The 54,008-nt window shown below is 50.3% G+C and carries 40 protein-coding genes; 15 read left to right on the top strand and 25 right to left on the bottom strand.

The window, feature by feature from the left end:
- The 3 genes from SE18_RS23715 to SE18_RS23705 all read right to left on the bottom strand — a co-directional run.
- A partial coding sequence (locus SE18_RS23715) for a class I SAM-dependent methyltransferase (RefSeq protein ID WP_054536966.1) occupies window positions 1–654 on the bottom strand: 654 nt, incomplete at its 3' end.
- Between the two features lie 618 nt (window positions 655–1,272).
- Complete coding sequence (locus SE18_RS23710) at window positions 1,273–2,304, bottom strand: ABC transporter substrate-binding protein (protein ID WP_054536965.1); 1,032 nt, start codon at window positions 2,302–2,304, stop codon at window positions 1,273–1,275.
- An 824-nt stretch (window positions 2,305–3,128) separates the two neighbouring features.
- Window positions 3,129–4,586, bottom strand: coding sequence for a peptidase associated/transthyretin-like domain-containing protein (locus tag SE18_RS23705; protein ID WP_054536964.1), 1,458 nt, complete (start codon window positions 4,584–4,586; stop codon window positions 3,129–3,131).
- Window positions 4,587–4,589: 3 nt separating this feature from the next.
- Here SE18_RS23705 and SE18_RS23700 point away from each other — a divergent pair, with 3 nt between their 5' ends.
- Together SE18_RS23700 and SE18_RS23695 are read left to right on the top strand one after the other, a co-directional pair.
- Window positions 4,590–4,871, top strand: a complete 282-nt coding sequence (locus SE18_RS23700) for a hypothetical protein (RefSeq protein WP_152976739.1) — start codon at window positions 4,590–4,592, stop codon at window positions 4,869–4,871.
- Window positions 4,872–4,929: 58 nt separating this feature from the next.
- Complete coding sequence (locus SE18_RS23695) at window positions 4,930–5,676, top strand: transposase (RefSeq protein WP_054536962.1); 747 nt, start codon at window positions 4,930–4,932, stop codon at window positions 5,674–5,676.
- Between the two features lie 193 nt (window positions 5,677–5,869).
- On the opposite strand, the gene SE18_RS23690 is transcribed toward SE18_RS23695, so the two are convergent.
- The 11 genes from SE18_RS23690 to SE18_RS23635 form a co-directional block, all read right to left on the bottom strand.
- Window positions 5,870–7,216, bottom strand: a complete 1,347-nt coding sequence (locus SE18_RS23690) for a PD40 domain-containing protein (protein WP_054536961.1) — start codon at window positions 7,214–7,216, stop codon at window positions 5,870–5,872.
- Between the two features lie 46 nt (window positions 7,217–7,262).
- Window positions 7,263–8,741 carry a carboxypeptidase-like regulatory domain-containing protein gene (locus tag SE18_RS23685; RefSeq protein WP_054536960.1) on the bottom strand — a complete coding sequence of 493 codons (1,479 nt, stop codon included), beginning with the start codon at window positions 8,739–8,741 and terminating at the stop codon, window positions 7,263–7,265.
- 863 nt (window positions 8,742–9,604) lie between these two features.
- Entirely contained in the window at window positions 9,605–10,348 is a 744-nt protein-coding gene (locus SE18_RS27305) for a hypothetical protein (RefSeq protein ID WP_152976738.1), read from the bottom strand.
- A gap of 860 nt (window positions 10,349–11,208) precedes the next feature.
- A complete protein-coding gene (locus SE18_RS28390; protein ID WP_054536957.1) occupies window positions 11,209–11,442 on the bottom strand; it encodes a twin-arginine translocation signal domain-containing protein in 234 nt (77 codons plus the stop codon).
- Window positions 11,443–11,458: 16 nt separating this feature from the next.
- Window positions 11,459–12,721: a glycosyl hydrolase family 28-related protein gene (locus tag SE18_RS23665; protein WP_054536956.1), complete on the bottom strand. Its 1,263-nt coding sequence runs from the start codon at window positions 12,719–12,721 to the stop codon at window positions 11,459–11,461.
- Between the two features lie 805 nt (window positions 12,722–13,526).
- Window positions 13,527–15,233, bottom strand: coding sequence for a P-loop ATPase, Sll1717 family (locus SE18_RS23660; RefSeq protein WP_054536955.1), 1,707 nt, complete (start codon window positions 15,231–15,233; stop codon window positions 13,527–13,529).
- Window positions 15,234–15,632: 399 nt separating this feature from the next.
- Window positions 15,633–17,312 (bottom strand): ATP-dependent nuclease, encoded by a 1,680-nt coding sequence (locus tag SE18_RS23655; protein ID WP_054536954.1) that lies wholly within the window; start codon window positions 17,310–17,312, stop codon window positions 15,633–15,635.
- 98 nt (window positions 17,313–17,410) lie between these two features.
- Window positions 17,411–18,139 carry a M48 family metallopeptidase gene (locus SE18_RS23650; protein WP_054536953.1) on the bottom strand — a complete coding sequence of 243 codons (729 nt, stop codon included), beginning with the start codon at window positions 18,137–18,139 and terminating at the stop codon, window positions 17,411–17,413.
- A complete protein-coding gene (locus tag SE18_RS23645; protein WP_054536952.1) occupies window positions 18,129–21,248 on the bottom strand; it encodes a type I restriction endonuclease subunit R in 3,120 nt (1,039 codons plus the stop codon). Before SE18_RS23645 ends, SE18_RS23650 begins: the two co-directional genes overlap by 11 nt.
- On the bottom strand, window positions 21,245–22,486 hold the full coding sequence (locus tag SE18_RS27630; protein ID WP_054536951.1) for a restriction endonuclease subunit S: 1,242 nt from the start codon (window positions 22,484–22,486) through the stop codon (window positions 21,245–21,247). Before SE18_RS27630 ends, SE18_RS23645 begins: the two co-directional genes overlap by 4 nt.
- A 2-nt stretch (window positions 22,487–22,488) precedes the next feature.
- The gene (locus tag SE18_RS23635) at window positions 22,489–24,990 is read right to left on the bottom strand and encodes a type I restriction-modification system subunit M (RefSeq protein ID WP_054536950.1); all 2,502 of its coding nucleotides are present in this window, start codon (window positions 24,988–24,990) and stop codon (window positions 22,489–22,491) included.
- A gap of 580 nt (window positions 24,991–25,570) precedes the next feature.
- Between SE18_RS23635 and SE18_RS23630 the strand changes: the two genes are divergently transcribed.
- The gene (locus SE18_RS23630) at window positions 25,571–26,758 is read left to right on the top strand and encodes a DNA-methyltransferase (protein WP_083470118.1); all 1,188 of its coding nucleotides are present in this window, start codon (window positions 25,571–25,573) and stop codon (window positions 26,756–26,758) included.
- Between the two features lies 1 nt (window position 26,759).
- On the top strand, window positions 26,760–31,163 hold the full coding sequence (locus SE18_RS23625; RefSeq protein ID WP_054536949.1) for a DEAD/DEAH box helicase: 4,404 nt from the start codon (window positions 26,760–26,762) through the stop codon (window positions 31,161–31,163).
- 460 nt (window positions 31,164–31,623) lie between these two features.
- Here the strand turns inward: SE18_RS23625 and SE18_RS23620 are convergent, their stop codons facing one another.
- From SE18_RS23620 to SE18_RS23575, 10 genes are all read right to left on the bottom strand, one after another.
- Entirely contained in the window at window positions 31,624–32,118 is a 495-nt protein-coding gene (locus SE18_RS23620; RefSeq protein ID WP_152976736.1) for a hypothetical protein, read from the bottom strand.
- 180 nt (window positions 32,119–32,298) lie between these two features.
- Window positions 32,299–32,775 carry a hypothetical protein gene (locus SE18_RS23615; protein ID WP_054536947.1) on the bottom strand — a complete coding sequence of 159 codons (477 nt, stop codon included), beginning with the start codon at window positions 32,773–32,775 and terminating at the stop codon, window positions 32,299–32,301.
- A gap of 163 nt (window positions 32,776–32,938) precedes the next feature.
- Window positions 32,939–33,778 carry a hypothetical protein gene (locus SE18_RS23610; RefSeq protein WP_054536946.1) on the bottom strand — a complete coding sequence of 280 codons (840 nt, stop codon included), beginning with the start codon at window positions 33,776–33,778 and terminating at the stop codon, window positions 32,939–32,941.
- Window positions 33,779–33,788: 10 nt separating this feature from the next.
- Entirely contained in the window at window positions 33,789–34,571 is a 783-nt protein-coding gene (locus SE18_RS23605) for an SMODS domain-containing nucleotidyltransferase (RefSeq protein ID WP_054536945.1), read from the bottom strand.
- Between the two features lie 252 nt (window positions 34,572–34,823).
- On the bottom strand, window positions 34,824–35,402 hold the full coding sequence (locus SE18_RS23600; protein WP_054536944.1) for a hypothetical protein: 579 nt from the start codon (window positions 35,400–35,402) through the stop codon (window positions 34,824–34,826).
- 131 nt (window positions 35,403–35,533) lie between these two features.
- Window positions 35,534–36,622, bottom strand: coding sequence for a hypothetical protein (locus SE18_RS23595; protein WP_054536943.1), 1,089 nt, complete (start codon window positions 36,620–36,622; stop codon window positions 35,534–35,536).
- An 18-nt stretch (window positions 36,623–36,640) separates the two neighbouring features.
- Entirely contained in the window at window positions 36,641–38,053 is a 1,413-nt protein-coding gene (locus tag SE18_RS23590; RefSeq protein WP_054536942.1) for a cytochrome P450, read from the bottom strand.
- On the bottom strand, window positions 38,053–38,568 hold the full coding sequence (locus SE18_RS23585) for a M48 family metalloprotease (RefSeq protein WP_054536941.1): 516 nt from the start codon (window positions 38,566–38,568) through the stop codon (window positions 38,053–38,055). The genes SE18_RS23590 and SE18_RS23585 overlap by 1 nt, the downstream gene beginning before the upstream one ends.
- Complete coding sequence (locus SE18_RS23580; protein ID WP_054536940.1) at window positions 38,555–38,947, bottom strand: helix-turn-helix domain-containing protein; 393 nt, start codon at window positions 38,945–38,947, stop codon at window positions 38,555–38,557. The genes SE18_RS23585 and SE18_RS23580 overlap by 14 nt, the downstream gene beginning before the upstream one ends.
- A 198-nt stretch (window positions 38,948–39,145) precedes the next feature.
- Entirely contained in the window at window positions 39,146–39,493 is a 348-nt protein-coding gene (locus tag SE18_RS23575; RefSeq protein WP_054536939.1) for a helix-turn-helix domain-containing protein, read from the bottom strand.
- 326 nt (window positions 39,494–39,819) lie between these two features.
- Here SE18_RS23575 and SE18_RS23570 point away from each other — a divergent pair, with 326 nt between their 5' ends.
- From SE18_RS23570 to SE18_RS23515, 11 genes are all read left to right on the top strand, one after another.
- A complete protein-coding gene (locus tag SE18_RS23570) occupies window positions 39,820–40,020 on the top strand; it encodes a helix-turn-helix domain-containing protein (protein WP_054536938.1) in 201 nt (66 codons plus the stop codon).
- A gap of 223 nt (window positions 40,021–40,243) precedes the next feature.
- Window positions 40,244–41,875: a hypothetical protein gene (locus SE18_RS23565; protein ID WP_054536937.1), complete on the top strand. Its 1,632-nt coding sequence runs from the start codon at window positions 40,244–40,246 to the stop codon at window positions 41,873–41,875.
- A 32-nt stretch (window positions 41,876–41,907) separates the two neighbouring features.
- On the top strand, window positions 41,908–42,918 hold the full coding sequence (locus SE18_RS23560; protein WP_054536936.1) for an NADP-dependent oxidoreductase: 1,011 nt from the start codon (window positions 41,908–41,910) through the stop codon (window positions 42,916–42,918).
- A 271-nt stretch (window positions 42,919–43,189) separates the two neighbouring features.
- The gene (locus tag SE18_RS23555; RefSeq protein ID WP_054536935.1) at window positions 43,190–43,621 is read left to right on the top strand and encodes a tyrosine-type recombinase/integrase; all 432 of its coding nucleotides are present in this window, start codon (window positions 43,190–43,192) and stop codon (window positions 43,619–43,621) included.
- A gap of 93 nt (window positions 43,622–43,714) precedes the next feature.
- A complete protein-coding gene (locus SE18_RS23550) occupies window positions 43,715–46,141 on the top strand; it encodes a DUF7507 domain-containing protein (RefSeq protein WP_054536934.1) in 2,427 nt (808 codons plus the stop codon).
- Window positions 46,142–46,157: 16 nt separating this feature from the next.
- Entirely contained in the window at window positions 46,158–47,060 is a 903-nt protein-coding gene (locus tag SE18_RS23545; RefSeq protein WP_054536933.1) for a DUF11 domain-containing protein, read from the top strand.
- On the top strand, window positions 47,057–47,722 hold the full coding sequence (locus tag SE18_RS23540) for a hypothetical protein (protein WP_054536932.1): 666 nt from the start codon (window positions 47,057–47,059) through the stop codon (window positions 47,720–47,722). The genes SE18_RS23545 and SE18_RS23540 overlap by 4 nt, the downstream gene beginning before the upstream one ends.
- A 435-nt stretch (window positions 47,723–48,157) precedes the next feature.
- Window positions 48,158–48,739, top strand: a complete 582-nt coding sequence (locus tag SE18_RS23530) for a sortase (RefSeq protein ID WP_236706972.1) — start codon at window positions 48,158–48,160, stop codon at window positions 48,737–48,739.
- Window positions 48,736–49,506, top strand: a complete 771-nt coding sequence (locus SE18_RS23525) for a hypothetical protein (protein ID WP_054536929.1) — start codon at window positions 48,736–48,738, stop codon at window positions 49,504–49,506. The genes SE18_RS23530 and SE18_RS23525 overlap by 4 nt, the downstream gene beginning before the upstream one ends.
- 23 nt (window positions 49,507–49,529) lie before the next feature.
- Entirely contained in the window at window positions 49,530–50,555 is a 1,026-nt protein-coding gene (locus SE18_RS23520; RefSeq protein ID WP_236706971.1) for a hypothetical protein, read from the top strand.
- 827 nt (window positions 50,556–51,382) lie between these two features.
- Window positions 51,383–52,561 carry a hypothetical protein gene (locus tag SE18_RS23515; protein ID WP_152976734.1) on the top strand — a complete coding sequence of 393 codons (1,179 nt, stop codon included), beginning with the start codon at window positions 51,383–51,385 and terminating at the stop codon, window positions 52,559–52,561.
- Window positions 52,562–52,831: 270 nt separating this feature from the next.
- Here SE18_RS23515 and SE18_RS23510 read toward each other — a convergent pair whose 3' ends face one another.
- A complete protein-coding gene (locus SE18_RS23510; protein WP_054536926.1) occupies window positions 52,832–53,365 on the bottom strand; it encodes a hypothetical protein in 534 nt (177 codons plus the stop codon).
- Between the last annotated feature and the right edge of the window lie 643 nt (window positions 53,366–54,008).

Genomic DNA, 54,008 nt, shown 5'->3' with positions numbered 1-54,008 from the left:
GAACTCGACGATCAGCAGACGCTGGCCTAGATCGCGCAGCCGACGCAGCAGCCCCGGTCGTTCCTCAGGTGGGATCGAATGCAGGCTATAGGTTGCCTGGATGATGGTCCAGCCGCCGCTCTCCTGATGCACGAACTCCTGCGCAGTGCCGGCGAAAGCCTCGATGGGCCGTCCAATGGCATCCAGGCGCTCGCGGAGGTCGGCCAGCAGCGCCGCCGACGGCTCGACGATACCCAAGCGGTCAATGGTGGGGGTTAGGGCAGGGAGGAGAGCGTGGCCATTACCAGCGCCGATATCCAGCACATCCAGCCGCTCGTATTCGGCGTAGACGGCACGCAGGGCGGCGCTCGTCGCCGCGTACAATGGGATGTTGCCACCGCCGTCGATGAAGGCCGCGAAGGCATCGCCGCTGACGTAGACATTCTGCTTCCCCTGGCGAGCTACCCGACCGAGGTAGGCCGCCGCCTCGGTAAACACCCGCTCGTCTGGGTCGTCCGCCGCCGCACTGCTGGCCAGTTCAGCAGCACGCGCCAAGTCCTGGTGACCGAACGCCAACAGCGCGGCATAGAATCGATCGAGCGGATCAGTGCCGACTGGAAGATCGGCATGGTAGCCATGCTCCTGGTACGCGTCCCAAAGCTGCTCAAGACTCATTGGTTGCCTCCTGCAAAACACACACTATACACGATTCGCTGCCCCCAGCGCTAATCAGCCGCCGCTTGTCCCAGTCGGTCAAGCCGCCATCAATCAGGAAAAATGCGGCATTGGCGGCACGCGAGCGTCACTGTGGAAGCCGACACCCTCGTCAGAGCCTCGCTAGGATGCCAATCATCCCGTTCACCAGCATCCGTCACCCGATCTTCCTACACCCGTCCCTCAGCGTGCATCCCCACGTTTGCTAAGACCCGAGCAGATGCCTGATTGGAGGCACGACAGGCCTGCACCGATGGATACATCCTTAACATCACAAAATCAAGGTCGTTCATCGATCCGTGCTAGCGATGATCACCATGGATGCTTTTATGATATACTGGTGTCAAACCTTCTCCTCTCTCTTCTCTCCCACAAGCGGCTCCATTATGCGAGCCGTTTGTGGTTTTAGGCCGCTTGTTCCCTTGCGCCGTATCGATTGCGCTCCGGGCCTCCGATCAGCGACATGCGCTGGCAGCGGAACGGTGTCACATGTGGATCGTCGTCATCTCGTTATCGACGACTATGGTTGGTGCTCTTGCCGTGCAGCATGTGTGCAGAGGAAGTCACCCATGCAACAGGCTAGCGATCCGACAGCCCATCAAGGAAGCGCGTCGAATAGGCACGGTCAAGGTCGATCGGTGTTTTGAGGATGCCTTGGGTTTGTAACAGCTGCTGGGTAAAGGCCCAGCGCTCCGCCGTCATCGTCCCCAGCGGGGTCGATCCGGGTTGGACTAACTCAATGAAGACGCTTAAGCGTTGCATTTGTCCATGGCGATCGACAGTCGGCGCATAGTCTTTTACATAGTCCACGGCTTGCGATGGGGTCCGAATCACATCCTGCCACCCCTGCATAATCGCTTTCAAGAACCGCGATACGAGTTCTGGTTTCTCGGTCACCATCTGTTCGGTGGTGATGACCACCAATTCATAGCTATTAATGCCATAATCGCTGAAGCGCATGATCGATGGCGGATAGCCCAGCTCGCTGAGTGCAATCGCCTCATTGACATTCCAGGCGACCAGCGCATCAATTTCGCCCGCAATTAACTGGTCAATTCCTGCATCCGTGCGCGCAATAGGGGGCGCTTGGGCGAGATCAATCTGTTGGGAGGCTAATAAGGCCGTATAGAGCTGGGTTGCTCCGCCTTCCGATACCAGGACCCGTTTGCCAATCAAATCCTGCGGCGTTCGAATATTGGTGTTCGGGAGCGACAGCACGGCTAGAGGACTATTTTGGGTCAGTGCCGCGATGCCCACCACCGGCTTGCCCTCGGCCCGGGCTTGCAGAATACGGTCGGCACTCGCCACGCCAAAATCAGCATCGCCACTGCTAACGCGCTCGGTGCCATCAATATACCCATTAGCATCAAAGCCCCCTTCGCGCAACGTGGCCTGGATCTGCTGATCCGCAAAATGGCCATTTTTTTCGGCAGCGAAAAACCCAGCCGACGAAAAATCATTGACCCAATTCAATTGCATCGTGACCGTATCCAGCGGGACCGTGGTAGGCGTCGCGTGCAAACCTCCACATCCCGCAACCACGACCAGCAGCAGGCTGACAATACTCCAGCGTCGACCCATGATTGACCACCCGCGTTGTTGCCGATCCATAACTATCTCCATGCCACAACCACACCATGCCGTCTGCACGTGCGTGAGCCATCGCCGCGCGTGCCCGAACCAGAACCGTGAATCCCCTTGGCCAACAATGGACGATGCCGATCGCGTAACCAGCCGTGGATGTGCATGTCCCGATCTCGTAGCTTCCACGAATGCCGCGTTGCTGATAGAGCAACTATGGGCAGCCCCCGCATGCGCGAGGAATGAGAGCAGCCTTACCCCATGATGCCATCGGAATGCGTGTTAGTGCGCTGCGATCAGGGGTACTGCACTAGACGCTATGGAGCACAAAGATGCATCACAGCGTGTCATCGCGGCCAATGGTCGACGCATCGTCGGGCAACGATTGCTGCATGCCGAGGCTACGGCGGACCATGCCCATATGGGCTGGCTGTCGAGCAATCCCAAGCACAGGGTGCGGAGGAGGGTCGTGGTGCGTGGAATACGATACGAGGACAAACGGTTATGTGCCAGTATAGGTGCATCGTCAAGCCCCTAAGCGGAGAGTGGAGGGATGAAGACACGGATGATACAAGGGCCAACGGAGCCAAGTGCAGGAGGCTGTGCGCACTGCGGCAGCCTCGTAGGCCGTCAACGGCGGATTCATCCATCCGATCGCATGCTCTGAAAAATTCCTGGTATCCAGCACCGTGGTCATCGGTTAGGATGTATGTTAACTACTCACGTTTTCGTTAATGCATATCCATGATTTGAGACCTTCTCCGCCGTCGCCTCCGTAGACATGGCAAAATCCCGTAGTAGTCGCTTTTTTAGCATGGAATGGGCAGAGGCTACCATGGTTAACTTCTGCCCTATTAATTTTTCCAAGCGACGCATGACAGTTGACTCTGCTCAGAGGTATAGCTATAAATATCGACGGGTTGCGTATTTCTGGATTCGAGAATAGAGATGGTAAGGATATAGGAATTTCCCGTATTTTTGTTATACAAAGTTTTTCGTTTAATAAACGCGATATGCTGCATATCTGGCGAATAACTAGGACAGAATAACTCTTCATCTTCTCCAACATCGATATCAATCATTTTCGTTCCGGTTGTGGGATGAAATGTGTAGATTCTTAATCGCTGGGATGAATCATTAGCATCACTCGCATTAAAGATGATCGTTTCATTATCACTCCCCCATGTTGCAGATACAACATTAATATACTGTGGATTTATTCGAAATGGTCGTAATAGCGTATTATTATCATCGGCATTCGCAGGAAGATCAAGACCTGTACCAATATCACTCATATTTATCACGATGATGGATCTATCATATCCTTCCAATCCCATTTCAAGGCCAGTTATTGGATCAATCTTATATGGTTCTAAACTATGATCCTTAATAAACATGATTTTTTGGCCATTGGGTGACCATGATAAATTTGAGGGTATATTGAGATTATCGATTGATATGACGCTATTTTTTTTAATATCAACAATAGAAACCTCAAATCCATTTGTCTGTGTTAGATTTTCAAATAGTATTTTCTCTTTTGAAGGTGATAATATAAAAATAGGATAGGTTTTCTGTATATTCAAATCGAAAACTATCTCTTCAATTAACAACTTACGCTCTGTATCAAAAATACATGATTTATTAATAGCACAACGAAAATATAAATAGCTATTATTATAATAGACATCATTTAAATAATCAATATTAAGATAGTCAATTGTATGTAGTAATTCACCCTTTGTATTAATGATGAAAATAAAATTCTGTTTCCATTCTTGATACGCCATGAATGCAAGCTCATTATTTGGTATCGTTGTCTTATCAGCGCTTTCCTCAATTATACCAATAGTGTTATAGTCAAACCTTGCTTCACTTAATAAGTGTGCCTTTAACTCAGTGGTCTTTGAAACTACCGTATTCATCGATACAACGGTATTGGAGATCGTCTGCGAATAATCAATAGCTTGCTGCAAAAGAATTTGCGCTGAGTCGTCAGTATTGATTTTTGCAGTAGGACTATAATAAGCAGTGAATCCATTAGATGTAATACTTATGACTCCTGTGTGTTCCAGTGAGGGAAGGATAAATATATAAGTACCATCCGAATCTGTGACTGACGAATAGCGCATTCCCGCTACATGTAATTCCACGTTAGCACCAACGATGGGGATATGGGTATCGCGACTATAGACTGTTCCTTTATAAATAGACGTCGAACTTGACTTTCCACAGTTTCCCAAGAGCAAAAGGAGACAAAGGAGACACCAGAGATGAATAGCACGGCTTAATCCTACTCGGGATGTATGCATAGCATGGCTCCTTATCATGATGGCAATAGAAAGATCACTCAGAAAGCTGAATCGACCCGGACGGCCATGGCCAACCAAATTGGCACGGATGGGGCGCTGTTGCTTGCACAGATCGATACCGCTGCCGAGCCATGGCTCGCCGAGATTCCTGCGGTCAAAACACTACGTGCTGTTTGGGCGGATCACTATACCACTATCCCTGAACCCATAGGCTGGCAAACCATTGCCGAGATGCCATCCGCTGCGGACCAGATCGTTTCGCCGTATGACCCTGATGGGCGATGAAGTATGAAGCGTGATAAAACATGGATTGGGTATACAGTCCATATCACGGAAACATGCGATGACCAGCAACCACGCCTCATCACCCATGTGGCAACGACCGTTGGTTGCCACGACCCCTGATGACCAAATTGTGCCAACCATTCATGCCGCTTTAGCGGAGAAGCAGGTACTTCCATCCATCCATTTTGTTGATGCAGGGTATACGGATACAACGCTCTTACTGCACAGCCAGCAGCAGTATGGGATTGACCTCTATGGCCCGGTCGCGGCTGATCCGAGTTGGCAGGCACGGCAACAGACAGGCTATGACCATACCGCCTTCCAGCTTGATTGGGAAACCAAAACGGCGACATGTCCCCAGGGCATCCAGAGCACACAATGGCATCAAAAACACGATATCGGCGGGATCGACTGTATCGATATCCGCTTTCCAGTTGCGGTCTGCCGTCACTCTCCAAGTCGGACTCAGTGTACCAAGGCGATCACAGCCCCACATCATCTGAAACTGCGAAGCCAACCGCTCTATCTGGTGATGCAAGCGGCGAGAGACCGTCAAGCGAGTCCAACGTTTAAGGCGCTCTATGCCCATCGGGCTGGTATTGAAAGTACCATGGCGCAGGGCATACGCCGGAGTTACCTTCAACATGCGCGCTATCGAGGACTTGCACGGGTTGCATTCCAACAAATCGTGACAGCGGTCGCACTCAACCTGATCCGTATCAGTGCATGGTGGGCTGGAGTTCCCATCGGATTGACGCGCGTCTCTGCGCTTCAGTCGCTTAGGGTCGGGATTTCTTTGGCGTAACCATGAATTCGCCACCAGTGTCAATATTTGTGCGACATGCGGCAGATTAAATATAAAGAATCGGTTACATATCTAATAATCATGGATGTAGCGCGGAATTAACCTATCAAAATAGGCTAAAAGCCTTAATTTGCTCTTGGCTATATAAACGTTGGGTTTATTTTGGATAGGGAGGTATTCAGTTTTTTGATTCCTATTTATGCCAATCTGGTTCAAAAAATGATGCATAGGCACTTAACATTTCCTCACGATGGATGACTCTCGGTATTGAGCCGTTGGTATCAATTACGGTTAGTTCGATAATGCTTATGGACTCTTCAATACTTACTGACACATCTTTTATAGTATCGGTACTATAAGCAATTTGTTCCCCATCAGAAGACCAAATTGGATGAGTCGCATTGACAGCTTCATCGGTTAATCGTTTTAAGTTCGTTCCATCAGGAGCAATACTATAATTAACATTAATATCATTAAAGAGAATCGATAGACCATTCGGTGACCAACGTGGATGATTCGCTGAGACGACACTATCTTTTGGTATGAGCCGTTTTATATTTGTACCATCAGCATTCATGATAAAAATGGTTAAATCATTTCCATCATAGGCAGAAAATGCTATAAACTTACCATCAGGCGACCACTCTGGTTGGCGTGGAGACTCAAGACCTGATGCTACCGCGGTACGACCAGATCCATCACTATTTATGACATAGATATCGGTAGGTCCACCTCGATGCGCTTGCGATCCAATGTATACAATCTTCTGACCATCAGGCGACCATGCAGGTGCTTCTTCAGAGAGATCACGGCTATTCGTTAAGTTCGTACCGCCCGATCCATCTGGGTTTAAGAGATAAATATCATACTCCTCTGCTCCTGGACCTGTCGCAGCAATAAAACGTCCATTAGGAGACCACCGTGGCGAAAGAAAGAAGGCTGCTTGACCTTCTGCGTTTGTCAGGCGGCGTTCGTCGGTTCCATCGGCGTTTATAACATAAATGTTGGAGCCCATTTCCAATTCACGCATCGCAGCAAACGCAATTCGTCCTTGCGGTTGCCTGGTTGGTCCAAGCGTTGGTGGTATCGAGGCCGAAGGAGTGATTGATGAAGACACTACGGGAATACTGGTTTGTCCAATCTGGATTGTATCAGTTAATGGTGCTAACACAATTAATGGAATGTGTGACTCAATACCATTCTGCTCAGCCGTTATTGTATCACTATAATATGTAGTATAGCCACGTGCCGTAGCATTCAGTGCCTTAATCTGATGGTTACTGGGAATAACAAAGATATATCTCCCTTCGGAATCAGTTCGTGCCTTATGATCGGTTTCATTAATAGATATGGAAACATCTGCATCGAGGATAGGTTTGTTTTCTTGGTCATAAATCATCCCTGTATAAATAAATTTCTCTGCCGCTGGTTGGCCACATGCTACCAAGACGAGCATCATACTCCCTATCCATACCATCAATATCGTCTGCCAGAGGCGGCTCATAACGCTATCAATACGGATTTCGTTCTGCTGATTCATAGATACATCCTCCTTCTACTAGTCAAGAATTCTGAATAAGGCCAGATCACTCAGACACCCATTGATCAACCGTCTTTTTCTCTATCAGATCCCAAGCGCCTGATTGTGGATTGTACTGTTTCAACCCATCCAAAACGCCGCTATAGCCATTCGATTCAATCCCATAGACCCAATCGTAGTATGCTGCTGGACTACTGATATTGATCCCATCAAAATCCCATACGATATTTTGCGCATTTTGTACTTTAATCCCAACCTGCACCAGATATTTGCCTGGAGCAGCACAATCAAGATAGACGTGAAAGATTTCGATCTCATCCGGTTGCAACGTGTAAGCGCCAAAGGTGGCAGCTTCATCAACAGCAGTCACGCCCACCTGTTCGCCAATGGGAACCGGCTGAATCAGTGCGGCATAGGTTCGTATTAAGACGCCGCCTTCCGGCTTATAGAGAAACGCATGGACGGGACCCGAAAATGACTCATAGCCGATGAGTTTGAGCACCGGATCACGCTCAATAATCATCTGACGCGTTCCGGTATTATGCACTGATACCTCGATATACACAGATGAACCAGGAATACAGGCATAGTAGGTTGGGGATTCATTGGGTGCGGGCGCAACCTCAGAAGGAATGGGTGTTCCCCATGGAAAAAAGACAAACGTATCGGCGCCATATTGGCTCATAAGCGAAGCAACATCCTTGGGATTGGCGGCTGAACCACGTGCGGATGCGGGTAAGAGCGGTTCCCATTGATCTGGTTTCAATTGATAGCACTTGGTTGCAAAATTACACTGGATTCGACTACTGATCGCAAGGGCATCACTGCCCTGCCCATCGGATGCTGGTTCGGATTCGGGTGTTGGACTAACCGCTGGAGGAATGGATGGAGTCGGAATACTGCTCACAGGATCGATTGGAGGCTTTTTTAGTCGAATATCGTCAAGCTGTAATTGAGTTTCGACAAGGAGTGTATTGCGCCGATAAGGCTCATAGATGGCAAGTTCAACATTGGTTATCCCTTGGATTGGGAGATCGGTATCTCCAATTTTGAACCGATAGAATCCTTCGGAATCGGTATACAACACATGCGTTGTCGTCGGCAGTTCAAGTGTTACTTTTGCATGCGCCAATGGCTGATTGGTTTGCGCATCACGCACGATGCCACTATATTCCAAAAAGGAAGCCTGTGACCTATTCCATATCCAGAACGTACCCCCTACGACGACCACCAGCATGATCAAACCACCAAACCAGAACCATGGCGAGGATGTTCGTTTCATGGGCATACCCTTTTCCTTCCGCAGGACGTTGGCCGATACAAGCCGATCGGGTTCTCCCAGCGAGGCGAGCGTTGTTTTAATCTCATCAATACGCGTGCGCGTCTCATCAATCTGATTGGTTAATGAAACGGGCTCATGAATGCGGCCAAATTGAGCGGCTTGCTCATTTAACGTATTCAGATTCTGTTGATACATGGCTAATTGGCGTAGCAGCGATTGCCGTTCCTTATCTGATGTATCCATAGAAGCCATCCTTCCACAATCAATGAAAGAATAATCTAAGCGATCTCCTCGTGCCTCGATTGCTCCATTGACCGATCCACCATTCCGATAGAGGATATCTGCGACCGCAACTCCCCGTCCTCGGTGACATCGTCATCAATAGGGACAGAAAGAACCCATTAATGGTCAACCATCGCTCCATGGATACGCCAAAACCTATTATTGGTGCGCCAAGAACGTCGCATCTGCATCGCGTGATGACCAGCGCTGGTGCGTGATAATCCATCCTTGGTCAAGTGCTGTGTAGGCTGCAAGACGGTCAGTAGGACAGGGATTGCTTGCAGCGAGGGTATCTGTGTATGGACAAATGCGTAAGTACACGTTGATGCGTTGGTCGCTATAGAGCGATGGACGAGGCTGGTATACCTAGTTCGGTGTATAGTTTCTCATAGATGCATGAGCGCTTGTAGCATAAACAATGGGTACTTTTCGCCTCGCGATAGGGAAGCACCTCATGGTTGAGATCAACCTGAGAACGACGCATTCGGCTTGTAATAGCTGTGATACTACTATATAGATACACTGGATGGTTATTTCTTGCATAGATTGAAAAAAATCACCCCTATAGGTGAGGATGATCCCTCGCACCCTATGAAGGGCGCACACCACATGCTGATCGTCATCAATTGACCACATTGTGACGGAGCCAACGAGTGATGAACGGAGGATGCTATGCTATCTATACTGCGGCAACATCTGATGCCCCTCGACGGTGGAATTAATCCATCCGATTACACGCGTGGAAGCACCACGGGGCGTTGGACGAGGAGGTCGCCGCACACCACAGTACATGTGGCATGTTTTCCGCAATGGTCATCCGTCCCTCAACGACGATCCCACGCATGGTCTGCCCGAATCGTAGTTTCCAGCTGGCACAGAAGGGTCGCAAGCAAATAGGTAGCATATGGGCGCTGGTCTGGGTCACACTGCTGCTCAAACGCACAACTGGCGGCGTGCATGCGCAAAAACCCCTCACGCACGGCGCTCCCAAGAGCCATAAGGTCTGCCCGTCGTTCCGCATCGAGGGTGGTGTCGGTGGCAAGGCGTGCGGCCATCGCAGAAAGGTGATCCGTCCATCGCTGATCGGTGCGCTCGGGATCGAAAATAAAGAGGCGTGCCACCCGAGACTCAATGGCTGATGGCTGATAGAGGAATCCATCGAGCACAACCACCCGCAGCATGACCGCACGGTACTCATCGAGCAGGGCACGGATTAAGGGAATGACTTGCTGCGCCTGGGCAGTTGTCGTCATCGCCTGCAAGGATGCGTGCACGATATCGAGCGCATCGAGCCTGACCTCCGAGGGCCAACAGACAAAGCATACGGGATGGGGATAGGTAGAAGGAACAAACGATGCTGGGTCGTGTGTTGATGGAGATGGCTGCATCGTTTGCCGATAGGTATGGCGCGCCGTTTCCTGACAGGCAGGGCTGCAATAGTGCGGGCCACAGATCTGCGGATCGCCCATGACGTGGATAACACGATGACAGCGACGACAAAAGACCGGAGCGGGCTTCCGCGTTACCTGGACCAGCGCTGCATAAAACCAGAAGCGATCGGGGAGCATCAGCATGCCTCCTTCACGATTACGTACATTAAGCCTTATGCCTAGCATACAGCTACCGTCAAGAGGTGCAAAGGGTTTTAAGGAAAATTATGCATGTTTATTTCTGCATTATTCGTTACGGCGCGATCCATTGTGGTTAAGTGCCCTTATCCAGAGGTTCGCTTCGGTCTTGAGGAAAAGTTATTTGATAGACACAAGCGACATACCTTTTATTATGTCAATTATTATAGTGTCGTCGCTGAATCCGCAACGGATCGTGATTGGAAATCTCATGATAGTTGTTCATAATTGCATGGGATGCTCATAGTGTCTTTCAAGCAGAACTATCAGTCTGAGTGAAGGTTCCTGAATTGGCGATAATAATGTTCTTCTCAAACGTGTAGTTAACGACGGGATGATCATGCGTTTTTAGCCGCATAATCATCCACCTTGCAAGGAAATAGAGCACAATAACACCATTAATTATGTCAATACACTCTTGTTAATTATTACTCAATAAGGCCATTATATGATTGGGTGTTAGGTTAATTTCATACACCACATTGGTTCATCGGTGCTTCATGGGCTTCACATATACGAGTGATACGAAACTACCAAATAGCCCGTAGCGGCGATAGTGGAGCGGGAATATCATACGTTTAACGAGAAACCATGATGTGTGCTCCTACTGTGCGATCATTGAAGGACGACTGATTGCACTATAGTCTTATCCACCATACAATGCGTTTTCTGTAGTGAGTTTTCCATCAGATGGCCACTAGTGCCGTACTTAGTGGCCATGGCTCGGTATTCCCGACTCGGTAGTGTACTGCTCTCGTACTGGGCTGACACGATGAGACGAGACCAATCACGCCATCACTTCATTTCGTGACCAGTGGAATGAAGACGCGTTCTAAGGGTGTTGACTTCCCATACTTGCCGCGCCCATAAGGCCCAGCCCCATAGCCAGATCTGCCTTGAGGCGTGGGGTTGAGCGAACGGCTGGCTGCTTCCTCAGCAGTGTTTGTCCCAAGAGCAACCGCCAAGACGCAGACAAGTTTCAAGAAGTCACGCCTGCGAACCAAGAAGGACGTACTCTTCGCGGTGGAATCCATAGATACCATCCTTCCATTAAAGTGCCATTGGTGCGGTATCGCTCACGTTGCCACCGCCACCGTTATTAATGCGTGGCCCAATGCCGTTGAATGAGCGAACACCGACCAAGCGCACCACCCCTGTTGCGCTTTCACACAGTACCATCTCGTTGGTATATTCGGTTGCTTGTCCCCCCAGCATGGTCATGCGCACACCCGAATTCGACTGAATCCAGATTGAACGTTCATGAGCGCCAAAAAAGCTCACATTGCTAATACTCAACGCGGGTCCTTGGGGTGTCCCTGTATCGGATAGTTTGATGCCCGTGCGTGCGCCAACCGTGCCGGCAAAGGGAATAATTCGCCCGTTACTGATTGAAAGCCCCTGGCGATTCGATACCCCTCGGGTTTCAACAATAATCCCTTCTTGAACACTATCAAAACCGAAATTGTTAATGCTGCCATAACTACCCGGGAATCCCGTGCTACTGAGATTCTCGCGGAACCAGATGCCGCGAAGGTAGCCATAGCCAAAGAAATTCTGGACCATGAACTCCTCCGCTTGCTCAATATCCAAACAATAGCCTGTTGTTTGGACCCACGTCCGCAGTGACGCTCCAGCGGCAGCCCACACATTCGGATTGAATTGAATATTCGTGATGCGTGCTACATCGGCAACCCGACCAAGTTTAATGCCCACTAGCAGGGGATACCCTTGAATGCTGTCAATCAAGATCCCATCAGCGTTCACCGACAGCAGTTGATAGGGATTGGGACAGGTGATGTTCCGAATCGTGACCCCATGCTGATCCGTGGGCACATGAATCGTCCACCCGTAGGGAATGGGAATCCCTTGGGTAACCTGCTCGGGATAAAATAGTTCCACCCCATCAAGAACCGTGTTATGCCGCATGGTAAGAAAGACATCCGTGGTGTACACATGGATCGTGGAACCACGGGCTGGCTCACCCCATAGTTGGAGGCCACGTCGCATGCCGCTATACCCACCTTTAAGGGTCACATGGGGTGGAATGATGAGTCCCCCATTACACCGATAGGCATGAGCAGTCGGCGTGAGCCAGACAACGCCGCCGACGGGAGCAGCAGCATTCAACGCGGCTTGGATAGCATTGGTGTCATCAGTAACTCCATCGCCGACGGCTCCAAACGCCTGGACATTGAAGATTCCGAAGACCTCCGTCTTATGGGTTCCATCAGGATGGTGGCCGACGAGGAGATACTCGTTGAGAATATCACCCCAGGCATCTTGATCTCCATCGACACTTGGCAACCGTGCCATTGCATCTCCTTTTCTACTGTCCATCACTGGCACATTCGACTTCTTGCATTAGTTCGGGATGTGGCAACAACCGACGGACCACAATTCTCGGTCTATATGGCTGATGTGATCACAATGGACTGAATAAGCGTCTGAATCCGTTCCCAATAGCGTCAACCATCACCGATGGTTGATAGCCCACACGAGAATGGAGCTATTGGTGATTATAAAGGATTTCGAAGTATACCAACAAATAACGAGCTTGCTCGCAGAATCAATCTGTGGCGCGGCTGCGACCTGAAACGCCCTCAGCTCGAGGTGGGTTCCTCAATCAGCTGTTCTTGGCTAATACTATATTCCTGTAACAAATCGCTCGTACTCATGACGGATTATGGCGGACATCTTGAGTTGAAGAGGGTGTGTAGTAGCACCTCTGCCAATGGATTCAAACTGGGCTTGCGGCCTACACCGTCGCGTTTGCCGCCATGCTTCTCTCAGCCATCGGCCATTGTTTTGTCCTCGTTGGTCGCTGCTGCTAGGCTGATAATAGCCATGGGTGGCCATATAGGTGGCCAAGTAAAATTGTCCAGTATCCTTCACGATGATGGAAATAGTTTATGGCTGAGGAAACTCAGATCTTTCCCACTCGACAGTGATCGAGTCGATGCCACAATCCAAAAAGTAGCAAGTAATACGAGAATGGGTTTATTGCACATTACTCGATAGTCCGAGTTTTTTATAAATCCTGCCTGATATCTGAAATGCGATTCGCACCTCCACCGATATAATCCAATGTACAGAAAAACAGGTGCATTATCACGAGAAATCATTGACTACTCTCATCTTCTAGGCCTATGATTATTTTACGAATAGTGTCTATTTCTGCCTGTACACTAGTAAACTGATTATGTAATTGAAGAGTCGTGAGAGTGCCATATTTAGCACGCTGCAATTCTATATTCCTTTCTATATTCTTTAAGTTGCTAATATATAATTCTAGTATTTTTTTATAGTGATTTATAGAATCTTCTTTTCCAATTGGGGAAGATCGAATTATCGAGCCACTATTTACACCTATCACTACTCCATGTGCTATACCTGAATTAATATTCATATCACTAACTTTAATAATTGATGAATATTTTATTCTTAATGAAGAGAAAAATAATGGATGTATGATTAATAAATCATTCTCATTAGCTGTCATATATTGATTTTTATGACTAAAATTATCGACATTATCTCTTCTTATACCTAAAAACCCAACATAATAGAGGATTTGGAATAGCTTTTCCACAGAAATACCATCTTCTTGATATTTATTCGATGATGAAATTAAATTCCCATGAACATCTAATAACTTTCCGTCAGGTAAAGGACTGGTACAGTCATAAAACTCGTTAAATATATTCTCTAAATAGGGATATTGAACAAAGAATTCACTAATAATATCTTGTGATTTCCATACTGAATATTGTTCTTCTGCAAGAAGAACATCTTCTTCAGATATTTTTGTTCTTTGTTTATTTTGTGCTTCATTTAATGAGATATTGCAAAAATAAATTATATCTCTTGGCCGCATAAGCGTCCTATCAATCATATATTGAAACGAAGCTTGGTTCTTTACATTTTCAGGAAAAACCATCCTCCATACTGTATCTATATCATCCTCATCTATATTTGAGGATATTCTTGCTCTATTACAAATCATTCTTTTTAACCCATCTTTATCCCATTCAATCCTCTCTTCTCTACTCCTCAATTTATCACGATCATTAAATATTAATATGTCATAGATATCTGATCTCAAAAAAGTTATAATTTTAATATTATGAAATATATTATTGAGAATATGTATAGATTTTAGAAGTCCAATAACCATCATTCTTGACTCATTCGTTTGATTCCAAATATCATCTATTTTATCCATCAATAAGGTATATTTACGATTATTATCTTTAATCAATATTCTGCTTATACTTTGAATAAATTCATCAAGCTCGGTTGCCGCATCTATTTGAGTCTGTTTTGGATCAAATTCGATTGACCCAATAGGGGTACTAATCGTCATTTTTGCAAAAGATCCTACTTTAAAATTAAATAGTCTTTTTTTTATTTCTCTGTTTTCAATAAGAAACCTTTTAATTTTCTTAAATTCACTATATTTACTAAATATTTTTTTATCTTCGACTATTGCTTTTCCTAGTATTGTTGCTATCAAGTATTTCCAACTTAGGATATATGATTCTTCTTCGTTAATGCTACTGCTTTTCAATGAGCTAATCTTACTTTGAGATAATGAGTCAGGCGTAATTAATATCACTTTGCCATCTTCATCCAGCGCATTCTTGAGCATAATACAGATTGCACTTTTCCCAGACCCTTTTCGACCAATAACAACTTCCTTATTGTATCGTTTAATCCGTTCATAGACTGCGGTACTCAGAAAAACCTTACTGAGAAAGCCATTTTTCTGATCAAATTCGGCATCGTCGCTACCGAAGATGAGGCTATGGATATCAAATGGTGTCATCATTCCCTCCATAGAAATATTCAAGGATGGGTAGATTAGAATCCCATCTCTTCTTTTGGATTAAACGCTGGAATACTGTCTGAAAAGGCGAACTTATGGGTGGCCAAAATACGATAAACATCATATGTATTGTTATTGATGTGTGGGATCTTTATCTATGGTATGAATAGACCGGTTTATGATCTGCGTATTTTGGACTGACAATATTTGATACGCTTCAACGGCGTGTGTTGTTACCATTTCTCCACCGCCTGATGATACGCTACATGGGGGAATAAAAGCAATAATCAATGTAAATACAGTATTGTAAAGATGCTGGATACAACAAAACCAGCATTTCTATTTGCTTTTTATATCATTTTTGGTCACTATTGCCTTGGATTCCAATCCAAACACAGTTTACCGCTGATTCAAAAGTCTATCAATAGTTTGAACCAGTTCTAAAAAAGGTGCTTGATTAATATCCTCAATGGATGCTATTTCTATTGCTTTCGCCATAGTTTGCGGCTTATTGTAATCGTGACTTATCAATGGAAACTCTTTTGCAAGCCAAGCATCAACCTTTTTACTAAACATCATCTGTGGAGCAAGGCTAGAAGTGGATAGCCAATGCTCAAATGCTTCATTTGTTATTCCATCCTCTTTTATGATGACACGAAGCGCAGAAAAATAGATATTCTTGGAAACAGTGTCCTCAATTTCTGAACCTTCATCAAGCAAGACCTTTGGGATATCCCCTAATTTTTCACGAACGCCGGGCCGCGCCAATCTTTTGCGTTGGTCACCATCAGCAAAAATAATAGGTTGACATCCTTGTGATTGCGCCATTCGGCACCAATAATCCATCTCACCACCTCGGCCATCAAGAAGATGGATAATTGAAAGAAAGACCTTTACTTTCTCGAATCCAGCAACCTGATGAGCGTGGAACTTCATTAGAATTAAGGGAAGCGTAAATACTTCTGTAATTCCTTCGACGACAATCGTAATCGGCGCATAAAGGAGCGAATCAGCCGGGTTCATCCCAAGGCTTGATCGAACAAGCGCAAAATTCTCCTCGATTGGTTGATTATTAATAATGGTTGTTGCCTTGCCATCAACTGTTTTTCGTTCCAAGAGACGAATGTGTGTTGGAAGCATTGGATTAATCATAGATGGGGAGTGGGTTGTATAAATAACTTGAATATTCTCATTTTTTGCTAGCCCTTCCAAAACTATCCGAAGAAAATGCTGAGCATCGGCATGAAGTCCATTCTCTGGTTCATCAAAGAGAATTAAAAGTGGCTTTTTAGTATCTTTTCTCGTAAGGAGAGCAACAAGAAGCGATATAATCTTCCGGACACCATAACCTCGCACATTAAGGGGAGTTTCTCCTTGGTATTCATCCAAAATACTGATTGACAATTCTAGAGGATTAGATGAGATTCTAGAAATTTCTAAAACGATATCTAGATTACTATTCTGTAGCATGCTTTTCAATAAATCATTAATTTTTTTGTTTGCTTCTTTTAATATCTTTAAAAAATTTGTTTTATTTAAATCTTGGATTCTTTTTATTGCATTTTCACCAAACGCTAACGTCATTAACTCTATTTCTAATTGGTTCATTTTTTCTTCAATCAAGAGACCATTAATGTTCTCCTCTATTGGAAATGCCATAAGACCCGGCAATCCTTTAAGTACCATACTACCTTCTTCTTTGCGATCATCATAGATAACTTTATTAACACGAGCCTTCCTCATATTTGGTGACATAGTGAATTGTAACTCAATATCTCCTGTTTCATTGGTTATATTGCTTCCTGTAACATATTGTTGCATATTCTTCGTTGTAAAAATAGCATTACATCGAATATCAGGATCATCTTTCCAAGATACTGTATTCTCTGATAACCAATCAATATTCGCATCATCCTCAACAATAGCCTTACGAGAATACAGTAACTGGATAGCCCGAAGCAGAGCCGATTTCCCTGTATCATTTCGTCCCGTCAACACTGTGATACTAGGTTCAAGGATTAATGTCGCTGGCTCAAAGAATGGGCCAAATTTTTGGATTGTAATCGACTTTAAGTACATGGTTTTACCCCACAGGTTAACACTACAGCCATGGTATCAGAGAATAATGCAAGCATCGATAGTTCAAATATTTAGCCCAATCTTACCCGCGAATCATACTACACCGTCCATTCCTCGTGGGCAAGCGGTGCTTGATTCAAGATAGCACGATAGAACCGCCAGTGGGGCAAGAGCCGATCCAAGTGTGCCTGAAAACGGGTATTGTGATGGCGCTCCAGCAAATGCACCATTTCATGCACGACCACATATTCAAGGCAAGGGAGCGGCTTCTTGGCTAATTCCAAGTTCAGCCAAATCCGCCGTGCCGCCGTATTACAGGTTCCCCAGCGCGTTTTCATCCGCTTAATGCCCCATGCGGCCACGGCTACGCCGATCTGTGGTTCCCATTTCGCAATCAAGGCTGGAATCTGGCTGCGCAATTGCTGCCGATACCACTGTTGTAACACGGCCTCGCGTTGAACACGGGTGTGCTCTGGGCGAACCTGAAGCTCTAAATACTGATTGTTTAAACGGCGAACATGCGGGGGGCCATGCTGCTCAACCACACTCAGGCGATAGCGCCGCCCTTCCACATAGTGGCTTTCGCCGCTCACCATGGCCCGTTGGTCTTGGCGAGCTTGCTGGACAAACTGCGCCTGTTGCTGGCGTATCCAACGCAACCGCGTAATCACGGCCAAACGGATGGCATCATCATCCACCCGCAGCGGAACAGATACCCGCACATGGCCATACGGCGGATACACCCCAAGATGCAGATGCTTGATCGGTTTGCGCACGATCTCCACTGGAATATCTGCAACCATGATCTGTGTCTGTTTAGTAGTCATGTTGCTGTTTCACAATCTCCATGATCATGGCAGCGAGTGCCACATCAGGATGCAGCACGGTGCGAATCGCCTGCTGGACTTCACGCAGCTTAAAGGGATTATCGCGCCATTGGGCTTTTTTGACCTGGCGAATCGTCGTATCCAACCGCACGGCCAACGCGGCAATCGTTGCGGCATCCTGCCCCTCACCACCATCGGTCTGAGCTACACCAAGCTGCCCCTCCAACGTATCATACAAAGCCCGCAGTGCCCCACTCGTGATGGTTGGAGGATAGGTGGTTTGGGTTTCTGGCTGCATGACAGTACGAGTTAAGGCAACCATCTTGGCAAGGTATGCCTGATAGTCCAGCGCTTGTTGTTTGCGGGCTTGAATCAGTGCATCCAGCAGATCGGACATGCGCTCGTAATAGCGCGGGTTGATCGCCATTTCATCAAGAATCACCCGCCGCACGTTCTGCTCAATCGTCTCCGCAACCGCCTGCTGATTGGTGGCAATTCCTGGGGGAAGTGCGTCAATGGCCTGCTCGCCGCGCTCCACAATCAATTGCACCAACGGAATATCCTCAAACGCCGATACTTTTTCACTCGCATCCGCCCGAATATAGGTATCAATCAGGTGACGCATCGCTGGCTCAAACCGCTTCAGATCCACCGCGTCGCCACTTCCGATCTTGACTTCGCTACGGATGGCTTCGTACTTGGTCACGTCGGCTTTGATCGCTTGGGTTTCGGCAGCGCTGTAGCCTGCGGCAGCCATGTCATTAGCGAGATTCGCATAAGACCGAACGAGGGTCGCCACCAGCTTATACAGCAAGACCCGCCGTGGCTCACGCTCGTTAAGCTGCGCAGGCTGATCACTCGATCCACAAAAATAGGCCAAATAGGCAGGCGTATCACGCGGGGCCAAGACTGGCTCACACAAAGCCATCACGGCCTCACGGGCTTCATTAAGACGCTCGCGCTCCATCTGGATACGATCCTTGAGCAAGCCTGCGACATCAGCGGCATCATAGCCATCAAGGGCGGCTCCGGTATACTCACGAATGGAATGTTCCAGGGATTGAAACAGGTCTTTATAATCAATAATATAGCCATAGGCTTTATCGTTGCCATCGAGCCGATTGACCCGACAAATAGCCTGAAACAACCCATGATCGCGCATCTGCTTATCAATATATAAATAGGTTGCAGGTGGCGCATCAAATCCGGTCAAGAGTTTGTCCACAACAATCAAGAGCTTCATCTGGCCCGGTTGATGGATAAAGCGGTGCTTGACTTCGCGCTCAAACTGGGCGGTTTTATACATGGCCGTTTCAGCTGGCTCGTCAAAGTGCTTCGCAAGCATCGTACAATAGATCGCATACTGGCGCAGTTTCTCGGTCAACCCTTCGCCGCTCTCCTCGCCCTTCATATCGGCAGGCGACGGTTTATAGGATGTAATAATCGCACACTTGCCTGCTAAATCTGTTGCTTGAAAAAACTCATACAAGCGGCAGGCTGAATAAATACTACTGGATACCAGCAACGCATTCCCGTGACCACTCTTCAGCCGATCGCGCGTTTCCATATCCATCAGAATATCGGCCACAATCATTTGTAACCGTTCGCGGCTACTCAAGACCTGTTGGAGCGTGCCCCACCGCCGTTTGATCTGGGCTTTGGCAACATCGGTCAACCCGCTGGTTTTACTGGCAAACCACTGATCAATCTTGGCGGGAGCCGTCAGGCGTTGGTCAATATCGCGGGCCTCATAGCGCAAATCCAGCACTACCCCATCACGCACCGCCTCGTTATATTTGTAGGTATGGATATAGGGGCCAAAGACTTCAATACTGGTCTGCTTATCGCGCTTCAGCAACGGGGTTCCGGTAAAGCCAATTAACATCGCATTCGGCAAGAGGGCTTTCATGGCGTGGTGGAGTTTGCCGGATTGCGTCCGGTGACATTCATCAACGAACACCACGATGTCACCGCGTGGCTGAAATTGCGCGGGGAGATGGCGGCGAATCTCTTCCAAAAATCCATCAATATCGCCTTCGTCGCTGCGGCCAAACTTATGAATCAGCGAGCAGATCAACCATTCCTCGTCACGCCCTAAGACCTGCACCAGATCGGCTCCGCTCGACGTGCGATGAATCGTTTCTTGGACTCCTAAGAACACGCCTTCAATCTGTTCATCAAGCTCGGTGCGATCCGTAATCAGTAACACGCGACTCTGCGGGACATGCTCACGAATCCACTTAGCCAGCCAGACCATCGTGAGACTTTTGCCGCTGCCTTGGGTATGCCAGATGATCCCACCCTCACGGCGCTGAATATGGGTTTGGGCCGCGTTCACGCCAAAGTATTGATTATGCCGACAGGTCTTTTTCGTGCCGCTATCAAAGACCATAAAGTCATGGATGAGTTCAAGCAGCCGTGGTTTGGAACACACTTGGCTGAGTCCACGCAACAAGGGCGAGGGAATGGAATTGTTGTCTTCTTTCCATTCGAGGTAATACTTTTCGGGCGTTTCGATCACCCCATAGCGTAATCCTTCGGTCGCATTGCCCGCCATCACCAACTGCACGGTCGTATAAAAGGGGCGAATAAACTCTTTGCGTTGACTGTCGAGGTTCTGCCGAATACCTTCGCTGACCGAGACGGTTGAGCGTTTTAATTCGATGACCCCAACCGCAATCCCATTCAGATAGAGCACCAGATCAGGACGTTTCCCATGCACTCCGGCCACCGTGACTTCTTCAGCAATCCCAAAATCATTGGCCGCTGGAGTCTCCCAATCGACGAGCCACACCGTCTGGTAGGGTTCGCCCAATGAAGGCTGGATCTTAACCCCATAGCGCAACAGATCATAGACTGCCCGATTGGCATCATAGAGGGTTTTCGTCCCGCCCAGCGTTGCGGCATCGGTGACTTTTCGGATGACTTTGGTGATGATCGCCGCGTCGTATCCCCGCGATTCCAGCCATGCCGAAAGATAGGATTCTTCGATGTTGCGATTGTTAGGGCGCTCTTTCCAGAACCCAAGATAGCGATAGCCAAGGGTGTCGGTGAACCATTCAATCACCGTCTCTTGGGTAGCACGTTCCTTTTCGCCGACACTCGTCATGCATCCTCCTCAGCCAATGGCGCACGCAAACGAATCCGTCCGGTGAGTAATTGCTGCATCATGCCTTGTTTGATCTGGATGGTTTTCGCACGTCGTTGCTCAAGGGCATACAGTTCAGCATCCATATCTGATAAAACCGTAGCAATCGCACGTTGTTCGTCAAGTAAGGGGAGTACAAATGTAAGAGAACTCAAATGTCCAGAATAAATATGGGGTTGTGCTCCACCCGTTTGCGAATCATAAATTATCTGTTGTTGATTGAGTAATTGGTAATAGATAAATTCTAGACAATAGCTTACCCCCTCACTAATCGTTAGGCAATCGGATGCATAAATTGGAATGTCATAAAAGTGTATATACCCTGCATTAGCACCGGAAGCACTGATTGTTATCGTTTTACCAAAACGATTTGCCCGATTATGAAAATATGCAGGCTTCTTTCCACCTGCAACAACAGGGATAGAACCATGCGATATAGAAGATTCGGTGATAAGCTGTCCTTTCTTGATTGACAAGATATCACCTAAATGTTTAGTATGCCACTCGCCATCAAACCCAGGCAAGCGTGTTTTCCCTGTAAGCAACTGCTGCATCGTCGCCTGTTTGATGGCTCGCTTCTTCGCAATCAGGCGATCCAATGCCGTAATGAGGGCATCGGTATCAGATAGAGCTTCGGCTATCGCTCGTTGTTCTTGGTAGGGAGGATATTGGATAGAAAGTAATTTAAGTGTATTTTGATTAAGATTGATCATCGTCGAACCCACAGAGGTATCTTCTATAGCTGCTATAGCCTGTGGACTTGACAATATTCTTTGAATAAAACTAGGAGATACATCCTTAAAACAGCGAATAATTAATGATCCCGTTCCACAAATCCATCCAACATTTTCCTTTTGTACCACCGCACAACGACCCATATCACCACGTCTACCAATAATAACGTCGCCAAACCGTAAATGAAAACTAACTAAGTTTTTTGCTGCCTCGCTGCTGATAGACATATTTGATGAAGGTACAATAGATCCCTCAATAATATGCATGGGGTTAATTAAAGGAATCCCATAATCGATATAGTCCGACTTATGGATTGCACTACCAAAAGGTCCGGTTATAAAAGTCGCCAAATCACCTAATTGAACAACAGGCCAATCTTCGGGAATAATCCCCACCTCGGTGCGTTTATACCCTGCCGGAACGGCATCAGTCCCTGATTCAGTCGTTGGATTCAGCATCGCCATTATCACTCCCACTGCAAGCCCATGCGTTTCAAATGCGCAGCCACGCGATCACTCAATACTGCTACATCCTGCTCCAGCGTGGATAATGGATGGGCATAGCGTTCGTCAAGCTCCTTCATACGCTGGGCAAACTGCTGCATCACTCGTTGGACTTCGCTGGTGATCGTCGCCAGTTCTGCTGCAACATACTGATCGACAATCATCGCTTGAATCGTCGCCATCCACTTATCATCCACAACCAATGCTTGAATCGCGGCTTCCTCCCGCGCCAGCATCTCATAGCGCTCCAATACTGCTCTATCAAGCACTATTTGCGCCTCTTTGACGGCTTTCGTCGCATCAGCATCCCGATCAAACAAGAACAATCCCTCTTTGAGCGCCGCAATTTCAGCCTCCTCCTCGGGATCACGTCCGAACGGCAATTGATGCCCATCAGCCCGTAATGCTTTTAGCCGATCCTTGATACTAATGCGGGTTAATCTCCCTTTTTCATTCAGCGCATCGGCCAGCAAGCCCTCCTCACTCGTGTATTCCTCAAGAAATGCCTCAAGCTCACTCGCAGCAGCTTCCGCCGTGGTTTGTGCCTTCGTCAATGCAGCCTGTTCTTTTTGACAATACCGCGCAATGATGAGCGCTGGGGGAATCAGATCCACCTTATACTTCTTGCCCCCAACTACGAGATCCGGCGTTTCGCGAATCCCCTTAGCAGCATCGTCGATAATCCCGCGCGGACTCGCTGCCTGCACCCATCCATCGGCAGCAATCAGATAGACATCATCCTGCATCACCGATTCCCAATAGTCCATCAGTCGTTGATAAGTCGCATAGCGATCCAAGAGCTTAACCGTGGAAAAATTGGCTAATAAATCTTCCGAGAGGGCGTGGATCACGGCTTTCGGATGGATCGCTTGCCGAAGGCCCCGTAACTGTGCAGCATGAGCCGCTTTCCATGCCGTAAAGACATCCAACACCGACTGGTGATAACGCTGAAACTCAGGATGGGCCAAGACTGTGGCTTTGACCTGCTGGGGCGCAACGATGGGTTGGGAATAGTCAGGCCGCACGGGTTGAAACAAGGCATTGCGTAGGCTCGGAAACTCACGCCAGTAAGGTGCTAAGGCATCCAGATCGCGGTTAGGGATGCCACCATTTAAGTGGGCATCCAGATCGTGCAGATCCTCGAGTTCGTTCGCATCGATATAACGCGGAATATTCAAATTGTAATTATTAGTTGTTTTGCAAGCAATTTCGCTCACCGGAACCATGCGGGAATAGCCTGGAATATCGCGCAAGGCGGTAAAGACATCCACAATCTTATGGATATCCTGCGCCCGCAGCCGATTCTTATTGCCATCTTTGATAAAGCCTTTTGAGGCATCGATCATAAAAATACCAGTTCGGGTATGGGCATGGGCTTTATCAATCACCAGAATGCAGGCAGGAATCCCCGTGCCATAAAACAAGTTCGCGGGCAACCCAATAATCCCTTTGATCACGCCTTGCTGAATTAAGGTGCGCCGAATATCCCCTTCTTTATTGCCCCGAAATAACACCCCATGCGGCAAAATGATGGCCCCTTTGCCCCTGCTGTTGAGCGATTTAATCAGATGCAGCAAGAAGGCATAATCCCCATTCTTTTCGGGCGGAACACCATAGGCAAAGCGTTCAAAGACATCCGCAAGTGGGTCAAATCCACTCGACCATGCTTTGGTCGAGAAGGGCGGATTCGACACGGCAAAGTCAAAGGTCATTAACTTTCCATAGGCATCTTTGAACTGGGGAGCCGCCAAGGTGTTACCACGGCGAAGCTCATGCGTGGCATAGCCATGCAAGAACATATTCATTCGCGCCAACGCCCAGGTGGCATTATCCATTTCCTGTCCATAAATCGAGATCCCGTTGGGAGCTTCATCGGCGACTTTAAGCAAGAGCGAGCCGGAGCCGCACGTCGGATCATAGATCGTGTGGTCGGGACGGGTATCAGCCCCTATTCCAAGCAACTTGGCCATCACGCGCGATACTTCGGCAGGGGTATAGAATTGCCCTTTGCTCTTGCCCGATTCTGTGGCAAAGTTGCGCATTAAATACTCATAGGCATCACCCAGCAAGTCATCGCCATCGGCGCGATTCGCCCGCAAGTCCACCCCTTCAAAAATGCCGATGAGTTTGGAGAGCTTGTCCTGCATCTCCTTCCCACTTCCCAGCTTGGTCTCATCATTAAAATCAGCAATATCAATTACGCCACGCAGTCCATTCGCATCGGCCAATCGACGAATAATAATGTTGATCTGATCGCCAATATCTTTTTGTCCCTTGAGCTTGACCATATCCGCAAAGCTGCCTCCAGTCGGAATCTCAATCAGGCTATCCGTTTTATCGGAGACATATTTCATAAAGAGTAAGGTCAGAACATAATCTTTATATTGGGATGCATCCATGCCACCCCGTAGTGCATCACAGCTACTCCAGAGTGAACGATACAAGTGCGATTTCTTTAAAGCCATGGGGCAATAATCCTCATCCTAGTATGATGTAGGCATAATGATCGAGGTCTGTTAGGGGTGACCTACAATAACGATCATGATCTAAAAATGGTGTAACGCGCAGTAGGCGGATCATAGCAGAGTCTATCATATTTTCGCTAGAAACGCATCTTAAAAAGAACATTCATTCTATAACAATGCAGGTGCGATACAATCGGCCTTGCAGCGCAGGTCAACATACGTACCAAAACTAGGGTAAATGGAATGACCGCATAACAAGCATATATCGGGCTATATGGCCATCCATATAAACACCTTCTCTACATCTCTTTCTTGATAGCAGCTGCTGCCTAGTGTAATATCCATCTTGATACTATTTAGTACAATTCCATCTGTACCGCACCTGATGCAAGTCCTGAGCGTATTTTAGTACGCTCATCGTACTCATCATATGAGAAAATGATATACTGTGGCGAGATACCATCATATCGGTAAGCGACCGCGAGCGACCTTTCTCATTGGCTCCTTTCCTGAGCGCGCTCCAATGCGCAAACAATGTCCTTCTACGACTGGTTGATCCATTCTGTTATCGAGGCTTCCTATGCACGCACGAGAAAATGATACGCTCCTTCAATCTCCACTCCTTGAAGAAGCTCTGCTTCTCCCAAGTGACGCTTATACACCAGAACAGCATCCGGGAGCACGTACTCCTGCACAGTCAACCACGACGACCATCTATCAAGGCGATGCCCGTGATTTGTCGTTTCTCCCGAATAGCAGTGTGGATGTTATTGTTACCTCGCCGCCCTACTGGCAACGTCGCGACTATGGCCATCCTGATCAACTGGGCCAGGAGGCAACCCCCGAGGCGTATATTACGGCCTTAATAGCTATTTTAGCGGGTTGGATTCGTCTGCTTCGCCCCCACGGATCGCTCTTTCTCAATCTAGGCGATAGTTATAAAGACGGCTTCCTTGTCGGGATACCAGCCATGTTCGAGATCGGTGCACGTGCAGCGGGATGGAATATTGTGAATCATATTGTCTGGGCAAAATCCGTGGGTCGTCCGGAACCCGTTTCCTATCGCCTCGCATCACGGCATGAATCGGTCTTTCATCTCACGCGGGCACGCAATGCCCGCGACATTTATTTTGATCTCTATGCATTAGCGGCTGATCGGGGCAAAGCGGCAAACCCCGGCGATGTGTGGGACGGTGCTGCAGCAACGATTCCTGACGATTTGTGGGAATTGTATCCCACCCGAAGTAAGAGTGAGCATCTTGCTCCCTTTCCGCCTGAGTTAGCCCATCGCGCTATTCTCCTTGCCTGCCCAGAACGCATCTGTCCTAGCTGTCAGCGTCCGCATCTTCGCACGCTAGAGCCGACGGCAGACCTTGATCCCGCACGACCCCAAGCCATCCGGGCAATGGAATTATTTCACGAGCACGGGTTAACTGATGAACACCTTGCTGCAATTCGGGCGGTCGGCATCTCCGACGCTGGAAAAGGCAAACAGATTCAAAAGGGCGCGGGTCGCAATGCTGCGCGTGTCCAGCAATTGGCGGCACATGCAAAAGAAGTCCTCGGCGGCTACTTTCGTGAGTTTACTTTTGGGCCCAAACGCGCGGTTGGATGGACGAAGTGCGATTGCAATGCCGCGTTTACGGCTGGCACCGTGCTCGATCCATTTATGGGCAGTGGCACCACCCTTAGCGTTGCACAAACCCTTGGCCGTCACGCGATTGGCATTGATCTCGTGCTCGACCATGTATCACAGAAAGCAGACTAAGATGCCATCGTTAAAGAAAAAAGCACTCTCGCTCTATTTGCGAAACACCTGTCAGCGCCAGCTTCTCTTGAATCTGTATTCTGATGCAGAGCGGAAGACCTATGGCATGCCCGAACGGCAACAAGCACGCGCTGGCTTAGGTTTAGTTGGTGCCATGGGCTATACATGGCAAGACGAAAAAGTCAGCGAACTCGCATCGGTCTTTGGGAAGGATGCAGTGCACGTCAGTGCGACGATGACCAACAATCGGCCAGCAGCGTTGCCGCTTCCTACCGTATTACCGCACCTCAAACCATATCAATTCATTGTTGAGGGTCAGTACGATGCGGCAACCCAAACCTTCAAGGATGCCGTTGGGCTTTCATCCCTGCACGATCGCTTTGGGATGCCGCTGGATGTGGGAAACGCTTTGCCCGATCTGATTCAAGTGCTTCCACCAGCGCGCCATCCTGCGGCTTGGGAGACGATCCAACCCGATCGTGGTCAGATCCCAACGCTGCAAGCTGTCCAGCCGAATGGGGATGTCGTGACCCTTGAGGCAACCGATGATCGGTTGCGCCTGCGTGTGATCGATATCAAATTAGCAGCCGAACCGGGTGCCCACTACTTTGCCGAGGTTGTCTATTACTCGATTACTCTGGCTGCATGGCTCAAAGATCATGGATGGGATCAGGACTATGTAGTCATTGCCGCCCCAGCGGTCTGGCCTGGCTCCTATGAAGCCTCCCGGATCCAGCGCGTCTTTTATGAGTACCAGAAAAAAGGACAGCAAGCATCGCCGGACGTGTTGGCCTCAGCGCTTGAAGACGACATTGAGATCGCGCCGTTTGATGCATTCGCGCCACGGCTCCGCCGCTTTTTTCACGAAGAACTCCCCATGGTTCTTCAGACACCATGGGATCAGCTCCCGTGGCATGTGACCAACACCTGTAATGGATGTGAGTTTCTTGGCTATCCATGGAAAGATAGAACCGGCGCGGTGGCTAACAGCCCGCTGCATTGCTGGCCAACCGCCGAAGCCACAGGCCACCTTTCGCGGGTTGTGGGTCTCTCAAAAGGGGGAGCCAAACTGCTCCGAGACGCGGTTGCGGATATCTCCGTTCTTGCCCAAGTATCAGACGCGGATAACATCTTTAACCGTAGCCCCTCGTTACGGGCAAAGCGAACCATCTATCCGCATCGCGCCCGAGCCTTAGCGCACAACCTGACAGGGACGATTCCTAACGCGGGTGGGAGTGCGCTGATGCCACGCTGGCCCGACCTCCACATCTATCTCTTCCTCGACTATGATCTCTCAAGTGCGATTACGGCGACATTAAGTCTCCGTGCCTTTTGGAAAGAACCGCTGCCGTTCGGGTCGGCTGAAAAAGCAGAAAGCAAACGTTGGGCGAAGGACACCCGCTTTCAAGAGGTCTACCTCGTCGATCAGCGCAGCCTGACACGCGAACGTGAGGAGTTGCTCAAATTCTTGCGCGCACTGCACGCGATTATGAATGATGTTAAGCAGCAGGACGACCACGATTGTACGGCTAACCGGCGCGGTGATCCAAGTAAGCCAGAGAAACAAACCCGTAGTACGTACCAAATCTATCTCTGGGATGAAGCTCAGCGCAAGCAATTAACGCGGATCGTTGGTCGCCATCTTGATGCTATTCTTGCTGATCCCAAGCTGCGGAATTTGGCATGGCTCTTTCCGCCACCAGAGTTGCTGAGCCATGCGGAAGAAGCATCCTATAAATCGTCCTTTACGGTTGTTTCAAGCGTCGTGCAGAATACGGTTGCGGTTCCGGTACCGCATCACTATACCCTGTTAGATGTTGCAAGAACCTATCATCCCCCGTCTGTGGGGGAAATCTCTGTGCATCCATTGTATCGGGAGCCATTAAGTGATCTTATTCCTGGTGAACGCATCCATGAAATGTGGACACGTCGAGGAGATTATACACAGACACTGCGAACAATTGAGGAGACAACCGCAAAAAAATTAAATGCCCTTGCATTTGTCGTAGCACAGCTGGAAAAAGACCTGAAGCCCTTGCTCAATCATGCAGCAGCGCCACCGCTCGTTAAAAAGCCACCCCAACTAACAAGTCTACCATTCCAAAGCCTGCTATGGTACGAATATACGCGGCTCAATCAGGCCATGGCCGAGTTGGATGATCATACGCTCCGAACCATGCCAGCGCATGAGCGGGAGGCCCGCTTCAAATCGGCCCATCTCCTTCAGCGGCTTGATGGTGCCGCTAAAAATACGGCCTACGCCCTCCTGCAAAAAACGGCTCCACAGACGCTTGATCGGATAACCGACCTGTTCATTTATACGCTCAATCCTGACTCGTATGCCTTCAATGTCCGCCCACCGGCCCTCGGGTATGCGCTGTCACCGCGCCATAATCCGGCATTTCTGAACACACCAGCCTATCCTTTGACATCGTCACACGGTATCAACGTTTATGCGAATGGAACGATCGCGGAGGCAGGCTTGACCAAGGTATCAGTTGAGGCGATTGATCGCGTTAATGGCTTGATTGCCCTGAAGCCGGCCTTTACGAATTGTGTCATGCCTCTTGAGCAGGCGGGAGCAATCGACTTTTCCACTGATATGATGCTTGACCCGGTCGGGGATGATTATCTTTCGAGAAAACTATCATTGACGTTGCAAGGCATTGGCCATCCTGCTACAGCGGGTGACCACGCCGAGGCCGCATTTGCCTTAGGACGGTCCACCCCGAGTAGCGCAGCTTCAACCCCGGAGACACCAGCAGCCGAATTTTTATGGCAGGCTGCACGCTTGGCAACCCAAACCATTGCCCGGGATGTGGATAGTGTTCAAGCACAACTTCAGATGCACGAACCGCTTAACGATTCGCAATGGGCCGCATGGCGCGCCGCACTGACCCAACGGTTGGCATTAATCTGGGGACCACCAGGTACGGGAAAAAGCCAAACACTCCGCGCAATTATTGCTGGGGCGGTCTTAAGCGCGCAGAAACAGCAGCACCCACTCCGTATCCTGATTGCATCTAATACCTATACGGCGATTGATAATGTCTTGCTCGGTCTGGACACCGTGCTGCAAACTATCTTCGGCACAAATGCCGCGAAGGCATGCCGTCTCTATCGCCTGCACAGCCAGTATAGCGAGCCTCCCGCAGAACTGGTAACCCATCCGGCCATTACGCCTATTCCAGTTAAAAAGACCCAGTCCTCATCTGAAGTTCAAGCGTTACAAGCGCTCCTCGATGCCCCAACAGGCATTGTGATTGTAGCAGGCCCGCCGCAGCAACTCCATAACCTTGCCATTGCAACTGATAAGAAGAGCAAATCCCCACCAGTTCAAATAAAACATACACAAAAGCGTTGGTTTGATCTGATTCTGATCGACGAGGCATCCCAGCTTGGGGTTGCGGAGGCGACACTCATCGTGTCCAAGGCGGCAACAAACGCCGCCTTTATCCTTGCAGGTGATGACAAACAGCTTCCTCCGATCCACCCCGCAACGCCGCCTGAAGGACTTGAATATCTGGTTGGATCGGTCTACAACTATGTTCGCCATTATCACAATGTTGATCCGCTACCCCTTCAAATTAACTATCGGTCCTGCCAAACGCTGGTGGATTTTACCAAACAGGTGGGCTATGATCCGGGACTATCAGCATTTCATTCCAATTTGCGCTTATCCATCTTGCCACCAGGGTTACCCGTGGAGCGTCCTCCGTTGTGGCCAAACGACCTCTATTGGACTCCAGACTGGCTTCGGGTGTTAAACCCTGCTGATCCAGCGGTATGTTTTATCTACGAGGATGATGTTGCTGGCCAAGCAAATGCTTTTGAAGCGGATGCGGTAACCGCGCTTCTCTGGCTATTGTATGGACGATTGGATCAACAGCTGACAGGCGAGTACCAAGGAACGACCGAACGAGCGCTCAGTGGCCAGACCTATGATGAGAAACGCTTCTGGGAGCGAGCGGTAGGGGTGGTTACACCGCATCGGGCGCAAATGAGTAGTATTGTCAGTCGGCTGCACACCATCTTTCCTGAACACAATCCAACCGCGATTTGGAACGCAGTCGATACTGTTGAGCGCTTTCAGGGACAACAGCGTGATGTGATTATTGCATCCTTTGGCTTGGGCGATGCTGATCTCATCCGAAGCGAGGATGAATTTCTCTACAGCCTCAACCGGTTTAACGTGATGGCATCACGGGCACGGGCAAAACTGATTGTCTTGCTGACGCGTTCGCTCGTCGATCATTTGGCTGATGATAGTGACGTGTTGGAGGAGTCTCGTCTGTTGAAGAATTATGCCGAATCATTCTGTCAATTGTCGACTTCTCTCACCCTTGGCTATCGCGAGAACGGTATCGATATTCTGCGATCTGGCATACTCCGAACACGCGCGTAATCCGTGCGCTGGAGACCTGCGTGTTGCGATACCTACAACCGCAACTGTTTTATAACCGGCTCATAGCAATCATGCTATGGGCCGGTTAATGGATTCGATAATCAGTATCCAATCCAACGTCACTTCCTTAAGGAAAAAAGAGATGGTCCACTGGGAGCGTGCAGCTTGATCGGCGAAACCATCCGCCGGGTAACCACCTACACGGTCGGATAGAACCGCAGTCGATCCGAAAGGATTTGGTTAAGGTCATGGGCAGCATGGGATCGGCGTGGGATCGGATGCGTCTTGAAGCGCGATGGGAACCTAGTACGTGAGATTAGTCGTGGTGGCTACAGACCACACCCACACGAAGGCAGCATTGAACGTTTCATGCCTTGCACGACAACAGGCCATCACCATGGTACAGATCAAAGAAATATAGAGTATGAGGTAGCTAATACGCATTGAGCGTCGATAGTTCTTATTGCAGAATCCGAATAATTTCACCAAGCAATACATCCAGTTCACGCGCACAATCGACCTGAATTCGAGTCGGTAACACCTCAGATGCTCGAATCGGTGTGTGTAAATGGGCATCGGCAATCTTACGGATGGAGGTATTCAGAATTCCCATCGATTCCTTAAAGGAACGCGAACCAGGATAGTTATTGACCACCTCATTAAAGGTTTTGCATGCAAAGATCGGTGGGACATGATCCACAATGGCTCGGGTCAGCATGGCGGCAACAAACAATGCACGCTGATCCATACAGCGTACCAGCTCTTCCAACAGCTGAATCAATTTGCGCAGATCAAATGGGGGATTATGCGCTGCGATGGCGCGCAATGTGGTAAGACGCTGCGGATCAACCACGGCGATAGCGGGAAGGGCTTGGGATGATTCGGATGTCACGGAGGCGAGCAGTTGTTCCATTGCTTTTCCTGTGCCCGCCCCAACCATATTTTGTTGCATCATAATCCGACACACTTTGGCAACAATCGTATATTCTTGATCAGGTGCATGGAGCCGAATCCCATCGAGCCAGCCATAGACCCGCGTTGCCTTTTGGCTTTCTACTATCTGGCGTGGGGGATAGACATACCACGCGCGATCTGCGCCTGCTGACAGAAAAAGACCATCAATCGCGGGAATACTCTATTTTCGGCTTGCGAAGGGTTGACTGATTAAGGGGAGGAGTTCAGGAGGAAATACTGAAGGGACATCCAGCATCCGCTTCCGGGCAGTGGCAACAATGTTGATTTGTTCAGCCATAAAGCGATCATAGTGACTACTATAGGGATGAAGCCAGCGGTACATCCGGGCAAATGGCTGTTCCTTGGGAAGTGATTCGGGATCACGCTCATCGGCGTAATGATTCAGATACTGCCGTAAACGAGGCTTCAGCGGATCACCGGTATAGGCAAATTCAAATCGGATACGCTCCTCCGCATTGAGCAGGGGCAATGTTTGTCGAAACCATGCATGATAGGCATCAATCCGATGCTGTGCATCCTCCGACGAAAGCGGTGTTCGCGAGGATTGCAGGAAGCGAAGATATTCATTGATTTCATGGCCACGGTCATAGGCCGTCTGAAGGGCGTTAAAGCGGGTACGTCGTTCTTCAGTATCCATAGACGAATCGTTCCCTCACACTACATGGTTCAACGATACAGATCATGGCTTGCGACCAATTATGATTGGCGTCATTTTTTAAGAAACTGATAGGGTAAGAGTGATAGGGATGGAACTACTCCTAGCTAGATTTTCGAATCCCTAATATATCTTATCAAATTTGCTAAGACTGATATTCATTCCACAAGCTATTCAATTTTTTTCTTTTCATCAACCAAATAACTGTTGGGATCATTGGTGAGGAAGCTCGGGCTAATTGGTAATCATGCCAAAGCTTTATAACATCTATTATCTCGAGGTTATGCATCTCAAGCGACTTAATCTGGGATTCTACTTGTGTGGATTTATTATTAAACTTATAATATCCATAGGTGGTCTTTATTAACCCAAGGGAAAAAACTAAAGAAATAGCTGAGGTAACTATTCTACCAACCGTAGATAATATATCAAAGTTGTTTATAGTTACTATACTTACAATAAGTATTATTATCGAAAGAGAAATAAATGCGAATGTTACAAGAGAGTACAAACTCAACATGGTGTTTGACAGATGCTTACTCCACCATGTAGATTCCTTTAGATTATCTAATGCCTTCTTTGGTCCTGGTTCCAGCGTACTTGCAAAGAAAGGTTCTTGGTCGTGATTATTTTCTGCCTTTTTAGCTACACTATCAGGTAAGTTTGCTAAAATATCAGCTACTTCTAACTTGGATATTTGCCATCCAAACGAATCCATAAAATCTAGTTTTCTATGTAGCGCTTCTGCTGCGGATTTATAATTATCGGATCTCCATAGAAAAATATCAGCTGTTATAGACAAAGCAATGGTTACAAAAGGTGAGGATTTGGAGAGAAATGAAAATAAAATGGAGGCGATACTAAATAAAAATGATATAATCCTAGTAGCAAGCGAAATAGAATGCCATAATTTAGCGCTTCCGAATAGATTTCTTTCCAAAAATCTTATATTATGTTTGTATATACCAGATTTCAGATTATTCATACGATATTCCTTAATTTATACTAGGAAGCAAAGATTTAATTTCATTTTCAGCAGTAAGCAATAAACCATTGCGTTCATTATTCTTTATTTCATTAATTTTTAATTTAAATCCTTCTACCTTCCTTTTATTGGTTTCTGTAAGTCCATACGTCGGAAGAAGATTTACTGCTAAGAAAAAATATTCTTTAACGTTATTACAGTAACTGTACTGTGTACCAATAACTGTTTTTTCAAGTTCATATGAAGAATATATGCCATTACGTGCGTTCCAATATTTGATCAACCTAATAGAAGGTTTCATTAGAAATTTAGTATTAATATTTGCACTATCAACATCTGCATTAAATCCAGTAGGATCACTATATAGCCAATCAGTATACGCTGTTCGAGGTGCGGGAATATAAAAACCAATACCAGATTTATATGATGGCACAAGTTCAAATTTGATGTGTTCTAATTCTAAGACGATAGTTGGAGATGATTGATATATTTCAGAACTACCATAATAGGTAGTAGCAAAATTTTTCAGCTTAGTCATAAATGTTTGCGGCTTATAATTATTACTGTTATCGAATACTACCATGTAGTCAACATCCGATGTTTGATCTGCTATCCTTGGCAGCATAGTCTTTCTCACTGATGATCCGAATCGAAAACGTTGTTTAACGTCATTCACAAAATATCTATCAATACGTGACTCTAGAGTGGTCAATGAGCGATTAATTTTAAATGCCTCATTTTCAGCTATGTTCAAATCACGTGCTAGTTTATCTAGATGGGATAAAACCGACATATATTTCTCCTAATTAAGTCGATACATCAACGCGCTATACACAAGCTACACCTTGCACATCTCCAAATCGCATGGATATAGTTTATCATCTGAATCCAATCTACGATAGCCTTCTTTGCTACGATAGGCGAGACAGAGATAGTGAATTAATCCATACTGATATAGGTGGATTGCTTCTGCATTCCTGCCTCTCTCATGTATTTTCCGTAATCGTGAAGAAGGAGCAAGAAAGTCCACATCATTATCTGGATTCTAAAGATAGTTAAACATCCAGAGCAATCCGACCGTGACCCCAAAGCCATACACCCAGCCGCCAAGAACTTGCATCGGCGTGTGATCTTTAACGGGGATACGCACGATCCCCGAGAGTATTCCTAAACCGAAAAAGATCAGCATATAAGGAAGGGAAACCGCGAGAAATAATGCAGAACACCCCATTGCTACTGCTGCATGAAAACTAATTTTCCAAAACCAGGTAATCAGGGCAATGATAATTCCACCAATCAAGGCGATTGCCATCCCATCCGTCATCATGGCGGGGACCCCAATCATGCGATACAGCAAAAAGGAGACGAGGAGTCCGGCAAGCAAGAGGAGCAGCGTTACGCGCCGCTGTTCCTTAATGACGAGGTGATAGGATGTAAAAACGCCACGTTTGGTTTGAAGGATAAGATAAAGCAGACCAGGGAACAATCCAAGTAATAAAATCCCGACATCGAGCAGAACTGCATGCAACGAGGGACGAATGAGGGAACTATAGGCAACAACGGTGGCAAGCATGAGAACAGCGGGATGCAGAACATAGGATGTGATGGTTGCGAACTTGGTCATGATGCTTCTTTATATAGAGACTACGAATGAAGTGCGTTCAGTGCTGATAAATTCTGAAACGCAGTTGATGGTGCCATTTTTTAACTTTCTCTAGAAAAAGGATGCATACTATCACACAATAGACTCTATTTTTATGATTGATGTGTCATTAACCGCTGTCGTTGCCAACGACGAATAACGCGTGCAAATTGCATAATATAATCAATTGGATGCGTATTGAGGGCAGGAGTTGCTGGACCAGAAGCATCGATAGGTGCTGTTGGATACATTGCAAGAATCCAATACATTTCATCAATCTTTCCATCACATGGTTTTGGTGAATGACTTAAAATCAAATCACGCGCATCAATAATATCGATCATGAGTCTTGTTCGATTGTTCTCAAGCAAATCAACGGCTCTCCGTACTTGCGGCGTAAGCGTCATCAGAACTGTATGAACCCGTTTAATTTCTCTCAATTGGTATTGCTCATATCTTTTGCGAAGCCATTGAGGAATAAGTCTGCGGTATGCAGCCTGTGGAATACCAAACGAGAGAATCAAAAAAAGAATTGTAGCTGGCTTAACGCCATGGTAGCTCCAGGCAAGCCATTGGCGATACCCTTCTCCATCAATCAAAACGAGCATGCTGACAATGATAACGGAGAGGGCCATAACACTAGAGCATAGAAAGCCAATGATGCAAAAGAGTGCACGAATTTTAATCTCTAAAGCTGCAAATTGCTGAAAACACTGCCACCAACGATATGTTAATCCCACAGATAGTATTAACATCAAACCATAACTCAGCACATAAGATGCAATATAGGAATAGGTTATCTGGATCGAATCCTTATCCATCAGCATACCTAAATTATTAATTCGTTGGGTATCAATAATAAAACCAACGCATGTGATAATGAGTGTGCCCCATACAACAGGGTGTGTCTGTAAATTGATTGATAACGTTCGTTTTGATAACCGTTCCGCCATCAAGTAAAAATAGAGCATGCTCGTATGCATGGTTGCAACGCGTATGCCATGATTCATCCAAGTCACAGGTTTTGGTAAAGCCACAATAGTTGAAATAACCATTAAGATTGTACCAATAATAACCGGAGTAATGAGATACAATGTTCCGCGTTCACCACGCCGATAACGACGATACAATGGATAAATAAAGCAGAGTAGCATCAGTGGAATACTTAAGTAGCGAATCATTAATGGATCAAGCGTAGTCATCGTAAATCAAACCCTCTTCTACACAGGAAAATCAACTAATCGACGAATCGTTCCTTGGATCGGCTGTGGTATGGTTGTGTTATCAGGCTTTTCGAGCTGAAGTTGAATATCCCCTTTTATTCCAAGGCTTACTAATACCTGGTAATCGACCTTTGCCTTCGGTGCAAGTCTCCAAGAGTAGCGTTGGATAATCATAGCGAGAATAATTGTCAATTGCGTTGTGGCAAGCCCTACTCCAATACACATTCTTGACCCTGCACCAAAGGGTAAATATTCGTAGGGTGATGGCTTAATCGATTCCCAACGATGTGGGTCAAACCGATTCGGTTCCTGATAGAGTTCGGGCATCCGATGTGTTACATAGGGGCTATAACTCACCCGGGAACCTTGAGCAATAGCGTAATCACCAAGAAAACAATCATCCGTTGTCACGCGATGACTATAAATAGCTGGAGGCAAAAGACGTAAGCTTTCCTTAATAACTGAACCTAAATAAGGAAGCGATCGAAGATGTAATGGTTCAATCGATGATTGACCACAGACTGCTTGGATTTCAGCAACAACCTGGTCCATAATAGCCGGATGTTGACACAGTAAAAGAAGCGTCCAAATTAATGCGTTGGTTGTTGTTTCATAGCTGGCAAGAAAGATAGTTGCGACTTGGCCAACTAAATCGATCATGGATGTTGGTTCATCGCTCGTCTTAATAGAATCAAGAAGAATACTCAATACATCTGTAGTCTGTATCGAAGCTTTTTGATACATTAATGCTACAACTTTTTGTTCAAGTAAGGATGAAAATGCAAGCATCTTTGCATAGGGAAATGGATAAGCATTAATCGGAAATAAAATTGTGCTAGGACGGGTAATATGTTGAAGCCATGTTTGAAAGTCTTTGCCCAAGGAATCATTGTTTTTCGCTTCAGCAATGCCAAAGAGAATTTTATTGGCAATAGCAATATTTAATGATCGTATTTCCTCAACAATCCAAACACTCGTTTGTTTCTCCCACGAATCGAGCATAGATACCGTAAGGGACGCAATATCACGATGATAGGATTCAATGGCATTTTTATGGAATGCTGGTTGGAGCAACGATCGATAATAACGATGTTCATCTCCATTCATCATTATCAAGCCTTGACCCAAACGTTCAAGCGAAGAATGAGGAGGAGCCTTCAGAAACGGAACAACCTGAAAAAGATCGGTATTACTCAGTATTTGATGGTTAAAAGCTGGACCAAAAGCAAATATTCTACGCGTATCATTCGCAACCATCGCAGCAACATCACCAAAGTGAGTATAGAGATCCATGACGGATTTAACGCGATCCAATGAAAATGCAAATCGTTTTCCAATATTGCCACCCAATAATAGTGGTTTTGGACCTGGAATACTTTTCTGTTTCAAAGATTTATGTACATTTGCCATTAGCGGTATTCTCCCCCAAAGTATGTCCAGACCTGTTGCGTTGAATCATCGATAATAGCTGTATCAAGACTCTCCACAATGAGTGTCTCTAATAAATTTGCGACTGATTCACAATAGAGATTGTTCAATACTGAACCATCGCGAAATTGAGCCTCTGTTGGACAATAGTGGCGTTGAAACTGTTTCAATGTTTCATTGTGGGTGAGATGATGACCTGCAAGCAAATGGCCAATTTCATGAGCAATGGTTGTTATTCGTAGGAATGAGTTGATTCCTAAACGAATCGCTATGTAATCAACATCAGCAAGGGCAATTGAATATCCATTGACTTCTGGGCTGAGGGATGAATGTGCGTGATCTTCAATTACTAGCGGACGTTGTCTACAACATTCGGTATAGAGGTACAGCTCGTTGAGCGAAAAACGCTTCCCAAGAAATGTATGGATACCTCGCATTAAGTGTGTTACTTCAGTATTAACAGACGTATAGATAAATGAATTTTCATGCTTGGTCATGACTTTCTTCGTCCGTGCTAATCTCTTCAGCAGCGATGGATTCAAGTAAGTCAAAAAGTTTCTGCTGAGTCTGAGGGCTAAATGTTTGAACACCACGTAAAAGCACTTTAGCAAATCCTTGTGCTTGTGTATTGGGATGATGATTTGTGGGAGTTAATTCAGGAAAAAAATAGGAGGGAGAAACCTCAAAGAAGCGACAAAGATGTAATAGTATCATTCGTCCAGGGTTGGCATTGCGTCCACTCCGAAGCAGCGATAGTGTAGATTGGTCAATCGCTCCATCAAGAGCTTGGCTCACCTCTTTATTAGTATATCGGTCTCCATTCGGCTTACGATGAGTATCAAAAAGTTCGTTAATGAGATCTGCAAGTGTCTTCATTCGCTACAGCCTTTCAAAATCATGGACTGTAGTATAATACCTATTTTGAAAATATTCAAATTATTTTGACAGGAATCAATATCACTATATAATAAGCCTGTAATAAAACTTTTATTACTAAATTCAAACAACCATTAAATAGTTCTACTATCTTTCTCCACTTCAATGATCCTCTTAGTAGCACAAATTTTATGTAAATTATCTGTCGCGACCAATAGTTTGAATTAATTCAAGTACTTTTTGTTTAATATCAATACTCACCGTGTTAAAAAGTGCATTAATAACATCTGGATTGGATTGAACTTGGTCGTCGTACAGCTCAGGAAAAAAATAGGAGGCTGGAACTTTAAAAAATTGACACAGAGCTAATATCGTTTCGCGACTAGGATTAGGGATTTTCCCTTTTCTTAAGCGTGATAAATGTGACTCTTGCAACGATTGTTGCAAGGCTTCACACACTTCTTTATTAGTATATTCTCGTCCATCTGGTCTAGGATATGAACGGAATAGACCGTTGATGAGATCTGCAATATTCTGTTCGCTCATTGCAACTCCATACAATGAATAAAAATGCATTAAATTGACAAGTATGCATTAAATATCTATAATGAAACTGGAGAAATCATAGTTTCTGCATAGCAAAGGTTAGCAGGTGAGGCGCGTATAGAGATACGCCCTTTAATTTATTGCACCTAAACAATAAAACGTCCCTGATCATACCATTAGTGGATACATTGATCAAAGCCCTATCGCAGGCATAACAAAGGCGATTCTGATAGAAGGGACGCTATCAATTTTGCTACTTGATTAAACTATTCCAGATCACGTATAATTGCGTCATCGCAACCCATAACAGTGGAGGCTGTGACACAATGAGCGCACTTTTATCAACCAAAGACGCGGCAGTTCGTTTAGGAATTAGCCGCCGTCGTGTAATCAGTCTCATTACTGCCCAGCGATTGCCAGCAACGAAGGTTGGAAATGGGTGGGTGATCAATGAGGCCGATTTAGTCCGTGTTGCCCATCGCAAAATTGGCGCACCACGAAAAAATACCTATAAGGATGATGCCTAACGCTATTCGCTTTTGAATATCATCGTATTGACAATACGAGCCTGCTAGCTTTCCAGGCCAGAAAAGAAGGCTAAAAAAAGAAAAGAACGCGGGTGGCAGCCCATTGCGTTCTATTTCCATCGTATATCCAGCCCTTATCCAAGGGGCCTTTGCTGTACCTCAGTATATGCTGACATCATGAAAATGTCAAGCATCTGAGAGACGGCATGGAGTCGTATACCCTATGCCATCAACCCATCCATCTGGTGGGGCGGAGGTCATGCGCACACCGCCATGGCTCTCGCCGCCCGATACCGCCTACCTCTGGATTCCGACCAAACTCATCGAAACCTTGGCCCATGCCCCGCTTGCGCTCGGCATTTATGCCTTGATCGTCCGGCGCTGGCTGGTGACTCAATGTGCCGTTCCCATTTCGGCGGCGGATCTCCATGCCTACGATCCATCGCTAACCCGTTCGATGATTCGGACGGCCTTGGCCCAGCTCGTCCGTGGGCAATGGATCGCGGTTCCCACCGAGCCGCAACCAGGGCGAAAAATTGCCTACCTGCCAACCTGGGGCCGCCAGCGCGAAGGTGTACGCCTATGGGATCAGAACCAACCAGCCTTCAACCGAGGCAGGGTGGCCACCCATCGCCTTGATCGAAATCTGCTCGATGGTTACCTTGGCCGCTTTGAGCCGCAGCTGCATGGCCAACCACGAATTACCCGCTACCTCACCGACCCCGTGTTGACGCTCACCGATGTTGGGGTGTATCTGCTACTGCTCGTTGGTGTGCCACACGACCATCCCACCACGACTTTAACGAAACTCGGCTTATGTCAAGATACCATCGCCTTAGCCGTCCCGACGCTGCGCGAGATTGTGCAGCAGGGGACGCTGAGTTTACATGGGGCACAGCGCTTCAATCTCGTCCCTCGCGGTGGGATCGCGCGACCGATGGATGCCGATCCGCGCCCGCCACTTTTTTTTGTTGATCCGAACCTGGCGACGATCATGGTCAGCACCATGGCGACGAACCTGGCGATGACGGACACACCGTCCGAGAACGGATGTAGCCCATCAGAATGGCCTCAATCGCTCATGGTCGATGACACATGTACCGTCACAGGCAGATTAACCAAAAAAAGCAGAATAAACCAACCATCAGAGAACACTCTGCATAGCATACAATATTGTGATGGATTGTCTTTTTCTGATAGTGAAAACGTTGAAAACGAAGCAGTATCCGACCAAGGATCACGAAACCCCAAAACCAAAAATATTCCGCGCCGCCGAAACATTATGTCAATTCCAGAAACGCCAAGCGCTACTCGGCTCCGCAGCATCGATGTCTGGCCGCAGACCTGTGCCGAATTGGCTGATGTGCCGCTCGATGTGATTGAGGCGTGTATTGCTGACGGTAAGGCCCGACCTGCCGTTCGTGACCTTGCAGCATGGACGGTCGCGATGGTACGTGATGTCCAGAAGCGTGGCTGGGAGGCTGCGCGGAAGCAGCGTGGCGAGCCGCCAACCGATGCATGGCGTGATCCGGACGCGATGTTTGCCAAGTTCAACGCGCGGCGTGATCGCGTGGACGAAACCGTTGCTGCTGCACCCGATACCGTGCTGGAGGAAACACCACCGCTTGATGCTATTGCGCCGCCGGTGGATACCACAGATGATGATGATTGCCCCGACTGGATTGCGCCTGCCCGGTGGCAAACATTGTGGCGACCACTACGCCATGCCTTGTATCGTTCGCGACTGCGGGGAAGAACCGTCATTGCTTGTGATAGCTGGCGACAACACCAGCTGACCGAGTACAAGGATGAGATCACCAGTTTGGTCATTGCCGCGTCGATGCGGCGTTGTTGATAGAATCCGAATGCATCAGAGAAAGGACGTCGATGCAAGCCTTTGTGCTTACGCGCTATGGTGGCCCCGATGCCGCCGAACTGCGCGCCATGCCGCAGCCGCGCCCTGGCCCCGGTGAAGTCTTGGTGCAGGTGCATGCGGCGGGTCTGAATCCGGTCGATTACAAGACCCGCGCTGGTGGGTTACGCGTCATTCAACGCCTGCGTTTTCCGGTCATTTTGGGCAATGAACTGGCGGGGGTGGTCGCCGCCTGTGGTGCTGGGGTGACGCAATTTCGGGATGGTGATCGCGTCTTTGCGCGGATGCCCAAAACGTCGATGGGGGCGTTCGCGGAATATGCGGTCGTTCCGGAAGCACTCCTCGCGCGCATCCCTGATACGCTGGACTGTACGACCGCAGCGGGCATGCCCTTGGCGGGCCTCACGGCCCTGCAAGCGCTGCGCGACGAGCTGCACGTCCAGCCCGGTAGCAGTATCTTTATCCCTGGTGGGGCGGGCGGCGTTGGTACCTTCGCAATTCAGATCGCCAAATGGCTCGGCGCGACCGTCACGACCACCGCTTCCCCGCGCGGACGGGCGTTGGTTGATCGCCTCGGCGCGGATCGGGTGATTGACTACACAACAGAGCCGTTTGAAGAACTGGTCTACGATATGGATGGGGTCTTTGATCTCATTGGTGGCGAGACACTTGAAAAATCCTTCCGCGTCCTCAAACCGGGCAGCACGGTGGTCTCGATTGCCGCCATTCCCGAGCCGATGACGGCTCGCAAGGATCTTAGCCGTGGCTTCGCATTGCAAGCCCTGTTTTGGGTCGCATCGTATCGCATCCGAGCACGGGCGCGGCGTGCTGGGGTCAGCTATCGCTATCTGTTTATGCACCCGAGCGGCGCGGATTTGGCCACACTTGCCCACCTCGTCGAAACCCAGCGCCTCGAACCCATCATTGATCGGGTCGTTCCCTTTACCGCCATTCAGGAGGCCTTTGCCTATCTGGAAGCAGGTCATGCCAAAGGTAAGGTGGTGGTGCGACTGCGCGATGATTAATCGATCGCACCCGTGCCTGCCATGAGGCCTGTCCTCTTTCATCTTTCTTCCACATTCCACCAGGATGCCCCTGCGAATAAGGTTTTTTTCGACGGCCATGGTGTGTCGCTCCGCTCAAGCGGCATGCTGCATGGCCGTTTCATGCGTGTCGTGTAGTGGCATTCATGGCCCTACCCACGGCGACGATCGGTTGTGATCACGGGACGGCATGCTCGGTTGCAGCGGGCAGGTGGCCGTGGAACGCCTAAGCATACTTCTGAAGGAGTCTTCTATGACGATGCTAGAACCCTTGGCCCCACCTATCCAGGGGCACGTGCGGGTGCTGCGGACGGCGCGGCCTCGCCAGGTGGTGGAACGGGTGTTGGCGGTCATTCCGCCGCATGCGTGGCTTGATCGCGCGGTGTTTTGGCTCATGTACGATAGCCAACTGCGGGTTATGCCGTTATGTCGACTAACGCTGGCCGATGTGGATATCCAATCGTCGCTGCCGCTGGTCCGGTGTGGCGAGCGCTGGCGTATCCTGACCGAACATCCGACGGTGACCGCCTTGGTCGACTATCTCCCCCGGCGCGCCCGTGCAGTAGCATTGCTCTTTAGCCACGCAGGCCGCCCCCTTGATCTTGCCTATCTTGACCAGCGCTGGCGCAGCTACGGCCAGCAGGCTGGTGTCAGCTGCACGTTGCGCGAGCTGCGCGGCGGCTAAGGTGCTATGACAATCTGACTTCGTTTATGTGTCCCCGGCGTGATGCTCACGGTGGGGTTTTGTCTGTCCTTTTTTGGTCTTTAGGAGGTTTGTATGACTCGATGGCGTTGGTTTGGGGTTGTTGGCCTGCTCGTGGGCTTGCTGAGCATGGCCTCGGTGTCCGCAATGGAACCCCACGAGCCGGGCTTGCCCCCGGTCGCGGTATCCATTGGCAGTCCGACGGCGGGGCAGGTGGTGACGGACAGGGATTCGACCGTGACCGGAACGGCGACCGCTGGCTCGCGGGTGACGGTGTGGCTTGATGGGAGGGCAATGCAAACCCTGACCGTTGGGACAAATGGCCAATGGAGCTTGCCTGTGAGCGGCCTGACGGACGGAACCCACACGATTTCCGCGACCAGTACGGTCGACGTAGGCACGTGGTTGTACATGCTCGACCCATCGTGTGCGGTTGGCCGCGAGACCTGTGTGCGGATTGCCGATCCGGCAACAGCGACGATCCACACGACGATCCGCACCAGCCCTGACTCAGCAGGCGGGGAACTGCTGATTGTCCACCCAACGATGGATCGGCTCTACATTGGGCACTCAACCGGGGTGGATGTCTATACCCACGATGGAGGCTTCGTAACCCGCATCCCGTTGCCGAAAACCGTGCGCATGGGAGCACTCACCCCCAATGGGCTTGAACTCTGGGTGCCCCAAGATGCCAGTGATGGCCGGGGCGGCATGGCGGTGATCGATACCGCGACGAATACCGTGATGACCATGTTTGACACGGCGGTCTACGGGACGGGCAATACCGTGGTGACGGCGAGCGCTGCCCAAGACTTAGTGTTTTCGCCCGATGGCCAAACGGCCTACGCTGCGGATATGGGCGACTACAGTCTCACGGTACTGGATGTCGCCAGTCGAACCGTGCGGTCACGCCTGATTCGCGAAGGTGACGCAGCGGTTGGACGGCGAGTGCTGCTGAATCAGGCCGGGACGCGGCTGTATTTGGCCACCCGCCAAGGGAATGCCCTCTACGCGGTCGATACCGTAACGAGCAGTTTTACCCGCATTGCCGTAACGAATCCCTATCGCCCCCAGCTGGAGGGGATTGTGCTTAGCCCTGATGAGTCAAAACTCTATGTCGTGGTCTACCGCATCGGCGATAGCTTCACGCCACAAAACCGGGCACTGATCTTGGACACGGCGACCAACCGCTGGCTGCCCGATGAACTGCGTTGGCCGCAAGCGAATCCGGTCTGGGGCGCACGTGCGGCAACGCGCCATCCGGAAACTGGCATGCTCTATTTTGGGGGTGGCAATGGGGTGATGGTCTTCGCCGACGACGAGCGTCAGCCCAATTTGGACATCACTGCCGGACTGGATAACTCGGTCTATGAGTTTGACTGGCTCCGGCGCGTCGCAACCGCAACCGCGAGTGTGACGTTCCGGGTTGATCTCAGTGCTGACTTAAGTGTCCAAAAGACGCATGCTGGGGATTTGGTTGTTGGGCAGGAAGGCGTGTACACCATCGCCGTCACGAACCATGGCCCCGCCGCCATGCCCGTCGGCGCGACAATCACGGATGTGGTGCCCGCTGACTTGCGGGTTGTTGGGGCGAGTGGCCCGCATTGGTCGTGTACCGTGGCTGGCCAAACGGTGACGTGCACCGCCACCGCAGCAATGCCCGCCCTGGAAACGGGCACGGTACAGATTCGGGTAGTGCCGGACGCAGGCATTGGTACAACGGTTGTTAATCGGGCCTGTGTCGATACCCAAAATGATGCCAACCCAACCAACGATTGTGACGACGACTCGACGACCATCCTGCATCCCGATCTGGGCATCGTCAAGCGCTCAAATCCACCCAACGGCACGGCGGTGGCGGCGGGGAATACGATTACGTACTTCCTTGATGTCACCAATACCGGTACGGCCCCGCTGACCGGGGTCATGGTTCAGGACGCGATTCCCGAGGCGACGGCCTTCCTCGATGCCGACCCGGCGGTGGCTCCGGTTGACGGGATGTTGACCTGGACGCTTGGCGATCTGGCGGTTGGAGCAACCCGCACCGTCCAGTTTCGCGTGCGCGTGTTGCCGATTGGAACCACGGTCGCAATTCGCAATATGGCGAGTGCTGATAGTGACCAGACGATCGAGGAAGACTCGAATCTGATCATCCATCCCTTCGACCCGACCAGTATTAGCTTGGTGTCGTTTGCGGCCTTGGCTTCTGGCAACGCCGTCGATCTACATTGGGTGACGGGCAGCGAAGTCAATACGCTGGGCTTCCAGCTGTATCGCAGCACAACCCCGAATCGCAATGACGCAACGCGGGTGACCACCAGCCTGATTCCCTCACAGGGCGCGACGGGTGGCAGTTACCGGATGACGGATACCCAGGCCACCGGGCCGCTTGGCCAGTGGTCGTATTGGCTAGAAGAAGTCGAGTTAAACGGCCAAACTACCTGGTATGGCCCGGTGACCGTGCGGATGCAGACCGTGTATATGCCTGCCGTCGTGCGGTAGGAGAAGGAACACCCTGATGAAAAAGTTCGAAACACTCGCCTTTGGGATGTTCGTGGTGGTGGCGGTGGTCATGGGCATGGCCAAACTCTTTCCCGCGCAATCGAGCGCGGCCCAGCAGGCGATGAGCCTGACCCCCTCGCCCGAACCAACGGAGTTGCCGACGGATGTGCCCACCGAGGTGCCGAATCCGACTGCAACGCCACGCCCAACTGATGTGCCGCTACCAACCAGCACGCCGAGCGATGGCGCGACCGTGACCCCCCGCCCAACGCGGCAGCCATTCGAGTTAACGGCAACGCCGATTGAGCTGACCCCGACGGCCACGGCGACCATGCTCCCGACCGCAACGCCGAGCGACGGCGCAACGGTGACGCCCGTAGCCTTGCCCGATCTGGTGCTGGAAAAAACGGCGGATCAGCAAACCGTGGCCGTGGGCGATAGTCTGCGCTGGACGTTGACGGTGGCAAATCGCGGCAGTGCCCCAGCGGCCAACGTGGTGGTGCGGGATGTCTTGCCTGCCTTTTTTCGCGGCCTGCACGTCACGACCAGTCTCGGCGAGGCAACACTCGTCGATGGGATCGTCAGTGTTCAAATTGCGGAATTGTCTGCTGCACAAACAATCACCATTTGGATCGATGGGACTGTGGTCTCCCTCGACGGCCCCTTGACCAACCTTGCGCAAGCCTCAACCACAACGACCGAAACGTCTACCGAGAACAACACGGCGTGGTCGAGTGTCACGCCCAAGATTGCTGGTGGCGTGCAACCAAGCGCGACCCCACGGCCTGCGGCCCAACCCCAGCGCACCTTTCCGGTGACGGCGAGCGATGCGGCGGTATCTGTCGCGCTGCCGATCGGCTTAATCGTGCTGGCAACGCTAGTCGTGGCCTGGATGCTCTGGCCTCGGAGGCTGGGATGAACAAGAGCGAACTGACGATTTTGACCGATGCGGCACGCGGGATTCTGCTCGGCTACCTGGCTGCCTATCCTGAGCCGCTCTATTTGGCTTGGCGCGCCGGAATGGTGGTGCAGGTCACCCATCCCGCGATCGCCGACGCGACGACATTGCTCCAAACCCTCATCCCGCGCATGATGCAGCGGGACGGGGGCGGGGGCAGTAGTGCAGTCGTCTTGGCCCCGCAAGCCGTCGCCGAGGCGCTGCGCTATCTGCCGCAGGTGCAGGTCGTGGGATTGGATGCGGTGCTAACGGAGGCCGAGGCGCTTGAAGACCTGCTGGTTGGACGCGGCACGGTCGTGGTTGCGCTGCCGCCTGGTTTGGTGACCACCCAGCTCATGCGGACGGTGTGGCCCTGGCTGACCCAAGTCATGGGCCGCTTATTGACCCCGCCCTGTCTCGTGACATGGGATGACCCAGCGCCGTTGACGATTGCCCGGGCGACGACCCAACTGGCTATCCATACCCGTCCCACGCCGCCGATTATTGGGGCGCATGCGACCCTGGTTGCGGATGGCGATGGCTGGCTGCTGACCCTCGTGGGGACGCGCCAGCCCCAGCGGTTGCTGCTGGATGCGCCGCTGCGGGTGCCGCTACCAGTGCTCGCCGCAGTGCGGAGTCGATGACGATGAGTACGGGCATGCAAAGCGCGGTGGTGCTCTGGACGCTCGGTTGGGCCGTGGTCGCGGTGCTGGCGGTGGTGCTGCGGCGCTGGTTGGTGACCCGGCTCGCAACGGGGGTGGTCACGCTGCCCCCGCCTCCGCTCGGCCACTGGTTGCCAACGCAGGATGCCGTGGCTCCCGTGCTCGGCCCGTGGTTGCCCCACGTTGGGGTGCCGCCGCTGTCGTTGGGTGTATGGTTACCGATTGATTGGTCCCAGGGGAGTCCCGCTCAGATCCCCGTGATCCAAGGAGCTGCTGATGAAGACTGACATGACACGCCACTTACTCGCCCTTGTCACCATCCTGGTCGCGGTGGCCGGCATTGGCATGCTGAGCGGGGTTGGCTGGGTGGTCTGGTCGTTTGTATCCACGACACAGACCGTGCAGGCGCGCCAAGCGATGCTGCCTCCGTTACCCAGTGTGCGGCCTGCGGCAGCGCCGACGGCGACGGTCGAACCACCGCGATTGATTCCTCCGACCGTGACCGCAACCCCACTGCCAACCGCAACGCCCATGCCAACCGCCCTGCCGCTGCTGCCCCTCGATGCGTTGCGGATTCCGGCGATTAACCTCGCCCGACCCGTTTTGCCTGCGCCGTTTGTCGCGGGGGCATGGGATGTACCACAATACGCTGTGGGCCATCACACGGACAGTGGCCAGCCGGGCGACGGCACCAACATTGTTTTAAACGGCCATGTGGGGGGCAGTGATCCGGTCTTCGCCGATTTGGCGCTGCTCCAGCCAGGCGATGTGCTCTGGCTCTATCGCGGCACACTGGCGACCGCCTATGTGGTCAGCGATACGCTGCGCATTCAGGTGGTTGGGGCTGCGCCGGATCAGGTTGGCGCGGAAGCGGAGCGGTTGCTCAGTCCCACCGATCACGAGGTGGTGACCTTGATTACCTGCTGGCCGCCGTCCGGGCCGAATGCCTTTGACCAACGCCTGATTGTCCGCGCCGTCCGGCAGGAGGAACAGCCATGAGCTGGATTGTGACGATTGGCTTAACCCAGATGCAGGAACAGCTGGTTCGGGAAACAAATGCCACGGTTATTGCCACCAGCACGGTCTTTGCGGCGGAGTATCAGTTACTGGCCTTGCTCGATTGCGAAACGCCGAATCCCGGCGTTCTGCTTTGTCGGGCGGTCGATAGCCATGGTGTTGCCACCTGGCTGCTCGGCGCGGCGCTGGCCATCCAGATGCATGCGGGTGTCTTACAGCGCTGTGTGATGGCTGTCCTTGACGAAGAGCTTGCGACGATTGTCCATCAAGAGGTCGTCCCGGGCTTGCAGGTGCTTGCGCCGCTGTTGCCCACCGTCCTTACCCCGCTGCTTGAGACATTACCGCTGCTTGGTGCGCCCACGACCAGCACCCAGCACGCGGCGGCGACCTATCGGGCCTTACGGCGCTCCTTGCCGTTGGTGCTCGATACCCGTCCGACCGCACCACGATCGACCTGGACGCTGGAGGAGATCATGCTGGTGCTCTCCGTGGTGTCGGGGCGGATGACCCGAATGCCGCTAGCCATTCAAGCCCGTTTGGACGTGATCGGCGGGATTGTCGGATTTCGGCGGTGGTTACGCGTGCAGGCCCAAGATGGACAGTGGCTCAAGGAACAGCAACAGATTTTGTTGGGGTTGGCCCAAGGCAAGAGTTATAGCGAACTGAGTTATAGCATCGGGCGGTCACGCGACTGGGTGAGCCGCATGGTGCGCAGTCAAGTGGCGCCGGCGCTGGCTGCTGCCTTATAAAGGAGGGACGGATGCGACGATGGATGGTTGGATTCATACTGGGAAGTGTGTTGATGGGCTGTGGGCAGGATGTGGTAGCCGTCGTCATCCCGACCCCAACCGTGGCGGTCTCGCCTACACCGACACTGCATCCGCTTGCCGCACGTCAGGCAACGCACACCATGGTGGCCGCAACCAACGCGCCGATTCAGACCGCGTTTGCGCAGGATGAACGGGCAACAGCGTTGGCGCAACCCGCTGCCCGCTATCTCACGCTGCGGGAGGCCTTTGCCCTCGCCGGGATTCGCGAACGGGGCACAATGTGGGCAGCCGATGCGGTGCTCGTCGATGCAGGGCTTGGCTATCGGGGTGATGGACTTTACGCAGGCATTGCTGCGAATGATGGGACAGGACGGCTGTGGGTCTACACCTTTGCCTCGGCCCGCTTGAAACAAACCCTGGTTCTTGCGGTGCGCGATGGCGTGGTGGAGCGACAGTATGCGGATGAACGCAGCTACCGCGATCTGTTTGTCGGAACGCTGCCGGTGGATATTCCGCTCGAGTCACAGCCCTTCCTCGATAGCGACCAGGCGCGGGTCCTGTTTCTGACGTTTGGTGACCTGTGGAAAACGCTGGATCGACCCAATCACACCTTTCGGCTATCGAGCTTGCCCAATGCCGAGGCGACGGATCATCCGATCTACTGGTGGATGCAGGATGCCATGACCAATGTGACGCTGCTTGATCCCGTGACCGGTGCGACGTTTGCCACGACGCGCAAGCAGCGGACAACCAGCACGCCGCCCGCCAAAACGCTGCTGCCGCTGGTCGCCGACCCGGTCGCGACTGTCCAGCCAACCCCGACGCGGCCATGGTCTGATGCGGCAGTTGTCCAGGCCTTTTGGCCAACGCCACGGGCGGGTCGGCCCATTCGGGTGATTGGGCTGTATGCGAGCGATGGGATTGATTATTGGCAGTATCGTGATGGGCGGTGGGATCGGCTGCGGCGTGCTGAGACCGACCGGATACCGTTGTTGCGCATGGGCTTTCCCATCGCATTGGTGCCTTAGTCATTAAAAACAGGCCATCCCTTATGGGATGGCCTGTTTTTTGTTGGTCGTTGGCACTGATCCGTTAGACATTTGACCGGAACGCCATTAATTACGAGGGTGGCAGCCATCGCACTGTTGCCTCTGCCGACGTAGGTGAGGGAAGAGCGGGCGTTGACCACCACACACTGTGCTTTCAACACCTGTTCTCGTTCAGCCACGTGGTCGGTGATCAGCTACTCGAAACAAGGTCGATGGATTTCGGCGCGGCACGCACGAGCAGCGATGAAAGCCCTCCAATTCCGCAGTGCGCAGCGTGCGCAACGGCCGCGCTAGGCGATGGTGTAGAAAAACGCCCGCCCATCGTGTCACGAGAACTCCCCTTTCTTTTCCGCAGATCCTTGTTAAAATAATCAGCGCCATTGCGCATCTTTTTGGTCGCATCGTGGGGTTGTTGCCCACGCGATCAAAACTGACGGATCAACCGTCCCTGATTCAGCGAGGTTTGTATGAAACAGACACTCCATGGCTATGCTGCACGACGTGCAGCCCATGACTCCCCGCGACTCCGGCCTCGAGCGCTAATCGCTAGAACGGTGTGGATGCTGCCATCCTGCGCGGTTAGTATGCTCTTGGTGCTGCTGGTGGGCTGTGGTCGCGCAACACAGCCGCTGATCTCATCAGCAACCGCCACCACGAGGCAGGCTGCGCTCCCGCCGACAACCACCCTTCCAACCAGCACAGCGACAACGCAGGTTGCTCATCCTCCGACCTCCATCCCGACGGTGCTCGCCAGCGTTCGTCCAACCGCGTCGCCGGAATCACCACCGCAGGAGGTTCCGGCGCTCTTGGATGAGACACCGCCGATCACCCTGACTATCGAGACCGCCCTGGCCGATCCGGCCGTTCGTGGGTTGCCGGATGATGTGCTGCTCATTGAAACGCGTGACATTCCTCCTGCAGAACCAGATTCGTTGCATCGTCAGCTGCTCTTGGTTGACGCAACGGGAAAGCCGGTGGGTGCACCCACGGCTGACCAAGAACGGCTGGAATGGTGTAGCCCTCTTCGGGATGCGTATTCACCGTCAGGCTTTTGGTCGGCCAGCGGACGCTATCTCGTTGCTAGCTGTCAGGGGCTGAATACCTACGCGACATCGGCGCTCCTCGATGTTGAGGCGGGCCTCTGGCTGCGGGTAACGCCACCGACCCGCCCGTTGGTCTACGATCCATCGTGGCAGCGGGATCGCCCATCGGGGATTGATGAAGTTGGGCTCGGTCCATGGCTCATTCCCGATGAGCAGCTGATCGTTCATCTCCATCAGGAAGATGCTGCGGAAGGAGCACGGTCGTCCCGTGAATCCCTCTGGATCTGGTCACTCGCCGACTCCACGATTCGCCGCATTGCTGATTTTGATGCCTCCGAGCGCTTTGGGTTCACAAGAGTGACGGTGGTTGCGGATCAGCAGCTCGTGATCGTAGGTCAACGCGCCACTGATCCTCAGCCCCGCGTGTATCGGTGGGATGGGGGATCAACCCTTCAACGATTGTCTGAGGCGTCGCTGATTCGCTTTTCCACGCTCCCTCCGCCCTTCCAGAACCTCGTGGGGTCTACCGGTGATTCTGTTGCCCCGTATGTCCTTGCACCAAATGGTCGCCAGATTGCTCTGCATGAGGCAACAGGCTGGCAGATCTATACCGATGATGGAAGCGCTCATGGGCGACTTCCTGATCGTCCTGTCGTGCAGGGAACGCAGGCGAGTTGGTCGGCCGATAGTGCTCGTTTGTGGGTCTGCCAGGGTGTGCGGGATGTCGGGGCGCATCTGACCGAACTGGATCAGGATGGCGGGATCATCGTTGTGAAAACCTATCCGAATGTGGTGTTTGCCAATGCGCCGTGTATGACCGAATCGCCCAGTGGGTACCGCGCTATCAGTCTCAGTAATCCGCTCGTGGTGATTCTTGATTCCGACCTGCGAGAGCATGGAACCGTTGAGGGGACGAGCATCGGTTGGCGACCACGCCCTTAAAACACAATTCCTCGATGTGCATTCCACCCCCGATCGTCAGCTGGTCAAGGAATCCCTCACCACCCGGAACGACGGGAACAGCGCGGGATGGGCGGTGGTGCGACATAGGTCATGACACCCTTTTTGGAGAAAAGCGCACGGTTCCCCACAGAAAAGCTCTCCATAGCGGTCTCCTCGTGTCCACGTGGTTGGACCAGCCTCGTGATGGCACAAACGCGTCACATGCCGTGACGCGTTTGTGCAAGACCCAATCATGGGTAGTCTGATAGCCTATGGTTCAAGATTGACGAAATCAAAGAAGAAGCGTGAGCCGGTTGATAAGGGATTGTGGGCTGCCATCGTGCGGAATTCATACTTGCCTGGGCCGGGGCCCCAGTAGAATTCAACGGCACAATTTTTTTGCAGGGTTGGTGCGTAGGTATCGACAATCCCCAACAGTTGCCCGTTGTAGAACACACTGACTTTGCCACCATCAGGGCGCATGACATAGCCCATGGCAAAGCGATAGGCACCGGTCGTAACCGTGTAGGAAACCGTATAGCCGCCGCCCATGGAAACATGCTGCGTGCCGTTATAGGCATTGGTGAGCGGGTGCCCCGATTCAGAGCGCCAGACCCCCGTATATTTGACTGAGGGATCGGTATTATCAATCATATACTCAGGGCTAAAATTGATTGACGGTGAATTACAATCGATATTCATCAGTGGAACATCATTGGTTGTTGCGTGGGTGGGTGCTGGAGTGATGAGCGTTGGCGCGATGACCGTCAGGGCGAGCAGGATGGTCGAGAGGGTTTTCCGCATTAAAAGCCTTCTTTCACACGACGACATTCTCGAGAGAGTTCGTCCGATACGCGCGAGCGCTTGCGCGTTCACGGGTCACTACGGGCGAGCCGCGGAAAGGTTGCGCATACGGCTCTCTACTGATTCCATGACCCTTTTTGGCACGACATGTGCTTAAGTGGTGGGAAGAGACCCAATCATCGCTCCTCAGCAATTCCATCGTCACCGCCCACGCACGTTGAACAATCCATCACCGGCGTATCGCACTCTTCCTGTGAAGACGATCATGCCATCCGATAGTGCAGGGCACGGACGTTTGCCATATGACGCATCGCCTTCATGGCGCGCATCGATAGAAGGATACCCTATGCATACCGATTATCGTGTTTGGTCATGTCCAACGCTCACGATGGCCCAGGTCGCTCCGGTCGTAACCAATCTTGCGACCATTGTTGCAGGAACGGTTACCGTGATTGATGCCACGACCTCGGTTCTTGCGACCGCAGCCGCATCACCCAATCAAGATAATGGGCTGCATCGGAACGTGTCAATATTTTTGAGACGGGTGACGATCAGGAATTCCGTTTCAGCCGCGCCGGGTCGTCTGGCTGCGCAGCCATGCTGAGCGGCGGGTTGATCCACGCCGCCGTTGGAACGGGTGGCG

It is taken from the genome of Herpetosiphon geysericola (genome assembly GCF_001306135.1).
GTDB classification, from domain to species: domain Bacteria; phylum Chloroflexota; class Chloroflexia; order Chloroflexales; family Herpetosiphonaceae; genus Herpetosiphon; species Herpetosiphon geysericola.
The sequence above is the reverse complement of the archived record's forward strand: the minus strand, read 5'-3'. Positions and strand labels throughout refer to the sequence as shown.

Bases quoted from the DNA above. Each gene is read 5' to 3' on its own strand.
- SE18_RS23710 (WP_054536965.1), bottom strand. From the start codon at position 2,304: ATGGATCGGCAACAACGCGGGTGGTCAATCATGGGTCGACGCTGGAGT.
- SE18_RS23705 (WP_054536964.1), bottom strand. From the start codon at position 4,586: ATGCATACATCCCGAGTAGGATTAAGCCGTGCTATTCATCTCTGGTGT.
- SE18_RS23700 (WP_152976739.1), top strand. From the start codon at position 4,590: ATGGCTCCTTATCATGATGGCAATAGAAAGATCACTCAGAAAGCTGAA.
- SE18_RS23695 (WP_054536962.1), top strand. From the start codon at position 4,930: ATGACCAGCAACCACGCCTCATCACCCATGTGGCAACGACCGTTGGTT.
- SE18_RS23690 (WP_054536961.1), bottom strand. From the start codon at position 7,216: ATGAATCAGCAGAACGAAATCCGTATTGATAGCGTTATGAGCCGCCTC.
- SE18_RS23685 (WP_054536960.1), bottom strand. From the start codon at position 8,741: ATGGATACATCAGATAAGGAACGGCAATCGCTGCTACGCCAATTAGCC.
- SE18_RS27305 (WP_152976738.1), bottom strand. From the start codon at position 10,348: ATGCTCCCCGATCGCTTCTGGTTTTATGCAGCGCTGGTCCAGGTAACG.
- SE18_RS28390 (WP_054536957.1), bottom strand. From the start codon at position 11,442: ATGGATTCCACCGCGAAGAGTACGTCCTTCTTGGTTCGCAGGCGTGAC.
- SE18_RS23665 (WP_054536956.1), bottom strand. From the start codon at position 12,721: ATGGCACGGTTGCCAAGTGTCGATGGAGATCAAGATGCCTGGGGTGAT.
- SE18_RS23660 (WP_054536955.1), bottom strand. From the start codon at position 15,233: ATGACACCATTTGATATCCATAGCCTCATCTTCGGTAGCGACGATGCC.
- SE18_RS23655 (WP_054536954.1), bottom strand. From the start codon at position 17,312: ATGTACTTAAAGTCGATTACAATCCAAAAATTTGGCCCATTCTTTGAG.
- SE18_RS23650 (WP_054536953.1), bottom strand. From the start codon at position 18,139: ATGACTACTAAACAGACACAGATCATGGTTGCAGATATTCCAGTGGAG.
- SE18_RS23645 (WP_054536952.1), bottom strand. From the start codon at position 21,248: ATGACGAGTGTCGGCGAAAAGGAACGTGCTACCCAAGAGACGGTGATT.
- SE18_RS27630 (WP_054536951.1), bottom strand. From the start codon at position 22,486: ATGGCGATGCTGAATCCAACGACTGAATCAGGGACTGATGCCGTTCCG.
- SE18_RS23635 (WP_054536950.1), bottom strand. From the start codon at position 24,990: ATGGCTTTAAAGAAATCGCACTTGTATCGTTCACTCTGGAGTAGCTGT.
- SE18_RS23630 (WP_083470118.1), top strand. From the start codon at position 25,571: ATGCACGCACGAGAAAATGATACGCTCCTTCAATCTCCACTCCTTGAA.
- SE18_RS23625 (WP_054536949.1), top strand. From the start codon at position 26,760: ATGCCATCGTTAAAGAAAAAAGCACTCTCGCTCTATTTGCGAAACACC.
- SE18_RS23620 (WP_152976736.1), bottom strand. From the start codon at position 32,118: ATGATGCAACAAAATATGGTTGGGGCGGGCACAGGAAAAGCAATGGAA.
- SE18_RS23615 (WP_054536947.1), bottom strand. From the start codon at position 32,775: ATGGATACTGAAGAACGACGTACCCGCTTTAACGCCCTTCAGACGGCC.
- SE18_RS23610 (WP_054536946.1), bottom strand. From the start codon at position 33,778: ATGAATAATCTGAAATCTGGTATATACAAACATAATATAAGATTTTTG.
- SE18_RS23605 (WP_054536945.1), bottom strand. From the start codon at position 34,571: ATGTCGGTTTTATCCCATCTAGATAAACTAGCACGTGATTTGAACATA.
- SE18_RS23600 (WP_054536944.1), bottom strand. From the start codon at position 35,402: ATGACCAAGTTCGCAACCATCACATCCTATGTTCTGCATCCCGCTGTT.
- SE18_RS23595 (WP_054536943.1), bottom strand. From the start codon at position 36,622: ATGACTACGCTTGATCCATTAATGATTCGCTACTTAAGTATTCCACTG.
- SE18_RS23590 (WP_054536942.1), bottom strand. From the start codon at position 38,053: ATGGCAAATGTACATAAATCTTTGAAACAGAAAAGTATTCCAGGTCCA.
- SE18_RS23585 (WP_054536941.1), bottom strand. From the start codon at position 38,568: ATGACCAAGCATGAAAATTCATTTATCTATACGTCTGTTAATACTGAA.
- SE18_RS23580 (WP_054536940.1), bottom strand. From the start codon at position 38,947: ATGAAGACACTTGCAGATCTCATTAACGAACTTTTTGATACTCATCGT.
- SE18_RS23575 (WP_054536939.1), bottom strand. From the start codon at position 39,493: ATGAGCGAACAGAATATTGCAGATCTCATCAACGGTCTATTCCGTTCA.
- SE18_RS23570 (WP_054536938.1), top strand. From the start codon at position 39,820: ATGAGCGCACTTTTATCAACCAAAGACGCGGCAGTTCGTTTAGGAATT.
- SE18_RS23565 (WP_054536937.1), top strand. From the start codon at position 40,244: ATGCCATCAACCCATCCATCTGGTGGGGCGGAGGTCATGCGCACACCG.
- SE18_RS23560 (WP_054536936.1), top strand. From the start codon at position 41,908: ATGCAAGCCTTTGTGCTTACGCGCTATGGTGGCCCCGATGCCGCCGAA.
- SE18_RS23555 (WP_054536935.1), top strand. From the start codon at position 43,190: ATGACGATGCTAGAACCCTTGGCCCCACCTATCCAGGGGCACGTGCGG.
- SE18_RS23550 (WP_054536934.1), top strand. From the start codon at position 43,715: ATGACTCGATGGCGTTGGTTTGGGGTTGTTGGCCTGCTCGTGGGCTTG.
- SE18_RS23545 (WP_054536933.1), top strand. From the start codon at position 46,158: ATGAAAAAGTTCGAAACACTCGCCTTTGGGATGTTCGTGGTGGTGGCG.
- SE18_RS23540 (WP_054536932.1), top strand. From the start codon at position 47,057: ATGAACAAGAGCGAACTGACGATTTTGACCGATGCGGCACGCGGGATT.
- SE18_RS23530 (WP_236706972.1), top strand. From the start codon at position 48,158: ATGCTGCCTCCGTTACCCAGTGTGCGGCCTGCGGCAGCGCCGACGGCG.
- SE18_RS23525 (WP_054536929.1), top strand. From the start codon at position 48,736: ATGAGCTGGATTGTGACGATTGGCTTAACCCAGATGCAGGAACAGCTG.
- SE18_RS23520 (WP_236706971.1), top strand. From the start codon at position 49,530: ATGGTTGGATTCATACTGGGAAGTGTGTTGATGGGCTGTGGGCAGGAT.
- SE18_RS23510 (WP_054536926.1), bottom strand. From the start codon at position 53,365: ATGCGGAAAACCCTCTCGACCATCCTGCTCGCCCTGACGGTCATCGCG.